The 56,950-nt window shown below is 74.8% G+C and carries 47 protein-coding genes and 2 pseudogenes (2 of these 49 cut by a window edge); 21 read left to right on the forward strand and 28 right to left on the reverse strand.

What is annotated here, in order from left to right:
- Positions 1-389: the beginning of an alpha/beta fold hydrolase gene (locus CP977_RS03110; RefSeq protein ID WP_152369568.1), read on the reverse strand. Its footprint begins 1,135 nt before the window's first position; the window shows 389 of its 1,524 coding nt (coding positions 1-389); the start codon lies at positions 387-389; its stop codon lies beyond the left edge, outside the window.
- Positions 390-515: 126 nt separating this feature from the next.
- Here CP977_RS03110 and CP977_RS03115 point away from each other — a divergent pair, with 126 nt between their 5' ends.
- Positions 516-1,331, forward strand: a complete 816-nt coding sequence (locus CP977_RS03115; protein WP_062757273.1) for a pentapeptide repeat-containing protein — start codon at positions 516-518, stop codon at positions 1,329-1,331.
- A gap of 218 nt (positions 1,332-1,549) precedes the next feature.
- A complete protein-coding gene (paaK, locus tag CP977_RS03120) occupies positions 1,550-2,842 on the forward strand; it encodes a phenylacetate--CoA ligase PaaK (protein WP_152369569.1) in 1,293 nt (430 codons plus the stop codon).
- A gap of 40 nt (positions 2,843-2,882) precedes the next feature.
- Here paaK and CP977_RS03125 read toward each other — a convergent pair whose 3' ends face one another.
- Positions 2,883-3,722 (reverse strand): alpha/beta fold hydrolase, encoded by an 840-nt coding sequence (locus tag CP977_RS03125; RefSeq protein WP_062757274.1) that lies wholly within the window; start codon positions 3,720-3,722, stop codon positions 2,883-2,885.
- 96 nt (positions 3,723-3,818) lie between these two features.
- Between CP977_RS03125 and CP977_RS03130 the strand changes: the two genes are divergently transcribed.
- Positions 3,819-4,253 (forward strand): MarR family winged helix-turn-helix transcriptional regulator, encoded by a 435-nt coding sequence (locus CP977_RS03130; RefSeq protein WP_062757275.1) that lies wholly within the window; start codon positions 3,819-3,821, stop codon positions 4,251-4,253.
- Positions 4,254-4,372: 119 nt separating this feature from the next.
- Positions 4,373-4,774 (forward strand): YybH family protein, encoded by a 402-nt coding sequence (locus tag CP977_RS03135; protein ID WP_062757276.1) that lies wholly within the window; start codon positions 4,373-4,375, stop codon positions 4,772-4,774.
- A 93-nt stretch (positions 4,775-4,867) separates the two neighbouring features.
- Here the strand turns inward: CP977_RS03135 and CP977_RS03140 are convergent, their stop codons facing one another.
- From CP977_RS03140 to CP977_RS03155, 4 genes are all read right to left on the reverse strand, one after another.
- A complete protein-coding gene (locus CP977_RS03140) occupies positions 4,868-6,376 on the reverse strand; it encodes a fatty acyl-CoA synthetase (protein ID WP_062757277.1) in 1,509 nt (502 codons plus the stop codon).
- Between the two features lie 133 nt (positions 6,377-6,509).
- Entirely contained in the window at positions 6,510-8,144 is a 1,635-nt protein-coding gene (locus CP977_RS03145; protein ID WP_159057814.1) for a phytoene desaturase family protein, read from the reverse strand.
- A gap of 298 nt (positions 8,145-8,442) precedes the next feature.
- Positions 8,443-9,540, reverse strand: a complete 1,098-nt coding sequence (locus tag CP977_RS03150; RefSeq protein ID WP_062759141.1) for a calcium:cation antiporter — start codon at positions 9,538-9,540, stop codon at positions 8,443-8,445.
- Positions 9,541-9,582: 42 nt separating this feature from the next.
- Positions 9,583-10,062 (reverse strand): MarR family winged helix-turn-helix transcriptional regulator, encoded by a 480-nt coding sequence (locus tag CP977_RS03155; RefSeq protein WP_062757279.1) that lies wholly within the window; start codon positions 10,060-10,062, stop codon positions 9,583-9,585.
- A gap of 137 nt (positions 10,063-10,199) precedes the next feature.
- Here CP977_RS03155 and CP977_RS03160 point away from each other — a divergent pair, with 137 nt between their 5' ends.
- Positions 10,200-12,020, forward strand: a complete 1,821-nt coding sequence (locus CP977_RS03160) for a serine hydrolase domain-containing protein (RefSeq protein WP_152369570.1) — start codon at positions 10,200-10,202, stop codon at positions 12,018-12,020.
- A gap of 61 nt (positions 12,021-12,081) precedes the next feature.
- Here CP977_RS03160 and CP977_RS03165 read toward each other — a convergent pair whose 3' ends face one another.
- From CP977_RS03165 to CP977_RS03195, 7 genes are all read right to left on the reverse strand, one after another.
- Positions 12,082-12,984, reverse strand: coding sequence for a LysR family transcriptional regulator (locus CP977_RS03165; RefSeq protein ID WP_062757281.1), 903 nt, complete (start codon positions 12,982-12,984; stop codon positions 12,082-12,084).
- Between the two features lie 62 nt (positions 12,985-13,046).
- Positions 13,047-14,246 carry a glycine C-acetyltransferase gene (locus CP977_RS03170; protein ID WP_062757282.1) on the reverse strand — a complete coding sequence of 400 codons (1,200 nt, stop codon included), beginning with the start codon at positions 14,244-14,246 and terminating at the stop codon, positions 13,047-13,049.
- Positions 14,247-14,249: 3 nt separating this feature from the next.
- The gene (gene tdh, locus CP977_RS03175) at positions 14,250-15,284 is read right to left on the reverse strand and encodes an L-threonine 3-dehydrogenase (RefSeq protein WP_062757283.1); all 1,035 of its coding nucleotides are present in this window, start codon (positions 15,282-15,284) and stop codon (positions 14,250-14,252) included.
- 202 nt (positions 15,285-15,486) lie between these two features.
- The gene (locus CP977_RS03180; protein WP_104860613.1) at positions 15,487-17,070 is read right to left on the reverse strand and encodes a phytoene desaturase family protein; all 1,584 of its coding nucleotides are present in this window, start codon (positions 17,068-17,070) and stop codon (positions 15,487-15,489) included.
- Between the two features lie 130 nt (positions 17,071-17,200).
- Entirely contained in the window at positions 17,201-19,471 is a 2,271-nt protein-coding gene (locus CP977_RS03185; RefSeq protein WP_109186378.1) for a serine/threonine-protein kinase, read from the reverse strand.
- Positions 19,453-20,367, reverse strand: a complete 915-nt coding sequence (locus tag CP977_RS03190; RefSeq protein WP_062757284.1) for an oxygenase MpaB family protein — start codon at positions 20,365-20,367, stop codon at positions 19,453-19,455. The genes CP977_RS03185 and CP977_RS03190 overlap by 19 nt, the downstream gene beginning before the upstream one ends.
- Positions 20,368-20,638: 271 nt before the next feature.
- On the reverse strand, positions 20,639-21,178 hold the full coding sequence (locus CP977_RS03195; protein WP_062757285.1) for a CGNR zinc finger domain-containing protein: 540 nt from the start codon (positions 21,176-21,178) through the stop codon (positions 20,639-20,641).
- Positions 21,179-21,338: 160 nt separating this feature from the next.
- Here CP977_RS03195 and CP977_RS03200 point away from each other — a divergent pair, with 160 nt between their 5' ends.
- The gene (locus CP977_RS03200) at positions 21,339-22,607 is read left to right on the forward strand and encodes an MFS transporter (protein ID WP_152369571.1); all 1,269 of its coding nucleotides are present in this window, start codon (positions 21,339-21,341) and stop codon (positions 22,605-22,607) included.
- Positions 22,608-22,628: 21 nt separating this feature from the next.
- Here the strand turns inward: CP977_RS03200 and CP977_RS03205 are convergent, their stop codons facing one another.
- Positions 22,629-22,823, reverse strand: a complete 195-nt coding sequence (locus tag CP977_RS03205) for a hypothetical protein (RefSeq protein ID WP_062757286.1) — start codon at positions 22,821-22,823, stop codon at positions 22,629-22,631.
- A gap of 94 nt (positions 22,824-22,917) precedes the next feature.
- On the reverse strand, positions 22,918-23,898 hold the full coding sequence (locus tag CP977_RS03210) for a TerC family protein (RefSeq protein ID WP_104860610.1): 981 nt from the start codon (positions 23,896-23,898) through the stop codon (positions 22,918-22,920).
- A 233-nt stretch (positions 23,899-24,131) separates the two neighbouring features.
- Between CP977_RS03210 and CP977_RS03215 the strand changes: the two genes are divergently transcribed.
- Both CP977_RS03215 and CP977_RS34710 read left to right on the forward strand, forming a co-directional pair.
- On the forward strand, positions 24,132-26,543 hold the full coding sequence (locus CP977_RS03215) for a phosphoketolase family protein (RefSeq protein WP_062757287.1): 2,412 nt from the start codon (positions 24,132-24,134) through the stop codon (positions 26,541-26,543).
- A gap of 264 nt (positions 26,544-26,807) precedes the next feature.
- A pseudogene (locus CP977_RS34710) lies at positions 26,808-27,228 on the forward strand (Acg family FMN-binding oxidoreductase); the annotation flags it as partial.
- 45 nt (positions 27,229-27,273) lie between these two features.
- On the opposite strand, the gene CP977_RS03225 reads toward CP977_RS34710, so the two are convergent.
- The 3 genes from CP977_RS03225 to CP977_RS03235 are packed head-to-tail and all read right to left on the reverse strand — an operon-like array spanning position 27,274 to position 31,516.
- Positions 27,274-29,664: a glycoside hydrolase family 65 protein gene (locus tag CP977_RS03225; RefSeq protein ID WP_152369572.1), complete on the reverse strand. Its 2,391-nt coding sequence runs from the start codon at positions 29,662-29,664 to the stop codon at positions 27,274-27,276.
- Complete coding sequence (locus CP977_RS03230; protein WP_062757289.1) at positions 29,661-30,437, reverse strand: HAD family hydrolase; 777 nt, start codon at positions 30,435-30,437, stop codon at positions 29,661-29,663. The genes CP977_RS03225 and CP977_RS03230 overlap by 4 nt, the downstream gene beginning before the upstream one ends.
- The gene (locus CP977_RS03235; RefSeq protein WP_152371486.1) at positions 30,434-31,516 is read right to left on the reverse strand and encodes an alcohol dehydrogenase catalytic domain-containing protein; all 1,083 of its coding nucleotides are present in this window, start codon (positions 31,514-31,516) and stop codon (positions 30,434-30,436) included. The genes CP977_RS03230 and CP977_RS03235 overlap by 4 nt, the downstream gene beginning before the upstream one ends.
- Positions 31,517-31,830: 314 nt before the next feature.
- On the opposite strand from CP977_RS03235, the gene CP977_RS03240 reads away from it, so the two are divergent.
- A complete protein-coding gene (locus CP977_RS03240) occupies positions 31,831-32,292 on the forward strand; it encodes a CBS domain-containing protein (RefSeq protein ID WP_152369573.1) in 462 nt (153 codons plus the stop codon).
- 35 nt (positions 32,293-32,327) lie between these two features.
- On the opposite strand, the gene CP977_RS03245 is transcribed toward CP977_RS03240, so the two are convergent.
- A complete protein-coding gene (locus CP977_RS03245; protein ID WP_062757291.1) occupies positions 32,328-32,726 on the reverse strand; it encodes a DUF302 domain-containing protein in 399 nt (132 codons plus the stop codon).
- A 150-nt stretch (positions 32,727-32,876) separates the two neighbouring features.
- Between CP977_RS03245 and CP977_RS03250 the strand changes: the two genes are divergently transcribed.
- The 3 genes from CP977_RS03250 to CP977_RS03260 all read left to right on the forward strand — a co-directional run bounded on the left by CP977_RS03250 (position 32,877) and on the right by CP977_RS03260 (position 35,522).
- On the forward strand, positions 32,877-34,235 hold the full coding sequence (locus CP977_RS03250; protein WP_152371487.1) for an MBL fold metallo-hydrolase: 1,359 nt from the start codon (positions 32,877-32,879) through the stop codon (positions 34,233-34,235).
- 181 nt (positions 34,236-34,416) lie between these two features.
- A complete protein-coding gene (locus tag CP977_RS03255) occupies positions 34,417-34,782 on the forward strand; it encodes a rhodanese-like domain-containing protein (RefSeq protein WP_062757293.1) in 366 nt (121 codons plus the stop codon).
- Positions 34,779-35,522, forward strand: a complete 744-nt coding sequence (locus CP977_RS03260; protein WP_152369574.1) for a sulfite exporter TauE/SafE family protein — start codon at positions 34,779-34,781, stop codon at positions 35,520-35,522. Before CP977_RS03255 ends, CP977_RS03260 begins: the two co-directional genes overlap by 4 nt.
- A gap of 43 nt (positions 35,523-35,565) precedes the next feature.
- Here the strand turns inward: CP977_RS03260 and CP977_RS03265 are convergent, their stop codons facing one another.
- Positions 35,566-35,853 (reverse strand): metal-sensitive transcriptional regulator, encoded by a 288-nt coding sequence (locus CP977_RS03265; protein ID WP_062757295.1) that lies wholly within the window; start codon positions 35,851-35,853, stop codon positions 35,566-35,568.
- Between the two features lie 136 nt (positions 35,854-35,989).
- Between CP977_RS03265 and CP977_RS03270 the strand changes: the two genes are divergently transcribed.
- Positions 35,990-36,565, forward strand: coding sequence for a rhodanese-like domain-containing protein (locus tag CP977_RS03270; protein WP_062757296.1), 576 nt, complete (start codon positions 35,990-35,992; stop codon positions 36,563-36,565).
- A 66-nt stretch (positions 36,566-36,631) separates the two neighbouring features.
- Complete coding sequence (locus tag CP977_RS03275) at positions 36,632-37,978, forward strand: nicotinate phosphoribosyltransferase (protein ID WP_062757299.1); 1,347 nt, start codon at positions 36,632-36,634, stop codon at positions 37,976-37,978.
- Between the two features lie 78 nt (positions 37,979-38,056).
- Here CP977_RS03275 and CP977_RS03280 read toward each other — a convergent pair whose 3' ends face one another.
- Both CP977_RS03280 and CP977_RS34715 read right to left on the reverse strand, forming a co-directional pair.
- Positions 38,057-38,650, reverse strand: coding sequence for an Rv1733c family protein (locus tag CP977_RS03280; protein ID WP_152369575.1), 594 nt, complete (start codon positions 38,648-38,650; stop codon positions 38,057-38,059).
- Between the two features lie 134 nt (positions 38,651-38,784).
- Complete coding sequence (locus tag CP977_RS34715) at positions 38,785-39,048, reverse strand: universal stress protein (RefSeq protein ID WP_308017204.1); 264 nt, start codon at positions 39,046-39,048, stop codon at positions 38,785-38,787.
- Between CP977_RS34715 and CP977_RS03290 the strand changes: the two genes are divergently transcribed.
- Entirely contained in the window at positions 38,971-39,579 is a 609-nt protein-coding gene (locus CP977_RS03290) for a universal stress protein (RefSeq protein ID WP_308017205.1), read from the forward strand. The two genes, CP977_RS34715 and CP977_RS03290, sit on opposite strands and share 78 nt — an antisense overlap.
- Positions 39,580-39,662: 83 nt before the next feature.
- On the opposite strand, the gene CP977_RS03295 is transcribed toward CP977_RS03290, so the two are convergent.
- Complete coding sequence (locus CP977_RS03295; protein ID WP_053640636.1) at positions 39,663-39,863, reverse strand: hypothetical protein; 201 nt, start codon at positions 39,861-39,863, stop codon at positions 39,663-39,665.
- A gap of 132 nt (positions 39,864-39,995) precedes the next feature.
- Positions 39,996-43,350, reverse strand: a pseudogene (locus CP977_RS03300) (ATP-binding protein).
- A 340-nt stretch (positions 43,351-43,690) separates the two neighbouring features.
- On the opposite strand from CP977_RS03300, the gene CP977_RS03310 reads away from it, so the two are divergent.
- A complete protein-coding gene (locus tag CP977_RS03310) occupies positions 43,691-45,775 on the forward strand; it encodes a SpoIIE family protein phosphatase (RefSeq protein ID WP_109186390.1) in 2,085 nt (694 codons plus the stop codon).
- A gap of 33 nt (positions 45,776-45,808) precedes the next feature.
- Here the strand turns inward: CP977_RS03310 and CP977_RS03315 are convergent, their stop codons facing one another.
- Positions 45,809-47,206, reverse strand: coding sequence for an NADP-dependent succinic semialdehyde dehydrogenase (locus CP977_RS03315; RefSeq protein ID WP_062757308.1), 1,398 nt, complete (start codon positions 47,204-47,206; stop codon positions 45,809-45,811).
- 101 nt (positions 47,207-47,307) lie between these two features.
- A complete protein-coding gene (locus tag CP977_RS03320; RefSeq protein WP_062757310.1) occupies positions 47,308-47,961 on the reverse strand; it encodes a ThuA domain-containing protein in 654 nt (217 codons plus the stop codon).
- Between the two features lie 190 nt (positions 47,962-48,151).
- Here CP977_RS03320 and CP977_RS03325 point away from each other — a divergent pair, with 190 nt between their 5' ends.
- Complete coding sequence (locus CP977_RS03325) at positions 48,152-48,958, forward strand: class II aldolase/adducin family protein (RefSeq protein WP_062757312.1); 807 nt, start codon at positions 48,152-48,154, stop codon at positions 48,956-48,958.
- Here CP977_RS03325 and CP977_RS03330 read toward each other — a convergent pair.
- On the reverse strand, positions 48,922-49,593 hold the full coding sequence (locus CP977_RS03330; RefSeq protein ID WP_062759147.1) for a TetR/AcrR family transcriptional regulator: 672 nt from the start codon (positions 49,591-49,593) through the stop codon (positions 48,922-48,924). The two genes, CP977_RS03325 and CP977_RS03330, sit on opposite strands and share 37 nt — an antisense overlap.
- Before the next feature lie 103 nt (positions 49,594-49,696).
- On the opposite strand from CP977_RS03330, the gene CP977_RS03335 reads away from it, so the two are divergent.
- The 3 genes from CP977_RS03335 to CP977_RS03345 are packed head-to-tail and all read left to right on the forward strand — an operon-like array spanning position 49,697 to position 54,322.
- Positions 49,697-52,330, forward strand: coding sequence for an FHA domain-containing protein (locus CP977_RS03335; RefSeq protein WP_062757315.1), 2,634 nt, complete (start codon positions 49,697-49,699; stop codon positions 52,328-52,330).
- Positions 52,331-52,334: 4 nt separating this feature from the next.
- Positions 52,335-53,330, forward strand: coding sequence for an SH3 domain-containing protein (locus CP977_RS35465; protein ID WP_372460734.1), 996 nt, complete (start codon positions 52,335-52,337; stop codon positions 53,328-53,330).
- Positions 53,330-54,322 carry a serine/threonine-protein kinase gene (locus CP977_RS03345; protein ID WP_062757317.1) on the forward strand — a complete coding sequence of 331 codons (993 nt, stop codon included), beginning with the start codon at positions 53,330-53,332 and terminating at the stop codon, positions 54,320-54,322. The genes CP977_RS35465 and CP977_RS03345 overlap by 1 nt, the downstream gene beginning before the upstream one ends.
- 12 nt (positions 54,323-54,334) lie before the next feature.
- On the opposite strand, the gene CP977_RS03350 is transcribed toward CP977_RS03345, so the two are convergent.
- On the reverse strand, positions 54,335-55,693 hold the full coding sequence (locus CP977_RS03350) for a streptophobe family protein (protein WP_372460733.1): 1,359 nt from the start codon (positions 55,691-55,693) through the stop codon (positions 54,335-54,337).
- Between the two features lie 149 nt (positions 55,694-55,842).
- On the opposite strand from CP977_RS03350, the gene CP977_RS03355 reads away from it, so the two are divergent.
- Positions 55,843-56,950 carry the 5' portion of a DUF6777 domain-containing protein gene (locus CP977_RS03355; protein WP_372460732.1) on the forward strand. It continues 308 nt past the right edge of the window, so the window shows 1,108 of its 1,416 coding nt (coding positions 1-1,108); its start codon is at positions 55,843-55,845; its stop codon lies off the right edge, out of view.

Here is a 56,950-nt window from a genome sequence, read left to right on the forward strand (position 1 = left end):
CTGGTGACGCCGAGCGCGCGGGCGGCGGAGGTGACGAGGACGAGGGATCGGATCCGTCCGGGGTGGGCGGCGGCGTAGAGGGTCGCGAGGTTGCCGCCCGCCGAGTGGCCGAGGAGGTCCATCCGGTCCAGGCCGAGGTGGGCGCGGAGCGCCTCGACGTCGCCGACCTGCCGGTCGCAGCGGTACGTGCCGGGGTCGGCGGGCTCGGCGCTCGCCCCGGTGCCGCGGGCGTCGAGGAGGACGAGCGTGCGGTGGGCGGTGAGCCCGCCGAGGTCCCCGAGGTAGGCGGCGTCGCGCATCGGGCCGCCCGCCAGGCACACCAGCGGCTCGCCCTCTCCCCGTGTCCGGTAAGCGAGTTCGGTCCCGTCATACGTCGTGAACGTCGGCATGTGCCGATCCTCACCGGCCCGTGGTGATCTCGGCAACGGATTTCGCCGAGAGCGCGGGACCGGACGCGATACGGTGGACGGGCCGCTCCCCGGCACCCTCCCCCACCCCTAAGGAACCGTTTCACCGTGCCCGACACCCGGGAATCCGTCCTGCGCGGCGACTGCGCCAACTGCTTCGGACTGTGCTGTGTGGCGCTGCCCTTCGCCCGGTCGGCGGACTTCGCCGTGGACAAGTCCTCCGGCGAGCCCTGCCGGAATCTGCGGGAGGACTTCCGCTGCGGCATCCACACCCGGCTGCGGCCGAGCGGTTTCCAGGGCTGCACGGTGTACGACTGCTTCGGCGCCGGCCAGCGGGTGTCGCAGGTGACCTTCGGCGGGGTGTCGTGGCGCGAGGCCCCGGAGACGGCCCGGCAGATGTACGAGGTGTTCCCGGTGGTGCGCGGGCTCCACGAGCTGCTGCGGTACCTCACCGAGGCGCTGGCGCTGCCCGCCGCCCGGCCCGTCCACGCCGAGGTGCGGGCGGCGCTCGCCCGGGTCGAGGCACTCGCGGCAGGGGCGCCGGACGCGCTGGAGAGGCTGGACGTGAACGCCGTACGGGCCGAGGTGAACCCGCTGCTGCTCAGGACGAGCGAGCTGGTCCGCGCCACGGTCGGCGGCCGGCCGAAGAGCCGGCGCGGGGCGGACCTGATCGGCAAGCGGCTGCGCGGGGCGAAGCTGCGGGGCGCGGACCTGCGCGGGGCGCTGCTCATCGCCGCCGACCTGACGGGGGCGGACCTGTCGCTCGCCGATCTGATCGGCGCCGACCTGCGGGACGCCGACCTGTCGGACGCGGACCTGACGGGCGCGCTCTTCCTCACGCAGCCCCAGCTGAACGCGGCCCGGGGAAACGCCGCCACCCGCCTCCCGGAGGGCTTCGAGCGTCCCGCGCACTGGGCGGCCTGAGGAGCCGGGGACGGCCCCCGAAGCACGCCAAGGGCCAAGGGGGCCGACGGCGCGGAACGCGTGGTCCGCACGGGCTACCGGTCCCCCCGCCTCGCGGCTCCTCGTGTCCGACCCCTTGCCAAGCCCCCCGCACCTCCGGTTTTACTGGCCCGAGCGGAGCTACCGAATGATCGGTAGGTCGCGCCGAAGGTGTGGTGGAGCGCGTGGAGGAGCGGCGCATGACGGAAGACCTGCTGGACGGCGGCGAGCGGCTCGGGCGGGAGGAGCTGGCGGCGCTCCAGTTGGAGCGGCTGCGCGCGACCCTGCGGCACGCGTACGAGAACGTGGAGTTCTACCGGCGCTCCTTCGACGCGGCCGGGGTCGGCCCGGACGACTGCCGTACGCTCGCGGATCTCGCCCGCTTCCCCTTCACCGCCAAGTCGGACCTGCGCGACCACTACCCCTTCGGGATGTTCGCCGTGGACGAGTCGCGGATCCGGCGGATCCACGCCTCCAGCGGCACCACCGGCCTGCCCACCGTCGTCGGCTACACCGAGGGCGACCTGGACGTCTGGGCGGACGTGGTGGCCCGCTCCCTGCGCGCCGCCGGTGTGCGCCCCGGGCACAAGGTCCACGTGGCGTACGGGTACGGCCTGTTCACCGGCGGGCTCGGCGCCCACTACGGGGCGGAACGCCTCGGCTGCACGGTGATCCCCGCCTCGGGCGGCATGACGGCCCGGCAGGTGCGGCTGATCCAGGACTTCCGGCCCGAGGTGATCATGGTGACCCCCTCGTACATGCTGACCCTGCTCGACGAGTTCGAGCGGCAGGGCGTGGACCCGCGGGCGACCTCCCTGGAGGTGGGGGTCTTCGGGGCGGAGCCGTGGACGGAGGAGATGCGCAAGGAGATCGAGGAGCGGTTCGCGATCGACGCGGTCGACATATACGGCCTGTCGGAGGTCATGGGGCCGGGCGTGGCGCAGGAGTGCGTGGAGACCAAGGACGGCCTGCACATCTGGGAGGACCACTTCTACCCGGAGATCGTGGACCCGTTCACGGGCGAGGTGCTGCCGGACGGGGAGGAGGGGGAGCTGGTCTTCACCTCGCTCACCAAGGAGGCCATGCCGGTGATCCGCTACCGGACCCGGGACCTGACCCGGCTGCTGCCGGGGACGGCGCGGGTCTTCCGGCGGATGGAGAAGGTCACCGGGCGCAGCGACGACATGATCATCCTGCGCGGGGTGAACCTCTTCCCCACCCAGATCGAGGAGATCGTCCTGCGCACCCCGGCCGTGGCCCCGCACTTCCAGCTGCGCCTGACCCGGGAGGGCAGGCTCGACGCCCTGACCGTACGGGTCGAGGCCCGGGCGGACGCGACGCCCGGGCAGCGGGTGGAGGCGGCCCGGACGATCGCGGCGGCGGTCAAGGACGGGATCGGGGTCTCGGTCGGGGTGGAGGTGGTCGACCCCGAGACGCTGGAGCGCTCGGTGGGCAAGATCCGGCGGATCGTGGACCTGCGGGAGTCCGCGTAGGGCCCGCCCGGCGGGGCGGGGCCCGTGGCGGCCGGTGTCGTCAGCCCAGGAAGGCGAGCAGCCGGGCGTCGAGCCGTTCCGGTGCGGTGAGCGGCAGGGAGTGGTGGGTGGCGCCCGGGAGCAAGACCACCTCGGCCTCCGGGAGCGTGCGCCGGACCCGCTCCGCGACCTCGGCGGCGCGGTGGGTGCGGCTGCGCTCCGCGAGCAGGACCAGGAGGGGTACGCGCAGGTCGGCGGCCCGGGGCCGGCCGCCGGTGACGAGTTTGCGTCCGGGGGCGGTGGCGGCGAGGGCGTAGAGGCGCTGCCAGGTCTCGTCCGGGTGGGTGCCCGCCGTCTCCCGGGCGAGGAAGGCGCGGGCGCGGGCCTCGCTCGGGCGGATCAGGAGGGGCAGCGCGCGCAGCAGGTAGCCGGGGCGGAAGCCGGCGAAGACCTGGGTGGGGTCGAGGAGGGCGAGGCGGTCGACCCGCTCCGGCGCGTGCAGGGCGTACCGGGTGGCCAGCCAGGCGCCGTACGAGTGGCCGCACAGGTGCGTGCGGGTGAGGCCGAGGCCGTCCAGGAGCGCGTCCAGCCAGGCCGTCAGGTCGTCGGCGTTCCTCAGGGGCCTGCCCCGGCGTTCGGTCCGGCCGGCGTCGCCGAGGAGGTCGACCGCGTGGACCCGGTACCGCGCGCCGAGGGCCGGAGCGTTGGCGAACCAGACCAGGCCGGTGGCGGAACCGCCGGGCAGCAGCACCAGCGGGGGGCCGTCCGCCGGGCCGTGGACGTGGACGCGGGTCGGCCCGTACGGGGTCTCGACGTCCCGCTCCTCGGTGGACCGGGGCCAGCGGGCGCGGAGTTCGTCGTAGGCGAGGCCGAAGGCGCGTTCGTGGGCGGACGGAGGCATGGACGCTCCTCTCGCTGAGCGATAATCTCGTTCAGCGAGAGAGTACGCAAGGGTTCGAGGACATGGGGAGTACGGGTGGAGGACCGAGGTCCGGCGATGCGGCTGGTGCACCTGCTACGGGCGGTCACCGTCGAATTCGACCTGCTCGGCGCCGAGTTCGCCGCGCGCGAGGGGCTGCACCCCACCGACGTGCGGGCGCTGGTCCATCTGCTGGACGCGGCGCGGGGCGGGACCCGGGCCACGCCCGGGTGGCTCGGCGAGCGGCTGCGGCTGAACTCCGCCGGGACCACCGCCCTGGTGGACCGGCTCGAACGGCTCGGGCTCGTCCGGCGCGACCGGGACACGGAGGACCGGCGGCGCGTCCTCCTCCGGGTGGAGGAGAAGGCCGTGGAGCTGGGGTGGGCCTTCTTCGGGCCGGTCATCGACGGGGTGGTGACGGTCGCGGAGGGGTTCGAGCCGGACGAACTGGAGACCGTGCGCCGCTTCCTGACCTCGGTCCTCGACTCCACCGGAGGGACGCGCCCGGAGTGAGGAACCGCGGGGCTCCCGGCGCGGAACACCCGCGTGGTTCCGGGGCGGCGGCACCATGGGACCGCGTGCCGAACCGCACCGCCGAAGCGCGGTGCCCCGAGCGGAAGGACCGGAGGACCATGGGGAACGACGCCGAGCAGATCCGGGGACTCGTCGAGCGGTGGGCCCGGGCGGTGCACCTGGGGCGCCTCGAGACGGTGGTGGAGGACCACGCCGAGGACATCGTGATGTTCGACGTTCCGCCGCCCTACGAGGGCGTGCGGGGCATCGACGCCTACCGGGAGGTCTGGCCGCCGTTCTTCGAGTGGCAGGCCCGGGGGGCCGTCTTCGACGTCGAGGAGCTGGAGGTCACCGCGGGCGGGGACGTCGCCTTCGCCCACGCGCTCGTGCGGTGCGGCACCGAGGAGGAACTCGCGGCCCGCCCGGGTTTCCGGCTGCGGCTCACCCTCGGTCTGCGCAAGGAGGCGGGCCGCTGGGTGGTCGCGCACGAGCACCACTCCTTTCCCGGCCTGAGCCCGTGACGAGCCACAGCGCGGGCCCGGACGGGGTGGCCCTCGCCGGCCCGTGCGGGTCCGTGCCGTTCACCGTGCCCCGAGGCCTCTCGGAGAGCCGTCTCAGGCCTTCGCGAACCGGTCCCTCAGTTCGCGCTTGAGGATCTTGCCGCTCGCGTTGCGGGGCAGTTCGGGGAGGAAGTGGACACGCTTGGGGGCCTTGAAGCGGGGGAGCTTCTCGCGGGCGTGGGCGAGGAGTTCGGCCTCGGTGACCTCGCCGCGCGGGACGACCACGGCCGTGACCGCCTCGATCCAGCGCTCGTCGGGCAGGCCGATCACGGCCGCCTCGGCGACCCCCGGGTGGGCGTAGAGGGCGTCCTCGACCTGGCGGGAGGCGACCAGGACGCCGCCGGAGTTGATGACGTCCTTCACGCGGTCGACGATCGTGTAGTAGCCCTCGGCGTCGCGGACCGCGAGGTCGCCCGAGTGGAACCAGCCGTTGCGGAAGGCCGCCCTGGTCTCCTCGGGCTTGTTCCAGTACCCCTTGCACAGCTGGGGCGAGCGGTAGACGATCTCGCCGGGGGTGCCGTCGGGGACGTCGTCGCCCTTCTCGTCCACGACCCGGGCCTCGACGTGGCGGACCGGGCGGCCGCACGAGTCCATCCGGCCCTCGTGCTCGTCGGGGCCGAGGACGGTGGCGAGCGGGCCGATCTCGGACTGGCCGAAGCAGTTGTAGAAACGCAGCTCCGGCAGCCGGGCGCGCAGGCGCTCCAGGACGGGCACGGGCATGATCGAGGCCCCGTAGTAGGCCTTGCGGAGCGCGGAGAGGTCGCGGGTGGCGAACTCCGGGTGGTCGGCGAGGGCGATCCAGACCGTCGGCGGGGCGAACAGGCTGTCGGCGCGGCCCGCCTCGACCAGGTCGAACAGGACGGCCGGGTCGGGGCCGTCCACGAGGGTGTTCTCGGCGCCGACGGCGAGGTAGGGCAGCAGGAAGACGTGCATCTGGGCCGAGTGGTAGAGCGGCAGCGCGTGCACGGGCCGGTCGTCCTCGCGCAGGTCGAGGGCCTCGACGGCGCTCGCGTACTCGTGGGCCAGGGCGAGGTGGGTCATCATCGCGCCCTTGGGCAGGGCGGTGGTGCCCGAGGTGTAGAGCAGCTGGGCGAGGTCGCGGGCGTCGCGGTCGGTGTCGTACGGCTCCGGTGCGGCGAGCGCGTCGAGCAGCGAGCCGGGCGCGTCCCGCAGCGCCTTGACGGGGAAGCCGTCCGGGATCCGGTCCGCGAGGGCGGGGTCGGCGAGGACGAGCGAACTGTCCGACTGCTCCAGGACGTACGCGAGGTCGTCGCCGGTCAGGTGGTGGTTGACCGGCACGTGGACCAGGCCGGCCCGGGCGCACGCCAGGAACGCGATGAGGTAGGCGTCCGAGTTGTGGCCGTAGGCGGCGACCCGGGCGTACTCCGGAAGCCCGATGCCGTGGTGGACCTCCCGCAGGACGGCCGCGGCGGTGGAGACGGCCGCGTCCAGCTCCGCGTACGTCCAGCTCCGGTCGGCGTACCGCAGGGCGGTCCGGTCGGGGACGCGCCGGGCGCTCGCGCGCAGGACGCCGTCGACGGTGCGGCTGAGGAGTCGGCTCATGGCGCGATCCTCCGCGCGCGCCTCACTGGAGGTCAAGTACCGTGCGACGCGGCGGACATGCCCGGACGCCGTCCGGGAGGTCGACAGGGCGTCGCCCGGCCGGGTGCGTGGTCCGGTCCGCGGTGCTCCACCGTCACCGGGACGAGGGCGGCCGGACGGCGTGTTTCAGGAGCCCCGTCCACAGGCGTGCCCGGCCGGTGCGGTCGAGGGCTTCGTGGGCGGCGAGCAGGCCGCCGGTGACCGCGCCGAGGAAGCCGCCGGCGAGGCAGTCCTGGCCCGAGAGGTACAGGCCGTGGATTTCGGTGCGCGGCCGCAGCCAGTCCGCGAGGCCGGGCCGGTGGCCGTCGCCGAAGGCGGCGACGTCCTTGGCGAGGCCGTAGAGGCTGCCGCCGGGCCAGCGGGTGAAGTGCTCGGCGGTGAGGGGGGTGCCGAGCTCGTGGTAGGCCACCCGGCCCCTGGTGCGCGGCAGCCGACGGTGGAGCTGTTCGAGGAGTTCCGCCGTGAGGTCGGCCTTCAGCGCGAGGTAGGCCGGATCCCGGTCGCGCGGGCCGGAGCCGCGGAAGGGGGCGAACAGCTCCGGGTGCACGTAGGTGAGGATCTCACCGGTCGACCGGCCGGGGTACCGCGCGGCCCAGGTCGGATCCTTGGCGCAGGAGAAGGAGAAGAAGTGGCCGCTGGTGCGTCCACCGACGCCGTCGAAGAAGGCGTCGCAGTCGCCGTCGGTGGCCATCAGGTTGTGCCGGGGCAGGCCCAGCTCCTCCGGGTCGCCGTCGAGGCCGACGAAGAGCACCACGAAGGGGGACCCGCGCCGCATGCCCTCCAGCCGGTCCGCACCGGCGACGGACGGGTCGGGCAGCAGGGTGCGGTAGGTGTGGTGGGCCCCTGCAGCGCTGACCACCACGGGGGCGTGGACACGGGTGCCGTCCGCCAGGACGACGCCCGTCGCCCGTGTCCCGTCCAGTGTGATCCGGGCGACCGGCGCGCGCACGAAGACCTCGCCGCCCGCGGCACGGATCGGATCGAGCATCGCGCGGGCGATGGCGGCGCTGCCGCCCACCGGATACCAGGCACCGGTCCGGAAGTGCTCGAACAGCACCGCGAGCAGGAAGAACGGCAACCGGGCGGTGGAGTCGGCCAGGAGCAGTGCGCTCTGCGTGAGCAACGCTTGCCGCAACCGCTCGTCACGGACCAGCTCCGCCACCACCTCCCGGGCCGGCCGCAGGGCTCGGGGCGGGACGGCCGCCGCCCGCAGCAGACGGGCCGACCGCCGCACCACCGGACCCGAAAGGCGTCCCAGGGCCAGCGCGGGCAGCACCGCGCGGCACCGTCCGATCAACCGGAACAGCGCCTCGATCCCCGCCCGCTCGGCCGGAAAGCGCTCGATCAGAGCGGTCCGGTAGGCGGAGAAGCCGACGGGCGCCCAGTGCGCCTCCTCCGCCAGCCGGTACTCGTCGTAGGGGTCCCCCACCGGGGCCCAGCGCAGGACACCGCCGGTCAGGTAGTCCGACACCACCCTGACCGGCTCGCGCCGTCCGAGCTGGCCGACGTAGTGAATGCCGACGTCCCACTCCCAGCCGCGCCGCCGATAGGCGTGGGTGTAACCGCCCGCGGTGTAGTGCTGCTCGAACACCGCCACCCGTCGCCCCTGCCGGGCCAGACAGACCGCCGTCGTCAGCCCACCCGCCCCGGACCCGATCACCACCGCGTCGTACGCGTCCGCCACCGGGCCCGCCGCCAGCGGACGCCCCACCAGAACGCCTCGGCTCACCTCCGCCTCCCGCTCCGGAGGTCCCTTGCTTCGAGCGGGGTGTCCGGGCCCGTGACTGCCGGGACGGGGCTGATACGCATGGACGCGACTCCGGAGGGACAGGGTGAGGCCGACAAGCGGTGAACGGATCACCGGTGCCGGGAGATACGGCTGTTCGCCCACCGTCATCCGGATCGGTCCGGCACTTCCCCTACGAGGCCGATGCGGAGACGGCTGCGGGGCCCGCGTCGAGCCCGCGGCCGGTCCGGTACGCCTTTCCGTCCTCGGCTCGCTGCTGCCGGATGAAAAAGCGGGGCCGTCAGGGGCTGAACGACAGGAACACGAAGGCGGCGAAGATCGAGAGGTGGACGCCGCCCTGGAGGAGCGTGGCCCGTCCGGGCACCACGGTCAGGGCGCTCACCACGCCGGTGAGGGCGAGCAGGGCCAGGTGGAGGGGGCCCAGGCCGAGCACCAGGGGGCCGGACAACCAGATCGAGGCGAGCGCGATCGACGGGATGGTCAGGCCGATGCTGGCGATCGCGGAGCCGTAGGCGAGGTTGAGGCTGGTCTGCATCCTGTCCCGGCGGGCCGCGCGGACGGCGGCGAGGGTCTCGGGGAGCAGCACCATCAGGGCGATGACGACACCGACGACCGCTTTGGGCAGACCGGCCGACTCGACGCCGTCCTCGATGGTGGGCGAGATCAGCTTGGCGTTGCCGACGACGGCGACGAGGGCGAGGAGGAGGAGGCCGAGGCTGGTCCAGGCCTCGCGGTCGCCCGGCGGGGCGGCGTGCTCGTCCTCCGATTCGTGGCCGGGGCGCGGCACGGGGAGGAAGTAGTCGCGGTGCCGGACCGTCTGGACGCCGACGAACACGGCGTACAGGAAGAGGGAGGCGACGGCGGCGAAGATGAGCTGGACGCCGGAGAACTCGGGGCCGGGGTGGCTCGTGGTGAACGTCGGCAGGACCAGCGTCATCGTGGCGAGGGTGCAGACGATGGCGAGCGCGCCGCCGGAGCCCTCGGCGTTGAAGACGGCGACGCGGTTGCGGAGCGCGCCGACGAGCAGGGAGATGCCGACGATGCCGTTGCAGGTGATCATGACGGCGGCGAAGACGGTGTCGCGGGCATAGGTCGAAGTGCCCTCGCCGCCCCCGACCATCAGGGTGACGATGAGCCCGACTTCGATGACGGTGACGGCCACGGCGAGGACGAGCGAGCCGAAGGGTTCGCCGACGCGGTGGGCGATCACCTCGGCGTGGTGGACCGCCGCGAGGACCGCCGCGAGGAGGCAGAGCGCGATGAGCCCCACGACGAAGCCGGGGAGGTCACGCCCCCAGGCCGCGCCCAGGGCGATCGCCGCCACCACTGGTCCCCAGGTGGTCCACTGACGTGTCATTGCCGCCGTGCTCGAACTCATGATCCGCATCCTGCCACAAAGGGGGCTTTCGCCCGATTTCGGTCATTCCAGGGGTTCGGTGAGGCCGTGCTCGTACGCGGCGAGGGTCTCGATGAACATGCGACGCTCCCTCGCGTCGAGCGGGGCCAGGGCCGCACGCCAGGCGTCGGCGCTGCGTCCGAGCCAGCCGTCGATGGCGGCCCGGTACCGCTCGGAGATCGACACGATCTTGCGCCTGCGGTCGGCGGGGTCCTCGACCCGTTCCAGGACGCCCTTCTTCGCGAGGTCCCCCACCATCAGGCTGGCGGTGGTGGGGGCGACCTCCAGTTCGGCGGCGAGCTCGTTGACGCTCAGCGGTCCGTCGAAGAGGAGGTGGGCGAGCAGGGAGAGGTGCCGGGGCGCGAGGGTGAGCGACTGCAGGTCCTCGGGGACCCTGACGCGCTTGACCCGGGCGACCGTCCGAGGCATCAGCAGCAGCAGCGTGCGTACGGCCTCGTCCAGTTCCGGTCCGGGGTCCTCGTCCTCCTCGTGGGTGTTCTGCATCGCGCCCTTCCCCCTTCGTTTCGGTTTCAAACTCTTCATTTTGCTTTCAAAGCAAAGAGATCGTCCCGGCCGATGCTACCGGAAGGGATGTTCGAACGGGGCCGTTTGGCGGCGGGCCCCGGTGGGAGACAGTGGGCATGACGGAGGATGCGGCGAGACAAGGACGTTCGACCCGGCGCGCGTTCGGCGGCGGGCTCCTGGCCCTCGGAGGAGCGGTGGTGATCGGTGCGGTGCCCGGCGCCGGCCTCGCGGCAGGGGCCGAAAGCGGGTCAGGAAGCGGTCCCGGGACCGGGATCCCCGCGCGGCGGACCACCCTGCGGCGCGGTCCGGCCGCGCGGGCCGGGCTGCTCGCGCCGCACCTGGACGGACTGGTGGCGGAGGCCGAGGCGTTCCTCGCCCCCTCCCCCGCGCATCCCTGGTACGCGGGCGCCGTGCTGCTCGCCGGGCGCGGCGGGACCGTGGCCCTGCACCGGGCGATCGGCTCGGCCGTGCGCTACGCCGCGTACGACGAGAAGACCGACACCGGCGTCGAACTGCCGCCGGAGCGGCAGCGGCCGACGACCGTGGACACCGTCTTCGACCTGGCCTCGGTCTCCAAGCTGTTCACCTCGATCCTGGCCGTGCAGCAGATCGAGCGCGGGACGCTCGATCTGGAGGCGAGGGTCACGGCGTACCTGCCGGAGTTCGGCGGCGGCGGGAAGCGGGACGTGACGGTGCGCCATCTGCTCACCCACACCTCCGGGTTCCGGTCCTGGATCCCGCTCTACCGGGAGCCGACGCGGGAGGGGAGGCTGCGGCTCCTCTGGGAGGAGCGGCTCGCGAACCCGCCGGGGTCCGCGTACCTCTACTCCGATCTCAACCTGATCACGCTCCAGTTGGTCCTGGAGGAGATCACCGGTCGCGGTCTGGACGTCCTGCTCCACGACGAGATCACCGCTCCGCTCGGGATGCACCGCACGCGCTTCAACCCGCCGCCGTCCTGGCGGCCGGACATCGCCGCCACCGAGGACGCCCGGCCGCCCTGGTCGGGCCTGGACCGGGGGATGGTGTGGGGCGAGGTCCACGACGAGAACGCGTACGCGCTCGGCGGGGTCGCCGGGCACGCCGGGATCTTCTCGCGCGCCTGGGACCTGGCGATCCTCGCCCGCGCCCTGCTCAACGGCGGGGCGTACGGCCGGGCCCGCATCCTCTCCCCCGCGTCCGTGGAGCTGATGTTCACCGACTTCAACACCGCCTTCCCCGGTGACGCGCACGGGCTCGGCTTCGAGCTGCACCAGCACTGGTACATGGGCGCGATGGCCACGCCCCGCACGGCCGGGCACACCGGCTTCACCGGCACCAGCCTCGTCCTGGACCCGACGACCGACTCGTTCCTGATCGTCCTCGGCAACTCCGTGCACCCGGTGCGCTCCTGGCGCTCCGGGTCCGCGCCGCGCGTCGCCACCGCGAACCGGCTGGCCAGGGCCGTGCCCGTACGGCCCGCCCAGGGGCGGACGGCCTGGTTCTCGGGGATGGCGAGCGGCACCGCCGCCACCCTCGCCCTGCCCCCGGTGCCCGGCGCCGCGCGTCTGGAGTGCGCGCTGTGGTGGGACACCGAACCGGACGCGGACGCCGCCTTCCTGGAGGTCTCCCGCGACGGCGGGGCGGTCTGGGAGCCGCTGCCGTTCACCACCGCGCGCCCGGGAGGGGAGCCGTCGCCGCACCCGGTGGGGGCGGCGGGCGGCTGGTCCGGGCGGGTCTGGCACCGGCTCGCGGCCGAGGTCCCGGCGGCGGCCCGGGGCGCCGTCCCCGTACGGCTGCGGTGGCGGTACGCGACGGACGCGCGGTACGTCGGGCGCGGGGTGTACGTGGACGGGCTGCGGGTCCTCGACACCGCCGGCCGGCCGCTCTTCGACGAGGCCCGGCCGGCGGACGGCGCGCGGATCGAGGCGGTGGGGTGGACGGCGTCCCGGGACTGACGTGTCGTTCCGGCCCGGGTGCGGGGGTGGTCGGTCGGCCGCCGTGCGCGGGAGGCGGTCCTCAGTCGGCCGCCGCCGTGCGCAGCTCCGTCAGGAGCGGGCTGATCAGGGGGTGTTCCTCGGCTCCGCGCCGCACCGCCGCGAAGACCCGGCGGGTGGGGGCGACCCCGTCCACGGGCCGGACCTCGACGCCCGTGAGGTCCATTCCGCGCAGCGCCGAGCGGGGCACGAGGGCCACTCCGGCGGAGGCGGAGGCGAGGGCGACGACGGCGCGGAAGTCGTCGGAGACGTGCGCGAAGCGGGGGGCGAAGCCGGCGTACTCGCAGGCCAGGACGGTGACGTCGTGGCAGGGATTGCCGGTGGACTGCCCGATCCAGTCGTCCTTGGCGAGCGCGGAGAGCGCGACCCGCCCGCCGGCCGCCAGGGGGTGGGCGGGCGGCAGGACCGCATCGAAGGGCTCCGCGTAGAGCGGGACGCGGGTGAGGCGGTCGTCGTCCTCGCCGGGGGCGCCCCGGTACTCGACGGCGACGGCCACGTCCACCTGCCGGTCCAGGACCATGAGCAGGCTCTCGTCGCCCTCGGCGTCCCGCACCCGGACCCGGATGCCGGGCGCGGTGCGGGCGAGCGCCGTGAGGGCGGGGGCCACGACGAGGCCGATGCCGGTGGCGAAAGCGGCGACCGTGACCGTACCGGCCTCGCCTGAGCCGTAGGCGGCGAGTTCGGCCTCGGCGCGCTCCAGCTGGGCCAGGACGGCGTTGGCGTGGCTCAGCAGGATCTCGCCGGCCGGGGTGAGGCGGGCGCCCCGGGCGCTGCGCTCGACCAGGCGGTGGCCGGTCTCCTGTTCCAGGGCGGCGAGCTGCTGGGAGACGGCGGAGGGGGTGAGGTAGAGCGCGGCGGCCGCCGCCGTGACCGTGCGGTGGTCGGCCACCGCACGGAGGATGTGCAACCGCCGCGCTTCGATCATGCTCCCAGTCTCGCAGGCCGGAGGGGCTGCTCCGGCCCGCGGACCGGGGTCCGCTGCTGCCCTCAGCCCGCCAGGGCGGCGCGGGCCGCGACGAACGCGTCCACGGCCCGGTTCACGTCCTCCGTGGAGTGGGCGGCCGAGAGCTGGACGCGGATGCGGGCCTGGCCCTGCGGCACGACCGGGTACGAGAAGCCGATCACGTACACGCCGCGCTCCAGGAGCAGCTCGGCCATCCGGCCGGCGACGGCCGCGTCCCCGATCATGACGGGGGCGATGGCGTGGTCGCCGGGGAGGACGTCGAAGCCCTCCTCGGTCATGCGGGAGCGGAAGAGCGCCGTGTTGGCCCTGAGCCGGTCGCGCAGGTCGCCGGCGGACTCCAGGAGGTCGAGGACCTTGAGGGAGGCGGCGGCGATGACCGGGGCGAGGGTGTTGGAGAAGAGGTACGGGCGGGAGCGCTGGCGCAGCAGGGCGACGATCTCGGCGCGGGCGGCGACGTAGCCGCCGGAGGCCCCGCCGAGGGCCTTGCCCAGGGTGCCGGTGATGATGTCGACGCGGTCCATGACGCCGTGCAGCTCGGGGGTGCCGCGCCCGCCGGGGCCGACGAAGCCGACGGCGTGCGAGTCGTCCACCATGACCATGGCGTCGTAGCGCTCGGCCAGGTCGCAGATCTCGTCCAGCGGGGCGACGTAGCCGTCCATCGAGAAGACGCCGTCGGTGACGATCAGCTTGCGCCGGGCGCCGCCCTCGACGGCCTCCTTGAGCTGCCGCTCCAGGTCCGCCATGTCGCGGTTGGCGTAGCGGAAGCGGCGGGCCTTGGAGAGGCGGATGCCGTCGATGATCGAGGCGTGGTTGAGGGCGTCGGAGATGACCGCGTCCTCGGCGCCGAGGAGCGTCTCGAAGACGCCGCCGTTGGCGTCGAAGCAGGAGGAGTAGAGGATCGTGTCCTCCTGGCCGAGGAAGGAGGACAGGCGCGCCTCCAGCTCCTTGTGGACCTCCTGCGTGCCGCAGATGAAGCGGACGGACGCCATGCCGTAGCCCCAGCGGTCCAGGGCCGCGTGGGCGGCGGCGACCACGTCGGGGTGGTCGGCGAGGCCCAGGTAGTTGTTGGCGCAGAAGTTGAGCACCTCGCCGGGGCGGCCGCCGGCGGTCACCTCGACGGTGGCCGACTGGGGGGTGCCGATGACGCGCTCGGGCTTGTGGAGCCCGGCCTGCTCGATCTCTTCGAGGGTGGCTCGGATGTCGTCGCGAACGGAATCGAACATGGGTCAGGCTCCCGCAGTCCAGTCGAGGATGATCTTGCCGCTCTTGCCGGAGGCCGCGTCGTCGAAGGCGGCCTCGAAGTCGGTGTACGCGTACCGGCCGGTGATCACGGGGGCGAGGTCGAGGCCGCCCTCCAGGAGCACCGACATGGCGTACCAGGTCTCGAACATCTCGCGGCCGTAGATGCCCTTGACCGTGATCATGGAGGTGACGATCTTGGCCCAGTCGACGGCGAAGTCCTCGCTGGGCAGGCCCAGCATGGCGATCTTGCCGCCGTGGGTCATGTTGGCGACCATGTCTCGCATCGCGTGCGGGTTGCCGGACATCTCCAGGCCGACGTCGAAGCCCTCCTTGAGCCCGAGGGTGCGCTGGCCGTCCGCGATGGTGTGCTCGGCGACGTTCAGGGCGAGGGTGACGCCCGTCTTGCGGGCGAGTTCCAGGCGCTCCTCGCTGACGTCGGTGATGACGACGTTGCGGGCGCCGGCGTGCTTGGCGACGGCGGCGGCCATGATGCCGATCGGGCCGGCGCCGGTGACCAGGACGTCCTCGCCGACGAGCGGGAAGGAGAGCGCGGTGTGGACGGCGTTGCCGAAGGGGTCGAAGATCGCGGCGACGTCGAGGTCGACGGGGACCCGGTGCACCCACACGTTGGAGGCGGGCAGCACGACGTACTCGGCGAAGGCGCCGTCGCGGCCGACGCCGAGGCCGACGGTGGCGCGGCAGAGGTGGCGGCGGCCGGCCAGGCAGTTGCGGCACTTGCCGCAGACGAGGTGGCCCTCGCCGCTGACCAGGTCGCCGACGGCGATGTCGGCGACGTCACGGCCGGTGTGGACGACCTCGCCGACGAACTCGTGGCCGAGCGTCAGCGGGGTGTCGATCGTCTTCTGCGCCCAGCCGTCCCAGGAGCGGATGTGCAGGTCGGTGCCGCAGATGCCGGTCCGCTTGACCTTGATGAGGACGTCTCCGGGGCCGGTCTCCGGCTCGGGCACGTCCGTGAGCCAGAGTCCCGGCTCCGCCTTCAGCTTGACCAGTGCCTTCAATGCAACGGCTCCCGACGTGCGTGTCCTGTGATGTGGGGGTGAGGGCAGGGCTGTACGCCCAAGATCCCTGGAAGAGAATCTTCCGTACGCGCGGCTCCCGGTCCATCGAGGATTTCTTAAGCGCGCTCGCAGATCAGCTTCACACCCCGGGCGGGGACGGCCCGGCGTCAACACGCGGGCACGACGCCCACCCCTGGGGGCGTCACCGCCCCAGGACGCTCATCGCCGCGTTGTGGCCGGGGACGCCGCTCACTCCCCCGCCCCGGATCGCGCCCGCGCCGCACAGGAGCACGTTGGCGTGGCGGGTCTCCACGCCCCAGCGGCCCCCGCCCTCCCCGTCGGGGGACTCGTCCGCGTACGGGAAGGAGAGGTCGCGGTGGAAGATGTGGCCGCCGGGCAGCCGCAGGTCGCGTTCGAGGTCGAGCGGGGTCTTCGCCTCGACGCAGGGCCGCCCGTCGGCGTCGAGGGCGAGGCAGTCGGCGACCGGCTCGTCCAGGTGGGCGTCGAGCTGGGCGAGGGTTGCGGCGAGGAGTGCGGTACGGGCGCCGTCGTTGTCGGCGGCGAACAGCCGGGCGGGGGTGTGCAGTCCGAAGAGGGTGAGGGTCTGGTACCCCCGGGCGGCGAGGTCCGGGCCGAGGATCGTCGGGTCGGTCAGGGAGTGGCAGTAGATCTCGGAGGGCGGGGCGGTGGGCAGGCGCCCGGCGGCGGCCTCGGCGTGGGCGGCGGCCAGCTGCCCGTACCCCTCGGCGATGTGGAAGGTGCCGGCGAAGGCCTCGCGGGGGTCGACGGAGCGGTCCCGGAGCCTCGGCAGCCGGGTGAGCAGCATGTTGACCTTGAGCTGGGCGCCCTCGGGGGCGGGCGGGGGCGGGTCGCCGAGGAGGGCGGCGAGGTCGCGCGGGGAGGCGTTGACGAGGACGTGGCCCGCCTCGACGGTCCCCTCGCCGTCGGCGGTGCGGTACGTGACCTCGGCGCGGCGCCCGTCGGTCTCGATCCGGGTGACCTCGTGGCCGGTGCGGAGGTGGGCCCCGGCGGCGCGGGCCGCGTCCGCGAGGGCGTCGGTGAGGGCGCCCATGCCGCCCACGGGCACGTCCCAGTCGCCGGTGCCGCCGCCGATGACGTGGTAGAGGAAGCAGCGGTTCTGGAGGAGGGTCGGGTCGTGGGCGTCGGCGAAGGTGCCGATGAGGGCGTCGGTGAGGACGACGCCGCGGACCAGGTCGTCGGCGAAGGTCCGTTCGAGGGTGGCGCCGAGGGGTTCCTCGAAGAGCATCCGCCAGGTGTCGGCGTCGTCGACGCGGGCGCGCAGCTCGGCCCGGGTGGGGAGCGGTTCGGTGAGGGTGGGGAAGATCCGGCGGGCGGCCCGGCCGGTGCGGGCGTAGAACGCCTGCCAGGCCTCGTACGCGCGGTCGGAGCCGGTCAGCGCGGCGAAGGAGGCGCGGGTGCGCTCGGGGCCGCCGCCGACGAGGAGCCCGCCGTCCCCCTTCGGGGTGTACGAGGAGACGGACCGCTTCCGCACCTCGAACGTCAGCCCGAGGTCCCGGACGATCTTCTCCGGGAGGAGCGAGACGAGGTACGAGTACCGGGAGAGGCGGGCGTCCACCCCGGCGAACGGGCGGGTGGAGACGGCCGCCCCGCCCGTGGAGCCGAGCCGTTCCAGGACGAGGACGGTCCGTCCGGCGCGGGCCAGGTAGGCGGCGGCGACGAGCCCGTTGTGCCCGCCCCCGACGACGACGGCGTCGTACGGGGCGGCGGGCGCGGGGGCGTCGGGGGGCGGGGCGGAGGCGGTCATGGCTCATGCTCACACGCGGGCGGGGGCCGGGAAAGGGGACGGGGCCGGGGGCCGTCGCCTCCGGTGGGCCTGCCGCCTCCGGCGGGGGGCGGTCACCTCCGGCGGGGCCGTCTCCCGTGCGGTGTCGCGGTCAGGCGGAGGCCGCTCCCCGTGGGGGTGTGGCCGCTCCGAGGAGGAGGGCGGCGGCGTCGGCGGGGCGGCCGAGGCGCTCCAGGCAGTGGGCCTCGTCCTCCAGGGCGGCGACGGTGTCGGGGTGGGCGGGGCCCAGGAGCCGGGTGCGGGCGGCGGCGACGGCGCGGTGGGTCTCCCGGGCCTCCTCCCAGCGGTCGAGCCGACCGAGGGCGACGGCGGTCTCGCGGCGGCTGAGGAGGGTGTCCGGGTGGTCGGCGCCCAGGACGCGCTCCCGGAGGGCGTGGACCTCCCGGGACTCCGCGAGCGCCTCCTCCCAGCGTCCGAGGCGGCCGAGGTTGACGGCGAGGGCGTGGCGGGCGCGCAGGGTCTCGGGCCCGTCGGCGCCCTGGGCGCGGGTGCGGGCGGCGACGAGGTCCCGGCAGACGTCCAGGGCGTCGGCGGCCTGGCCGAGCCGGCCGAGGAAGACGCCGGTCTCGTAGCGGGCGGCGAGGGTCTCGGGGTGGTCGGCGCCGAGGGCCGCGGCGCGCGCCTCGGCGACCGCGCGGTACTGGACGAGGGCCTCCTCCCCACGCCCCAGGCGCCCGAGGACGTGGGCGACCTCCTGGCGGGTCGCCAGGGTGTCGGGGTGGGCGGGGCCGAGCAGCCGGGCCCGCGCCTCCGCGACCTCGTGCGCCGTGCGGTACGACTCCTCCAGGCGGCCGAGGCTGGCGAGGGTGAACGCCAGGTTGTGCCGGCAGCGCAGGGTGTCGGGGTGGTCGGGGCCGACGGCGCGCTCGCGGGCGGCGAGCACCTCGACGTAGAGCTCGTACGCCTCGGGGTGGCGGCCGAGGCGCCCGAGCGCGTACGCCCGTTCCTGCCGGGCCGCGAGCGTGTCGGGGTGGTCCTCTCCGAGGACGCGGGCGCGGGCGCGGGCGACCCGGTCGAAGACGTGCAGGGCGTCGGCGGGGCGGTCGAGGCGGGCGAGGGCGAAGCCGACCTCGTAGTGGCTGGCGAGGGTGTCGGGGTGGTCGGGGCCGAGGACGCGCGAGCGGTCCTCGGCGACGGAGCGGTGCACCGCCTCGGCCTCGTCCCAGCGGCCGAGCCTGCCGAGGCCCATGCCGGCCCGGTACCGGCCGGCGAGCACCGCGACCAGCTCGGCGGGAGGCGCGGCCGAGGTGAATGGGGTGGACGGGGTGGCGGGGAAGCAGGTGGCGGGCGCGGGGGTGGTCCACTCGGTGGTGAGGACGGCCGCGGCGGGGTCGTGGGCGAGCGGGCGCGGGCCGTCGGCAGCGGCGGCCGGGCGGTGGCCTCCGGTCATGCCGCGGGCCCACGCGGGCGCGGGGGCGGCGGGGCCGGGCGGGAGGTCCACCGGCACGGGCCGGGTCGGCGGGAGGGGCGGCTGCGCGGGCACGCCGGGCAGCGGCGCGAACGGCGAGGGGCCCGCACGGCCCGAGACGATCCGGCGGCGCAGGTCGCCCGCGTCGGCCGGCCGCTCCTCGGGGACCTTGGCGAGCAGGTCGACCACGAGGCGGTCGAAGTAGTCGGGCAGCTCGGCCCGGTGGGCGCGCGGCGGGCTCGGCACCGTGTCCCGGTGCCCGATGAGGATCGCCCAGGAGTCGCCGAGGTCGAAGGGCGGGACGCCGGTGGCGAGTTCGTACAGGACGCATCCCAGCGAGTAGAGGTCGCTGCGGTGGTCGATCTCGCCGCCGCCGATCTGCTCCGGGGACATGTAGTGGGGCGTCCCCATGGCGATGCCGGTCCCGGTGAGCTTGGAGGTGAAGCCCATGTCGGCGCCGAGTCGCGCTATCCCGAAGTCGCAGATCTTCACCGTGCCGTCCCGCAGCCGCATGATGTTCGCGGGCTTCAGGTCGCGGTGCACGATGCCCTGGCCGTGCGTGTACGCGAGGGCGTCGGCGACCTGGTCGGTGATCTCCACGAGGTCCTGGACGGGCAGCGGGCTCTGGGCGTTGGCCGCGAGGAGCTGGCTGAGGTTGCGGCCCTCCAGGAGCTCCATGACGAGGAAGAGCACGCCCTCGTACTCTCCGAAGTCGTGCACGACGGTGATGCCCCGGTGCTGGAGCGCGGCGGCCACCCGGGCCTCGCGGCGGAAGCGCTCGCGCACCACGTCGCGGACGTGCGGGTCCTGCTGCGGACCGAGCGGTTTGAGGCACTTCACGGCGACGCGGCGGCCGAGCGCCTCGTCGGTGGCGCGCCACACCTCGCCCATGCCCCCGCGGCCGATGACCTCGTGCAGGCGGTACCGGCCCTGGATCAGTCTGGAGTCCCCCATCGCGTGCCGCCGCCCCCGTCGATTCCGTGCGCCCTTTCCGGTGTGTCCAGTATGGCCGCCGGGTCGGACAACGGGTACGGGGTGGGGTACGCGTACGGGTCGGGTCGCGTCTCCGGGCCGAGCCGTTCCACGGCCCGGAGGATGTGCCGGGGCGGCAGCCTCCAGCGCAGGCCGGAGGGGACGCAGCGCAGGAGGTTGGCAGTGGCGACGAGCCGGCGGGTGACGGTCTCCGGTGGCGGGGCGGGCCGTCCGTAGAGGGCGTGGGCGTACGGGGGCAGGGTGTCGTACGCGAGTGCCGTGACGCGCCGCCAGATCACCTCGCGCGCCGGGACCAGGGCGGGTTTGACGGGCGGTCGGCGCAGGAAGTCCTCGACGGTCCGGGCGTCCGGTCCGGCGGCGAGGCGGGGGCGCACCGCCTCGAAGTAGGCGGCGAGTTCGGCGGTGGACGCCGGGACGGCGGCCGGGCCGAGGCCGACGAGCCGGGCCGAGGCGCGGTGTTCGTCGACGTAGCGGTCGGCCCCCGCGTCGGAGAGCGGGATCCCGGAGCGGCGGGCGACGGAGAGGTACGAGTCGGTCTCGGCGCAGTGGACCCAGAGCAGCAGCTCGGGGTCGTCCACGCCGAGCCGCCGGTGGATGCGGCGGACGCGGGCGCCGGCCGCCTCCGCCGCGCCGGTGGTGCCGTAGCTGAGGGTCCCGACGAAGTTCGCGGTCCGCATCAGGCGGCCCCAGGGGTCCTGCCGGAAACTGCTGTTGATCATGACGCCGCGGACGGCGACGGGGTGCAGCGCCTGGAGCCACAGGGCCCGGACGCCGGCGATCCACATCACCGGGTCGCTGTGCAGCTGCCAGGTCACGGAGCGGGGCCCGAAGAGCCCGGGGTCGGCGTCCTGCCTCATGGCGTTCAGGCTACGCCGGAAGGGCCGTGCGGGAGCCGGTCGGTACGGGGGTTCCTCACCGGGGTTCCTCACGGGGCAGCAGGCTGCCGGTGTATTGAGGCGGCAGGGTGCCGGAACGGCGAGGGCCCGGAGGGCCGGGGCGGCGAGGTCGTCGGAACGTCCCGATGCCGGGGCGACAGGATGCCGGGGCAGCGGGCGGCGTTTCCCGAGGAACGAGCCCGGGCGGAAAGGCCCTTCGGGGCCGGAGGAGCGGCGTCTGCGGGGCCGCGTCTCAGGTCGCCTGTCGCTGCCGGGAGGCGTAGGCGCGGGACTTGTTGCGGTTTCCGCACACCCGCATGGAGCACCAGCGGCGGCTCCGGTTCTTCGAGACGTCCCAGAAGGCCCATCCGCAGGTGTGCTCCGCGCAGCGCTTGAGCCGGACCGCGTCCCCGGACGCGACCAGTCCGCTCCACGCGATGGCGAGCACCGCCAGCGGCTCGCGCTCCGGGGGCAGTCCGGCCGAGGGGGTCAGGGTGCCGCTCGCCGTGATCCGCACCGGGTGCTCGGCGAGGACCCGGTCCGCCGCGGCGAGCAGGGCGGGGTCGGGGACGTCGCCGACGTGGGCCCCCAGCCCCTCGCGGATGCCGGCGCGCAGGGCCAGACAGCTCCGGTGGACCTCGTCCGGGATCGCGTCGGGCGCGTCGAACAGGCCGCGTGCCCGCAGCCAGTCGGCGAGTCCCGCCGGGGTGGCGATCTCGTCGCTCCCCTCCTCCACGTCGACCGTGTTGGCGAAGGCCTCCACGAGGACCGCCTGGGCGGGCGGTTCCAGCACGTCGGGCTCCTCTCGTCCGTACCTTCTCCCGCGCCTTCTCCGCGTTTCGCGCGTTCCTCCACCCCAGCCTACCGGCAAAGCGTTTAGCCGGTTGCACCTCGACCGGCCGTGCGCCAGAGTGATCTCACCGGCTAAAGCGTTTGATGGTTAGGGGAGGATCATGGTCACCGTGCTGTCCGGGACGACGAAGGCGGGCGGGGAGACCGGACCGGCGGACCCCCGCCGCCGCAACACCCCGGTCCTGGTCGGCTTCACCGCCGTCACCAACCTCGCCGACGGCGTGGTGAAGATGGCCCTCCCGGTGCTCGCCGCCGGGCTCACCGGCTCCCCCACCGAGGTCACCGCCGTCTCGCTGACCCTCACGCTGCCCTGGCTGCTCGTCGCCCTGCACGTCGGCGTGCTCGTCGACCGCTTCGACCGGCGGAAGCTGCTCTGGATCGCGAACGGGGCGCGACTGGCGGCGACGGGCCTGCTCACCGCCTCCGCCACGGGCGGCGACCTCACGCTCGGGGCGCTCCTCGCCGCCGGGGCGGTGCTCGGCGTCGCCGACGTCCTGGCCTCGACGTCCGCCTCCGCCCTGGTCCCGGCCGCGGTGCCGGCGGAGCGGCGCGAGGGGGCCAACGCCTGGATGGTGGGGGCCGAGACCGTCGGTCAGGAGTTCGCCGGGCCCTTCGTCGGCGGGCTGCTGCTGGCGGCGGGGACGGGGCTCGCCCTGGGGGCGACCAGCGTCGCGTACGCCCTCTCCGCCCTCTCCCTGGTCCTCCTGGTGGGCCGCCTCAGGGCCCCCGCGCCCGCCCCGGACGCGGTGGCCGTCCCGGTCAACGCCCGGATCGCCGAGGGAATGCGCTTCCTGTGGCGGGACCGAGTGCTGCGCACGCTGTCGCTGATCGTCGCCGTGCTCGCCGCCGTCTGGGGCGCCTGGCTGGCGCTGATGCCGCTGTACGCCCGGCAGGACATGGCGCTCGGGCCCCGGGAGTACGGCATCGTGCTCAGCGCCCTCGGCGTCGGCGGGCTCGCCGGCGCGGTGGTCGTCACCCGGGTGAACCGGCTGCTCGGCGCGCGCTGGGCGATGTTCGCCGATCTGGTCGGCACCGCCCTGATGGTGGCCCTGCCGGCCCTGACCACCGACATCCGTGCGGTGGCGGCCGGGGCCTTCCTCGGCGGCATGGGCGGCACGCTCTGGACGGTCAACGCCCGCACCCTCACCCAGCGGGTCGTCCCCGACGAGATGCTCGGCCGCTACAGCGCGGCGGCCCGGCTCTTCAGCTTCGGGGCCATGCCGCTGGGCGCGGCCCTGGTCGGGCTCCTGGCCGAGTGGGGCGGCGCGCGGTTCGCCTTCGGCGTCTTCGCGCTGGCCGTCGTGGTGACCCCGGTGCCGTTCTTCCGGAACGTCACCCCGTCCGCCCTGCGGGCCTTCCGCGCCGGCTGAGGAGTCCGCCCGCGCGCCGCGTCACGGACGGGGCCGCGGCCGGCGTCGCGGGGTCTCGTACTCGGTGCAGTCGGGGTTGTGGCACGGGCCCGGGCCCCAGAGCGGCACGAAGACCCCCAGGGTCTTGTGTCGTTTGATCTCGTTGTGGACGGTGCGGCGGCAGACCGGACAGACGTGCTCGGCCCGCGGCTCGGTCTCACGCATGTGGCTGGTCATGCATCTCACGGTAGAACCGTGGAAAAGATTTGAGAAGACCTTTAAGTCTCTTTACTGTCTCATTGGGATTTTATGAGCCGTTATGCACCTTCGCTCACGGCTTCCGGTCGGGCGGATCGTCCCGCGGGCCGGTGTCGGGCGTCTCGGGGGGACGCAGCAGGCTCAGGATCACGGAAGCCGCCAGGACCACCACGATCACGGCCAGGCTCACCGGGGAGGGGATCTCCGGTATGGAGGTGCTGATGAGCTCGTGGGACGCCTGGAGGACGAGTTTGACGCCGATGAAGGCGAGGATGACCGCCAGGCCCTTGCCGAGGTAGTGGAAGCGGTCGAGGAGCCCCGAGAGCATGAAGTACAGGGCGCGCAGGCCCAGGATGGCGAAGGCGTTGCTGGTGTAGACGATGAAGGCGTCGTCGCTGACCGCGAGCACGGCGGGGACGCTGTCCACGGCGAAGATCAGGTCGGCGGCCTCGATCGCCACGACCACCGCGAGCAGCGGGGTCGCCACGCGCTTGCCGGCCTCCTTGACGAAGAACTTCGTCCCGGCGTACTCGTCCCGTACGGGGACGACCTTGCGCAGCAGCCGGACCGCCAGGCTCCTGCCCGGGTCGAAGCTCTCCTCCTCGCCCTTGAGGATCTTGTAGGTGCTGTAGAAGAGCACGGCGGCGAAGACGAACAGGACGGCGGTGAACCGGCTGACCACCGCCACGCCGGCGGCCAGGAAGATCCCGCGGAACACCAGGGCCCCGATGACGCCGAAGAACAGCACGCGGTGCTGGTAGGCGCGGGGGACCTTGAAGTAGGCGAAGATCAGGGCGAACACGAAGAGGTTGTCGACCGACAGGCTCTTCTCCAGGAGCCAGGCGGTGGTGTACTCGGTGCCGGCCGTCCCGCCGAGGACCAGGAAGACGACCGCGCCGAAGACGAGGGCGAGCCCCACCCACAGCCCGCTCCAGGCGGCCGCCTCCTTGAACCCGATGACGTGTTCGCGACGGTGGGCCAGCAGGTCGACCGTGAGCGACACGATCACCGTGGCGGCGAAAGCCGCCCAGAGCCAGAACGGCACGTCAAGCACGTAGACCTCGCAGGGGTCCGCCCGGACAGGTCCTTACCACCGAGTCTGCGCCCCCCGGCCGCGAACGGCACCATGAAGCGTGCGCGCCCGGGCCGGGGCGGGGCGTGTCCGGTGCGGCGCGCGGGGCAGACGCCCCGGGAGCACCACCGGGACCGGCCGGCCGTACGGACGGCCGCGTCCGTACGTACGTACGTACGTACTCACGTATGCGCGAGGCACACGACGGAGGAGACATGCGCAGGAACAAGCGCTCGGACGGCACGTCCCCGACCGACGAGGAGATCGACGCGCTCGACGCCCACTGGCGGGCCGCCAACTACCTCGCCGTCGGGCAGATCTACCTGATGGACAACCCGCTGCTGCGCAAGCCCCTGGAGCCGGAGCACATCAAGCCCCGGCTGCTCGGGCACTGGGGCACGTCCCCGGGGCTCAACCTCGTGCACACCCACCTCAACCGGGTGGTCCGGAACCGGGGCCTCGACGCGATGTGCGTCTGGGGGCCCGGCCACGGCGGCCCGGCCGTGCTCGCCAACTCCTGGCTGGAGGGCAGCTACAGCGAGGTCTACCCGGACGTGAGCCGGGACGAGGAGGGCATGACCCGGCTGTTCCGGCAGTTCTCCTTCCCCGGCGGCGTGCCCAGCCACGTGGCGCCCGAGACCCCCGGCTCGATCCACGAGGGCGGCGAGCTGGGCTACTCCCTGGCGCACGCGTACGGCGCCGCCCTCGACAACCCGGACCTCCTGGTGGCCTGCGTCATCGGCGACGGCGAGGCGGAGACGGGGCCGCTCGCCGCGTCCTGGCACGCGAACAAGTTCCTCGACCCCGTCCACGACGGGGCCGTCCTGCCGATCCTGCACCTCAACGGCTACAAGATCGCGAACCCCACCGTGCTCGCCCGGCTCCCCGAGGCGGAACTCGACGAGCTGCTGCGGGGCTACGGCCACGAGCCGCTGCACGTGACCGGCGACGACCCGCGCCAAGTCCACCGCGCGATGGCGGCCGCGATGGACACGGCGCTCGACCGCATCCGGGACGTCCAGCGGGAGGCGCGCGACGGCGGGCCGGCCGAGCGGCCGAGGTGGCCGGTGATCGTGCTGCGCACCCCGAAGGGCTGGACCGGCCCGGCCGAGGTGGACGGGCTGCCCGTCGAGGGCACCTGGCGCTCCCACCAGGTGCCCCTGCCGGGCGTACGGGAGAACGCGGAGCACCGCGCGCAGCTGGAGGCGTGGCTGCGCTCGTACCGGCCCGAGGAGCTGTTCGGCGACGACGGCGCGCCGTCCGCGCGGGTGCTCGCCTGCGTGCCGGACGGCGAGCGGCGGCTCGGCGCCACCCCGCACGCCAACGGCGGCCTGCTGCGGCGGGATCTTCCCGTACCGCCCCTGGAGCGCTTCGCCGTGCCGGTGGAGGAGCCGGGCGCCACCCGGCACGAGCCGACCGGCGTCCTCGGGGACCTGCTCGAAGCCGTCATGGACGCCACCGCCGACCGGCGCGACTTCCGGCTCGTCGGCCCCGACGAGACCGCGTCGAACCGGCTCCAGGCGGTGTACGGGGCCAGCGGCAAGGCCTGGCAGGAACCGCTCCTGAAGACCGACGAGCACCTGGACCGGCACGGGCGCGTGATGGAGATCCTCTCCGAGCACATCTGCCAGGGCTGGCTGGAGGGGTACCTGCTCACCGGCCGGCACGGGCTGTTCTCCTGCTACGAGGCGTTCGTCCACATCGTCGACTCCATGGTCAACCAGCACATCAAGTGGCTGCGGACCTCGCGCGCCCTGCCGTGGCGGGCCCCGATCGCCTCCCTCAACTACCTCCTCACGTCGCACGTGTGGCGGCAGGACCACAACGGCTTCTCGCACCAGGACCCGGGCTTCGTGGACCACGTGCTCAACAAGAGCCCCGAGGTCGTCCGCGTCTACCTGCCGCCGGACGCCAACACCCTGCTGTCCGTCGCGGACCACGCGCTGCGCAGCCGGGACTACGTCAACGTGATCGTCGCCGGCAAGCAGCCCTGCTTCGACTGGCTGTCCCTGGACGAGGCCCGCGCCCACTGCGCCCGGGGCGCCGGGGTGTGGGAGTGGGCGGGCACCGAGGACGGCACGCGGGAGCCGGACGTGGTCCTCGCCTGCGCGGGCGACGTGCCGACCCAGGAGGTGCTGGCGGCGGCGAGCCTGCTGCGGCGGCACCTGCCCGACCTGGCGGTCCGGGTGGTGAACGTGGTCGACATGACGCGGCTCATGCCCCACGAGGAGCACCCGCACGGCATGACCGACGGGGAGTACGACGCGCTGTTCACCACGGACCGGCCGGTGATCTTCGGGTACCACGGCTACCCCTGGCTGGTGCACCGGCTCGCCTACCGCCGGGCCGGGCACGCGAACCTGCACGTGCGGGGCTACAAGGAGATGGGCACCACCACGACCCCCTTCGACATGGTCGTGCGCAACGACCTCGACCGCTACCGCCTGGTGATGGACGTGATCGACCGCGTGCCCGGCCTGGGCGTACGGGCCGTGGGCGTGCGACAGGCCATGGCGGACGCCCGCACCCGCCACCACTCCTGGATCCGGGAGCACGGCACCGACATGCCCGAGGTCGCCGACTGGACCTGGACCGGGTCCGGCGCCCGGCGCGCGGACGCCCCGTGACGGACGATCCTGGTGGGGCGGGTACGTGTCCACCGACCGCAGGGATCGCCATGTCCGAGCAGCAGCCGACCGGCACGGCGACGCGGGTCTTCCTCGTGGACGACCACGAGGTGGTACGGCGGGGTCTGCGCGACCTGATCGACGACGAGGACGCCCTGATCGACGCGATCATGGCGGGGGCGGCGGGGTACGTGCTCAAGCAGATCAGGGGCTCGGACCTGGTGTCGGCGGTGCGGACGGTGGCCACGGGGCAGTCGATGCTCGACCGGCGCGGCCGACGAGGACGCCGGTACGGAGGGGATCCCCTCGTACGCGCTCGGTCCGAGGCAGTACGACGTCACCTCTCCGGTGCGGGACTTCGACTCCCCCCGCCGGGTCTCCGACCGCGGTGCGGCGCCCTTCGAGAGGGATCCGCAGATCGCGCTGCTCGGCACGGTCAGGGACGCCCCCCGGGAGTGGCCGGCGGCGGGGCAGGCGCTGCACCGGGTCCTGCTGCGGGCCACGCTCGACGGGCTCGCCACCTCCCTGATGTCCCAGCCGCTGGAGTGGCCCGAGCTGCGCCACCTCGTGCGGGACCCCCTGTCCACGACGAGCTTCGTCCAGATGGTGATCCGCATGGGGTACGGGCCCCTGGGGCGGGCCACTCCCCCGCCGGCCTGTCTCCGAGGTGCTCGGCTTCGCCTGAGCCGCCTCCCGGAGCCTCCCGAAGCCGAAGCCCCTCCCGGGCCGCTCACAGCCGGAGCCAGCGCTCCTCCCCCGCCGCGATCCGGTACCGGCGGCCGCCCGGCAGGAGGAGCGTGAGCGGGCTCCGGGAGGAGGTCGGGACGCGGACGGCCAGCCGCCCGGGGAGCACGCGCACGCGTACTCCCCGGTGGCCGTGGAAGCAGATCGTGAAGGCGAACCGGGGGATCTGCGCGAGGACCACCGGTTCCACGCGGAGCCCTTCCGGGCCGGGCTCCAGGCCGGTGATCCCACGCTCCACGAGGTCGACGGTGCCCGCCATCGCCCCGAGGTGGATGCCCTCGCCGGTCGTGCCGCCCTGGACGTCGGCCACGTCGCCGAGCAGGGCCTCCTCGCAGTACCGCCAGGCGTCGGCGCCCTTCTGCCGGGCGATCACCCAGCCGTGGACGAGGCTGCTGAGCGTCGAGCCGTGGCTGGTGCGCCGCAGGTGGTACGCGACGGTGGCGCGCCACACGTCGTCGTCGAGGCGGTGGCCGAGCCGGGCGAACAGCGCGCGCAGCTCGGCGGGCCGGAAGAGGTACCCGAGCATGAGGGTGTCGGCCTGTTTGGAGGCCTGGTAGCGGTTGACGGCGTCGCCCTCCGCCTCCAGGATCCGGTCGAGCCTGCGGATGTCGCCGTACCGCGCCCGGTATCCCTCCCAGTCGAGTTCGGCCAGGTCGCCGTAGCCCTCGAACTGGCTGATGACGCCCCGGTGGAAGGGGATGTGGAGGCGGCGGGAGACGTCCTCCCAGCGGGCGAGCTCCTCGTCGGCGAGGGACAGTTCCTCCGTCAGTTCCGCCCGTCGGGCGTCGGGCAGTTCGGCCAGGAGGTCGAGGCCCCGGGCGAGGACCCAGGCGGCGGTCGCGTTGGTGTAGGCGTTGTCGTCGATGCCCGGGGACGTGGCGCCGGGGTAGGCGTCGTGGTACTCGTCGGGGCCCATGACCCCGCGGATCCGGTAGCGCCCCGGGCCGGGGTCGAAGGCGGCGGCGCCGGCCCAGTGGCGGGCGACCTCCAGCAGGATCTCGGCCCCCTCGGCGTGCAGGAACCCCCGGTCGCCGGTGGCCTGCGCGTACCGCCACACGTTGTACGCGACGGCCGAGCCCACGTGGTGCTGGAGGTGCGAGTGGTCGGGGAGCCAGCGTCCCGAGCGGGGGTTGAGGTGCAGTTGCTGGGTCTCCTCCCGGCCCGAGCTCGCGCTCTGCCACGGGTACATGGCCCCCGTGGCACCGGCGCGGCGTGCCGCCGCGCGCGCGGCCGGGAGGCGTCGGTGGCGGTACATGAGCAGGGCCCGGGACACCTCGGGGAAGTGGAGGTTCAGATGGGGCAGGACGAACAGCTCGTCCCAGAAGACGTGTCCCCGGTACGCCTCGCCGTGCAGCCCCCGGGCGGGGACGCCGACGTCGAGGTCCGCCGTGTGCGGGGAGAGCGTCTGGAGCAGGTGGAACAGGTGGAGGCGCAGGACGCGGCCCACCTCGCCGGGGACGTGCAGCTCGCCCTGTTCCCACAGGCGCCGCCAGGACGCCTCGTGGGTGGCCAGGAGCCGGGGGAAGGCGGGTGCCCCGGCGAGGTCGGCGCAGGCCGCCGCGCGCGGGTCGCCGTCGGGCCGGTCCGCCGAGGTCCGCAGGGCCAGGGTCTTCACGAGCGCCGCCGAGCGGCGGGGGCCGATCGGGAGGCGGTACGTCCGGACGGCGCCGGTCGGCCCGGCCGTCTCCACGGCGGGGGCCCCGGGGTGGGCGTCGGTGCGGACGGCCAGGCCGAGGCGGACGCCCGGGTCGGTGGTGCGGCAGGAGAGCCAGGCGGTCCCGTCGGGCTCGAACCCGCTCCGGTGGTCCGTGAGGTGGCGCCCCTCCAGGTTCCGGTACCGCTCCACCCCCGCGTTGACGACCGCGCCGTCGAGGACGGACTCCACCTCGACGGCGCCGGTCCAGCCGTAGGCGCGGAAGGTGCTGCGCTGGGCCGCGAGGCGCGGGTCGCCCATGTGCACGAGCCGGGTGTGGTCGACGCGCAGTCCGCGGCCGTCCGCGTCCCGGAAGAACAGGTGCCGGGTGAGGGTCCCGGCCCGCAGGTCGAGCCGTACGCCGTAGTGGCGCAGGTCCGGGGAGCCGGGCGTCAGCCAGGGGCCGGGCGGTCCGCCGTCCGGGAGGCAGCGGTAGCGCAGCCGGGTCCAGTCGGGGAGGTTGACCATGTCCTCGTTCTCGATCCGCCGGCCGGCGACGGTCGAGGAGCGCCGGTCGTAGCAGCCGGCCAGGTAGGTGCCCGGGTAGTGGACGGGTCCTGCCGGGCACTCGGGGGCGGAGCCCCGGGTGGCGAACCTGCCGTTGCCGAGGGTGCAGAGCGATTCGACGAGGCGTTCGCGCGCGGGGTCGTACCGGTCGTAGGTCCACGTCCAGCCGTCGGTCATGTCCGCCCGCTCCACGTCTTCCGCACCAGTGCCGTCAGGTCGGGGACCACCAGGTCGGCGCCCTCCGCGTGCAGGGAGGCCCCGGCGTGCCCGCCGGGGCTCCGGTCGAGGCCGACGACGAGGCCGAAGCCGCCCCGGCGGGCCGCCCGCACCCCGGCGAGCGCGTCCTCGACCACGGCGGTGTCGCCGGGAGGGGTGTCCAGGAGGGCGGCGGCGTGGAGGAAGAGCGCCGGGTCCGGTTTTCCGGGGAGGGCGAGCCGGGCGGCGTCCCCGCCGTCCACGACGACCGTGAGGAGCCGGTCGAGGCCGGTGTCCGCGAGGAGCGTCCGGGCGTGGCGGGACGCCGAGACGGCGGCGCGCGGGACGCCGAGCGCGCGCAGGGCCGTGAGCGCTTCCCCGGCGTCGGGGAAGGCGGTGACCGCCCCGGCGGCCAGGGCCTCCCGGAACGCCGCCTCCTTGCGGGCGGCGACCGCCCACACGGTGTCGGTGCCGGGCGGGTCGCCGGGGCTGCCGGGCGGGAGGGCGATGCCCCGGGAGGTCAGGAACGCCTCGGCGCCGTCGTACCGCGACCGGCCGTCGACGTGGCGGCGGTACTCGGCGTCCGCGTCGAACGGCGCGCGGGCTCCGGCGCCGTCGGGAGCCCGCGCGGCGAGACAGGCGTCGAACGCGGTCTTCCAGGCCGCCGCGTGCGCGGTGGCGGAGTCCAGGAGGACGCCGTCGGTGTCGAGGACGACGCTCCGGGGCGGCGGGAGGCTCCCGTGGCGCCCGTTCACGCGACGGCCGGCGGGTCGGGGACCTGGACGGCGGTGTGCTGCGGGCCGCCGAGCGCGACCTTGAGGGCGCCGGTGTCGGACGCGCGGCCGAACACGTCGTACGCCTCCTCCATCTGCCCGAGTTCGAAGCGGTGGGTGACCAGCTCCTTCGCCGGCAGCCGGCCGACCGCCAGCATGTGCAGCAGCATGGGGGTGGACGTGGTGTCCACGAGGCCGGTGGTGATCGTGACGTCCTTGATCCACAGGTCTTCGAGGTGGAGGGTCGCGGGCCTGCCGTGGACGCCGATGTTGGCGACTCGTCCGCCGGGCCGGACCATCCGGGTGCAGGTCTCGAAGGTCTCCGGGAGTCCCACGGCCTCCATGGCGACGTCGGCGCCCAGGCCGTCCGTCAGGTCGGCGACGAGCTGCTCCGGTCCCTCGTCGGCGGCCACGGTGGCGTCGGCGCCGAGCTTGCGCGCGGCCTCCAGGCGGGCCGGGTCGGGGTCGACGGCGATGATCCGGCCGGGGCTGAGGAGGCGGGCGGTGACGATCGCGGCGAGGCCGATGGGCCCGGCGCCGACCACGACGACCGTGTCGGCCGGGTGGACGAGGCCGTTGAGGACGCCCACCTCGTAGGAGGTGGGAAAGATGTCGGCGAGCAGGACGGCGTCGAAGCCGTCGACCGCGCTCGGGAGCGGGTGCGTGGACAGGTCGGCGAACGGCACCCGGACGTACTCCGCCTGCGTGCCGTCGACGGTGTGCCCGAGGATCCAGCCGCCTCCGCCGCGGCACTGGCCGCAACGGCCCTCGCGGCAGAAGCGGCAGCGGCCGCAGGCCGTGATGCACGAGACCAGGACCCGGTCCCCGGGCCGTACCGTGCGCACGTCCCGGCCGGTTTCGACCACCGTGCCGACCGCTTCGTGGCCGAGCACCCGGCCCGGTGTCACCTCCGGCACGTCCCCCTTGAGGATGTGCAGGTCCGTGCCGCAGACGGTGACGACGTCGACCCGCACGATCGCGTCTCCGGGGTCCTCGACGCCGGGGTCGGGAACGTCCTGCCAGGCGATGCTGCCCGGCCCCTGAAAGACGGCGGCCTTCATGCTGTCCACCCACTTCCTGTACGGCGTTCGGGTGCCTTCCTCCCCAGGCTCGGCCGCCGCCCCGGGCGGCGCGTGGGCCGATCGGTCCCGGAAAGGGGACCGCTCGGGCACCGGGGCCGGCCCGGTTTCCCGGGCGGTGCGGGCGCGGTCGCCGGAAGCACGTTCCTCCTCGACCGCGCTCCTTTCCAGGGTTCCGCGAACCCGCGCCGCCGCAACCGGGCCGTTCGGCCCTCCGTACGGGTCTTCGGGGTCCTCCCGGTGTCGTCCGGGGCGGGGGGAGCCTGTTCCCGGGGCACGCGGGTGAGGAGAGAGCCATGACGACCCGGACGTTCACGGTGGCCGACGTGATGACCAGGAGGGTGGTCGCCGTCCGGCCCGACGCGGAGTTCAAGGAGATCGTCGCCGCCATGGAGCGCTGGAAGGTGACGGCCGTCCCGGTCGTCGACGGGGAGGGGCGCGTCGTCGGCGTGGTCTCCGAGGGCGACCTGCTGTTCAAGGAGGAGTTCCACGACCACCGTCCCGGTCTCCTGGAACAGCGGGACCGGCTCGACGCCACGGCCAGGGCCGGGTCCCGGCGGGCGCGGGAGCTGATGACCTCTCCCCCGGTCACGGTCGGCCCAGGTGCCTCGCTGCCCCGGGCCGCGCGGTTGATGGCCGTCCACCGTGCGAAACGGCTGCCGGTGGTCGACACGCGGGGAGCGGTCCAGGGCGTCGAGGGCGTGGTGGACGTCCGGTGCGCACTGGTCACCGGCTCCGGCGAACGGACCGGCTCCTGAGGCGGTACCACGGAGGGCGGCCGCCGGGGGCGGTCTCAGGCCCCGCCCGTGCCGAGGGAGGCGAGCGCGGCGTCGAGGCGACGGCCGGCCTCGTCGGCCACGGGCGCCATGGCGTCGACGCCCGCGAGCGTGACCATGACGGCGGGGTCGATCGCCTGCACGACCACCTCGTCGCCCTCGGTGCGGACCACGACGTTGCACGGCAACAGCAGACCGATCGAGCGGTCGGCGTCCAGGGCCTGTCGGGCCAGGGGCGGGTTGCAGGCGCCGAGGATCAGGTAGGGCTCCATGTCGTGGTCGAGCTTGGCCTTGAGGGTGGCCCGTACGTCGATCTCGGTCAGGACGCCGAAGCCCTGCTCGGCGAGGGCGCGGCGGACGGCTTCCACGGTCTCCTCGAAGGTTCCCGTCAGCTTCACGGTGCGGTCGTACGGCATGGTGCTCGCCTTCCTTCGCGATGTCGGCACTGCCGGGGCACCCGCTCCGGAGCGGCGGGACCCCACAGCCCGGAATATACCCCCGGGGGTAATCCTGTTAGGGTGAACGACATACCCCCGGGGGTAATTTCCATCGAAGGGAGCAAGCCCGTGTTCTTCGTCGACACCATCGAGCTGGAGGGCCTCGGCAACCGCAGCTACCTGGCCGGGGGCGAGCGGACGGCAGTGGCCGTGGACCCGCCCCGCGACGTCGACCGGGTCCTGGCGGCCGCCGCCCGGCGCGGGGTGCGGATCTCGCACGTGGTGGAGACCCACGTCCACAACGACTACGTCACCGGCGGCCTCGAGCTGGCCCGGCTCACCGGCGCCGCCTACCTGGTCCCGGCCGCCGCGCGCGTCTCGTTCACCCGGGTCCCGATCGCGGACGGCGACACCGTCGGCGTCGACGCGGACCTGACCCTGGCGGCCGTCGCGACCCCGGGACACACGCCGCACCACACCGCGTACGTACTGAGCGAGGCCGGCCGGCCCGTGGCGGCCTTCACCGGAGGCTCCCTCCTCATCGGCACCGTCGGCCGCCCCGACCTGGTCGAACCGCGCCTCACCGAGGAACTGGCCCGCGCCCAGCACGCCTCCGCCCACCGGCTCGCCGACGCCCTGCCCGACGAGACCGCCGTCCTGCCCACCCACGGGTTCGGCAGCTTCTGCTCCTCCGCGCAGGCGGACGGCGACGCGACCACGATCGGCGAGGAGAAGGCCGCCAACCCCGCCCTCACCACCGACGTGGACGCCTTCGTGGCCGACCTGCTCGCGGGCCTGGAGGACGTCCCCGCCTACTACGCGCACATGGGCCCGGCGAACGCGGCCGGTCCCGCGCCGGTGGACCTCACCCCGCCCGCGGTCGCCGACCCGGACGAGATCGCCGCGCGGCTCGCCGCCGGGGAGTGGGTCGTGGACCTGCGCAACCGGGTCGCGTTCGCGGAGGGGCACGTGGCCGGCTCGTTCAACTTCGAGGCGGACGGAAAGCTCGCCACCTACCTGGCCTGGATGGTCCCGTGGGGCAAGCCCGTCACGCTGCTCGCGGAGTCCGCCGGGCAGCTCGCCGCCGCCCAGCGCGAACTGGTCCGGGTCGGGATCGACCGGCCTGCCGCCGCCGCGACCGGCGGCCCCGCCGCCTGGATCCGCGACGGCGAGAGCCCCGCGTCCTTCCGGCGCGCCACGTTCGCGGAACTCGCGGCCCGGGACGCGGACGGGACCGTCGTCCTGGACGTGCGCCGCGCCTCCGAACGCGCGGCCGGACGGATCGAGGGCTCCGTCCACGTCCCGGTCCACGAACTGCACCACCGCATCGGCGAGGTGCCCGACGGGACGGTCTGGGTGCACTGCGCCGGCGGCATGCGCGCCGCCGTCGCCGCCTCCCTGCTCGACGCGGCCGGGCGCGAGGCGGTCGCCGTCGACGACGGCTTCGACGCCGCCGCCGAGGCCGGACTGACCGTCGCCACCGACTGAACCGGGGACGGACCCGGCCGCCCGGGCCCGCACCTGCCGGACCCCGACGGGCCCGCCACACCCCGGACGAGTCCGCCGTACACCGGACTGTCTCGCCGTACCCCGGACAAGCCCGCGGTCCCCCGGACGAGAAGCCCCCACCCCGAACGAGAACGAGAACGAGAGAAGGGCGAGACCGACGATGTCCCTCTTCCGAAGGCGTGGACGACGCCTGTCCGTGGACGAGGCGCGTGCCCGCACCGCCGGGGACCGGCCCAAGGCCGTCCTGCTGGACGTGCGGGAGGAGCCCGAGTGGAAGGCCGGGCACGCCCCCGGCGCGGTGCACGCCCCGCTGACCGGTTTGGCCGGGGGCGCCGCGCTGCCCGCCTCCGCGCAGGGCCGCCCGCTCGTGGTGATCTGCCGCAGCGGACACCGCTCGCGGCAGGCCGCGAAGCTCCTCGCCGAGCGGGGCGCGGACGCGGTGGACGTGAAGGGCGGCATGAACGCGTGGGCCGCCACCGGGCACCCGGTCGTCGACGAACGCGGGAACAGCGGCGCAATAGCGTGAGCGCCCTGATCCTCGCCCTGGCCGCCGGGGCCGTCGTCGGCCTGGCGCTCGGCGCCCTCGGTGGCGGCGGCAGCGTCCTCGCGGTCCCGGCCCTGATCTACCTGCTCGGGTTCTCCCCGGCCTCGGCGGCCACCGCCGCCCTGGTCATCGTCACCGCGACCTCCGCCACCGCCCTCTCCGTCCACGCCCGGGACGGCAACGTCGCCTGGAGGACCGGGACGCTCTTCGCGACGGCCGGGATCGCGCCCGCGTTCCTCGCCGGAGCCGTCGCCGGACGCCTCCCTCCCGCGGTGCTCACCGGGGCGTTCTCGCTCGTCGCCGCCCTGGCCGCCGTGCGGATGCTGCGTCCCGCGCGCTCCGGGCCGCCGGACCGGGTCCGCCCGGCGAAGGCGGCGGGCGCCGGGGCCGGACTCGGCACCGTCACCGGGTTCCTCGGCGTCGGCGGCGGGTTCCTCGCCGTTCCCGCCCTGGTCGGGGTCCTCGGGCTGCGGATGAAGCAGGCGGTGGGCACGAGCCTGCTGGTCATCACCGTCAACTCCCTGGCCGCGCTCACCGCGCGGACGGGAACCGACGGGGACCTGCGGTGGGAGGCGGTCGCCCCGTTCGCCGGGGCGGCGATCCTCGGCGCCTGGGACGGCAAACGGCTCGCGTCGAAGATCACCGGACCGGCTCTGCAGCGGATCTTCGCCTTCGCACTCCTCGGCGTGGCGGGCCTGATGATCGTCGACGTGGTCGTCTGAGCGGATCCGCCGCCGCGCGGCTCGGGCCAGGGAGCCGTGCGGCTCAGGCCAGGGAGAGGAAGAGCCTCTCCAGACGGCCGCGCATCTCGTCCCGGTCCTCGCGGGAACGGCCGCCGTCCGCCGCCTCGGCCAGACACCGCCGGAGGCCGGTGGCGACGATCGAGAACCCGGCCCGGTCCAGTGCCCGTGACGCGGCCGCCAGCTGCGTGACGACCTCCTCGCAGTCCCGGCCCTCCTCGATCATCCGGACCACTCCGGCGATCTGCCCCTGCGCCCTGCGCAGACGGTTCAGGACCGCCTTCAGCTCGGCTTCCGCCGGATCGAGCTCCATCACCACTCCTCACGACATACCCCCAGGGGTAATCTACTCCTCCTCCTCATCCTCCTCGGGGCCCTCCTGAAAGAACACGGACCCCTCCAGGAAGAACCTCCGGAAAGAATCCGGAAAGAAAAGGACGACATCCGCCATGACCGCGCCCGCGACCCTCGGCACCGACGAAGCCCGCACCCGCCTGCACGAACTGACCGTCATCGACGTCCGCACCCCCGGCGAGTACGCCGGCGGCCACCTGCCCGGCGCCCTGAACATCCCCCTGGACCGGATACGGAAGGCGCTGCCCGACATCCGCGACGCCGCCGGCCGCGGCGACGTCCTGGTCGTCTGCGCGTCCGGCGCCCGGTCCGAGAACGCCTGCCGCCTCCTCGCCGAGCACGGCGTCGACACCGCCACCCTCTCCGGCGGCACGGGCGCCTGGGCCGCCGACGGCCACGACCTGCACCGCCCCCGGGGCGCGGCCCGGGCCACCTGGGGCATGGAGCGCCAGGTCCGCCTCACCGCCGGCACCGTCGTGCTCCTCGGCCTCCTGCTCGGCGTCCTCGTCCACCCGGCCTTCCAGCTCCTCTCGGCGGGCATCGCCGCCGGCCTGGTCCTCTCCGCCGTCACGGACACCTGCGGCATGGCCGCCGTGCTCGCCGGGCTCCCCCACAACCGTCCCCGCGCCGCCGATCTGGAGGCGACCCTCGCGGCACTGCGCGCCCGCTGACACGAGGACCGCGCCCCACGTCCTCGTCCCCGTGCGGACCGCCGCCCGGCCGCGCATGCTCGAAGCATGTCCCAGGTGACGACCACCGACCTGTACGAGGTCACGATGGCCCTCTCGTACCTGCGGGAGGACATGCGGGGCCGGGCCGCCTTCAGCCTCTTCGTGCGGGACCTGCCGCCGGGCCGCGGGTTCCTCGTGGCCGCGGGCCTCGAACCGGCCCTCGACTACCTCTCCCGGTTCCGGGTGGGCCGCTCCGACGTCCAGGACTTCGCCGACACGCTGCGGCGGCCCGTCGGGGACCTCGAACCGCTCCACGGCCTGTCCTTCGACGGGGAGGTCCGCGCCGTGCCCGAGGGGCGGATCGTCCTCGCGGGCGAGCCGCTGCTCGAGGTCACGGCGCCGCTGCCGCAGGCCCAGCTCGTGGAGACGTACCTGCTGTCCCTCCTCTGCCACCAGACGGCCGTCGCCTCCAAGGCGGCGCGGTGCGTGCTCGCCGCCGCCGGGCGCCCCCTGGTGGACTTCTCGCTGCGCCGGACCCACGGGCCCGAGGCGGGCGGACAGGCGGCCCGGCTGTGCGCCCTGGTCGGCTTCGCCGGCACCAGCAACGTCGCCGCCGCCCGCCGGTACGGCATCGCGGCGGCGGGCACGATGGCCCACGCGTACGTCGAGGCCTTCGGCTCCGAGGAACGGGCGTTCCGGGCCTTCGCCCGCACCCACCCCGGTCCAGTGGCCCTCCTCGTCGACACCTACGACACCGACCGCGGCGTCGCGACGGCCGCGCGCGTGTTCAAGGACCTGCGGCTCGGGCCCGGGTGCGGGATCCGCCTCGACAGCGGCGACCTGGGCGCGCTGGCCCGCCGGGCCCGTACCGTGCTCGACGGCGCGGGCCTCGAAGAGGTGCGGATCATCGCGAGCGGCGGCCTGGACGAGTACGGCGTCGACCGGCTCGTACGGGAGGGAGCGCCGATCGACGCGTACGCCGTGGGCACGAAGGTCGGGACGGCCGCCGACGCGCCGTACCTGGACATGGCGTACAAGCTGGTCGAGTACGACGGACGGCCGGTCATGAAGCTGTCGTCGGCGAAGGCGACGGCGCCGGGCCCCAAGCAGGTCTTCCGGGGCCCGGGCTTCCGCGACGTCGTCGGCCTGGCCCACGAGGATCCGCCCGGGGACGCCGAGCCGCTGCTGCGGACCGTGATGCGCGGCGGGCTCCGGACGGAACCGCCCGACACCCCGGCGGCCGCCCGCGAGCGCTTCGAGCGGGACCTCGCCGCCCTGCCGGAGGAGGCCCGGCGCATCGAGCGGCCCGTGCCGCCCGTCCCCGCGGTCTCGCCCCGGCTGACGGCCCTGACGACCCTGGTCCGGCACCGGATCGAGACACGGACGGGCGCCGGGCGGACGGCGGCGGGGTGACGGTGGCGGTGGCGGTGGCGGTACCGGGGTGACGGTAACGGCCGGCATGCCCCGACGGAACCGTCCGCCCCCGGGCGGTCAGTCGTCGTCCGTTCCCGCGCCGCTGTCCCGGCGGAGCCTGCCGGACCACACGGGCTCCACCCGCTCCCACTCCCGCTCCCACGCGGCGTACCGGCGCCCCTCGGCCGTCCGCCGTACGAGGAGGAGCGCGCCGGCTCCCGCCGCGCCGACGAGACCCGCCACCGCGACACCGCCGGAGACCGCGGTCAGCGAACGGCTCGCGGCGTCGCCGGGGGCCCGTATCGGGGTCCCCGTCTCGTCCACCCAGACGGTCACGGCGCGGCCCGGGGGCGTCCGGGGCGGCACGCGGACGGTCCCGGACCGGCTCACGCGCTCGGGGTGTTCCCAGGTCGCCGGTGCGAGGGCGTACGGCTCCGTGCCGTACCGGGTGGAGGCGGACGGTTCCCTGGCCGGCCCGGTCGTGGTCGCCGTCACCCGGTGCCGGTGGGCGGCGCGCTCGCGGTCGGCGTCGGCCCCGGCCTTCCAGAGCGCTCCGGTGGCCACGGCGCCGCAGACCAGGGCGAGCGTCAGGAGGAGGACCAGAGCGGCGCGTCCGAAGGCTTCCGGCACGCGCGGGGCGCCGTCGCCGTCCGACGGTTCGTGGCGGGTCATGCCGCACCTCCCGTGGGAGCGGTCCGCCTGCGTTCCGGCGGCTCCGATGTCCATTCTTCCGTCCGTTCGCCGTGCGGCGCAGGGTACGAGGGGGCCGGCGGAGGGGGCCGACTGGTCCGGGGCCCGCACCGCCCTCACCCCCCGGCGGTCCGGGAGCGGTCCACGGGCGGGCCGGGGACGGTGACGACCGGGCACTCGGCGTGGCGCAGCAGGCCGTGGAGCGTCGAGCCGAGCCGCATGCCCGGGTAGCCGCCGCGTCCCCTGCGGCCGACGACCAGGGCGAGGGCGGACCGCGAGGCCAGGGCGAGCTGTTCGACCGGGTGGCCTCCCACGACCTCCTCGACGACCTCCACCTCGGGGTGGCGCCCGGCGCGGCCCGCGACGGACTCGGCGAGCAGCCGTCTGCGGCCGGCGAGGCCCTCGTCGGATCGGTCGGCATGACGGTCGCGGGCCGGGTCGAGGTGCCCGTCGTCCTGGTGAGGGCGCGCGGCGCCGGCGTTCCGGACGGGGCCGTCGTGGCCGGCCTCGATCTGAGGCGGCCCTGCGACGAGGTGCCGTCGTTCGCGTTCGGGGAGGCGGCGCGGCGCCGGACCTCCGTGCACGCCCTGTACGTACAGCGGCTTCCCGTCCACGCGTTGCCGGGCCCTCCGGTCGGGCCGGACGTCCGGCCCGCCGTGGCCCCGGAGGTCGCGGCCTCCCTGGACGAAGCCCTAGAGCCCTGGCGCGCCGCGTATCCGGAGGTCGCGGCCGAGGGCCGGGTCGTGATCGGTTCGGCGGGCCAGGAGGTGGTGCGGGCCGCCGCCGACGCGTCCCTCGTGGTGGTCGGCCGGCGCGCCCGGCGCTCGGCGCCGGGCGCGCACATCGGCGGCGTGGCGTACGCCGTCCTGCACCACGGGCGCGCCCCGGTGGCCCTCGTCCCCCACGGCTGAACGCCCCCGCCGGGACCGCCCTGACGCGCGTCGGCCCCGGCCCGGGGCGGCGTGCGCCCGGGCCGGGGCCGACGGGACAGGCGCTAGGGCAGGAGCTCGTCCATGGAAGCGCGCCCCTTCTCCGCCATGCGGCGTTCCGCCCAGGCGAGGTTCTTCGGGGTCACGTCACGGCCGGAGGCGAGGACCAGGTCCTCCGCCGTGAACTCCCCTTCCGATCCGGCGTGCAGCAGCCGGTCGGGCGTCGGGAAGTCCCCCGGGGACGTCTTGTCGGGCTCAGCGTTCATGCCGCCTCCTACGTGTTCGTCCGGCACTGGCCATTCTCGTGTCCGGTCGGCGAGAACGCATCCGGGGCCGGGAGGGGGCCGGTGCCGGCCCGCCGGACGGGCGGGTGCGCGTCCGGTACGGGCGGCGGGCGGTCAGTCGTCCGGGGTCTCCCAGGGCTGTCGTACGAGGTCGGCGGCGGCCCTGAGGGACAGGGCGGCGCCCTGCTCGTAGTGCCGGGTGTACGCCTCCGGGGCGAGGGCCGCGCGCAGGACCTCCTCCGCGCGGGTGCGAATCAGGGCTTCCGTCTCCGGGGTGAAGGGGCGGAAGCTGCCGCTGCCGGTCCCGGCGTGGGCGTCGTACGCGCCGAGGAACCGCGCCCCGGCCTCGGCGTCGCCCGGCCCGCCCCGCCCGCCGCGGGCCCACGCGGCGGTGCCGAACTGGGCGACGACGAGGTACGGGGCGATCAGGTGGGCCAGGGTCTCCACGTCCACGACGGCGCGGGCGAGGCGTTCGACGGCCCGGTCGTACAGGCCGTCCACGCAGTCGAGCCACGCCCACGTCCCGCCGACCAGGCCCCGGAAGAGCGCCGGGACGCTCTCTCCGAACTCGCCCTCCAGCAGGGTGAGCTGGGCGCGGGCGAGGCCGGTGCGTCCGGTGTGGGCGTAGTGCTGGACGAGCAGCGTCCGGGCGGCTCCGGCGGCCTCGGCACCCCACTTCCCGGCCTCGCCGGCGGCCTCGACGAGGAGCCGTTCGGCCTCCGGGTCGCCTTCGAACCGGTCGCCCTCATGCCGATCATCCTTGGCCCGGTCGCCCTCGGACTGGTTGCCTTCGGGTCGGTCGCCCTCGGGACCGATTCGGAGCCGTGCGGCGGCCAGGCGGGCGGTGAAGACGGACACCTGGGAGGGCGCGCCGACGCGGGCGGCGGCGGCCGTGGCCCGTTCGAAGTCGGCGGCGGCCTCGGGGAGCCTGCCGGCCTGCTCGTAGGCCTCTCCCCGGGCGGCGAGGGACTCCGCGATCCCCCAGGAGTCCCCGGCGGCCTCGAAGAGGGCGAGCGCCTCCTCGGCGTCGGTCTCGCGGCCCGCGAGCTTGGCGCGCATGAGGAGGGCGAAGCCCAGGTCCCAGCCGGGGGCCCGGTCGCGGCAGGCGTCGACGATCTCCGTGAGGGCCGCGTCGAGGCCGGTGAGTTCCCCGGCCATCAGGCGGGCGAAGTACCACATGGTGCCCGGCTGCCGGCAGGTCTGCGGCAGGCCGGGGCGGTACGCGGAGACGAGGCCGGAGAGCCGGGCGCGGCTCTCGGGGCGTTCGAGGGCGGTGGCGCCCGCGCCGCCCTCGGTGGCGAGCGCGTAGAGCCGGCCGCCGCGCCGGGCCTCCCGGAGGCGTTCGCCGGTCCACGGCGGCGGTACGTCGACGCACCGCCCGTCGATCGGTTCCGCGCGCCGGACGGGCTCCCGGAACGGGTCGGGTCCGAGGCGTCCGGCCTCGGCGGCCCAGGTGCGGGCGTCGACCTGGTGGTTGCGCAGCTGCCAGAACCAGCTGAGGCAGTGGACGAGGCAGAGGACCTCCTGCTCGTCGCCGAGCGCCACGGCGGTCCGCAGGGCGCCGCGCAGGTTGTCGTGCTCCCGTTCGAAGCGGGTGATGGCGGCGACCTGTCCCGGCCCGCGCAGCTCCGGATCGGTCCGCCGGGCCAGCTCCCGGTAGTACGCCAGGTGCCGCCGCTCCACCCCCGCCCGCTCCCCCGCCTCCTCCAACCGCTCCCGCGCGTACTCCGCCACCGTCTCCAGCAACCGGTACCGCATCCCCCCGTCCACCGGAGCGGCCACCACCAACGACTTGTCCACCAACGCGCCCAGCACGTCCAGCACCTCCCCGGACCCACCGTCGCCGGCGCACACCGCCTCCGCCGCCGCCAGGTCGCACCCGCCCGTGAACACCGAAAGCCGCCGCAGCACCACCCGCTCCGGATCATCGAGCAGGTCCCACGACCAGTCCACCACCGCCCGCAACGTCTGCTGACGCGGCAACACCGTCCGCGCCCCCGCCGTCAACAACCGGAAACGATCGTCCAGACGCTCCGCGATCTGCCGCAACGACAACATCCGCAACCGCGCCGCCGCCAACTCGACCGCCAGCGGCAAACCGTCCAGCCGCCGGCACACCTCCTCCGCCGCCCCCCGGTCCTCCCCCCACCACGAACCCCGGCCGCGCCGCCGCCCCCCGCTCCCCCAGCAACCGCAGCGCCATCCCCACCGGCAGCGGACCCAACGGCCGCACCACCTCCCCCGGCACCCCCAACGGCTCCCGACTCGTCGCGAGCACGGTCACTCCGGGGCAGCGCGTCAGAAGCTCCTGGGCGAGTTCGGCCGCCGTGCCGACCACGTGCTCGCAGTTGTCCAGGACGAGCAGCATCCGCCGCCCGGCGCAGTGCTCCACGAGGTCGGCGAAACGGCCCTCCGGCACGGCGCCGGGGACGGAAGGGCGCTGCCAGAGCTGTGTCTCGCGGGCGCCGAGGGCGGTGAGGACGGCGGCGCCGACCGTGGCCCCGTCGCGTACGGAGGCGAGTTCGGCGAGGTGGACCGGCCCGTCGTACGTCTCGGCGGCCTCCAGGGCGAGCCGGGTCTTGCCGACGCCGCCCGGGCCGGTGAGGGTGACGAGCCGCCGGGCGCCCCAGTCGGCGGCGAGGTCTCCCAGTTCGGCGTCGCGGCCGATGAAGGAGGTCAGGCGGGCGGGCAGGGCGCGCGTCCGCTCCCCGGGACCGGCGGGCCGGTCCTCCGCGAGGAGTTCGGCGTGCAGGGCGCGCAGTTCGGGCCCGGGGTCCGTGCCGAGGCGTTCCGCGAGGGCCGCGCGCACCTCCTCGTACGCCGCCAGGGCCTCGGCGGGCCGTCCGGCCGCCCGCAGGGCGCGGACGCGCAGGGCCTGGAGGGGTTCGTCCAGGGGCTGTTCCGAGGCGAGGGCGGCGAGCGGCGCGAGGACGTCGGCGGCCCGGCCCAGGGCCAGGTCGGCGGCGAGCCGGTCGCGGCGCGCCCGCGCGTGCCGCTGTTCGACCCGTACGACCAGGGGGTCCGTGTCCCGGCCCGGCAGGTCGGCCAGGGCGGGGCCGCGCCAGAGCCCCAGGGCCTCGTCCAGCAGGACGACCGCCCGCCCCGCGTCCCCGGCGGCGAGCGCGGCCGCACCCTCGCCGGCGAGCCGTTCGAAACGGTGGAGGTCGATGTCGTCCCGGGCGGCGGCGAGGCGGTAGCCGCCGGGGTCCGAGGCGACGGCCTCCCGGCCCAGGGCCCGGCGCAGCCGGCCGACGAGGGCCTGGAGCGCGGCCGTGCGGTCCCGGCCGTCGGCGGGGTCGGCGTCGGCCCACACCTGGTCGATCAGCGTGCCCGGGTCCACCGGTCTCCCACCGGCCGCCGCGAGCGCGGCGAGCAGGGCCCGGAGCCTGCCGCCGCCCAGGACGGCCTCCGTCCCGCCGTCGGTACGGAGGGCCAGACACGGACCGAGGACGCGGTAGGACGGCTGCACCGGCCCATTCTGCCCCGCCGACGCCCGGGGCCCCACCGGATATCCGGGGCGTCACCGACACCTGGGACCCCACTGACCTCCAGAGCACCACCGGCACCCGGGGCACCACCGACGCCCAGGGCACCACCGACACCCCTAGCACCTCCAGCATCTTCAGCACCTCCAGGCGCCCCCAGCACCTAGAACCCCACCGTCGCCGGACCACCACCGACCCACGCGGCCGTGCTCGTCCCACGCGGGGGTCCGACAGGCCCCCGCACGGTCGTCCTTCGCGGCGAACTCGCGCCACGCCGTGTCACCGCCATGGCGTCGCCGGGGTGCGGGTTCGACAATGGGGAGGATGACCGATGACGACCCGCGTGCGCGCAGTGGCGAGATCGGGCCCGCCGAGTGGCTCGCCATGAACCGGACCGGCAGCTTCGACTGGGATCTCGACACGGGCAGCATCGATGCCGACGAGTCCGGGCTGCTGGTCTTCGGCGTGTCCCCGGACTCCTTCGACGGACGTCCCGAGACCCTCGTCGCGCGCCTCGACCCCGAGGAGCGGGTGAAGCTCCGGGGCGTCGTGCGCGAGGCCGTCAAGAGCGGCGCGGCCTCGTACACCGCGCACTTCCCCATCCCGCAGGACGACGGACCACCCCACTGGACGCACGTGCAGGCGCGGATCCTGCGCTCGCCGGACGGACGGGCCCGGCGGATCGTCGGCGTCGTGCGGGACACGACCGCCGAGGTGATGCACTTCGCGTTCGTGCGGGACCTGGAGAAGCGGCGCGAGGTCCAGACGAACATCGTGGAGCGGACGACGAACGCGCTGTCGCGCGCGGTGACCGTGGACGACGTGACGGCGGCCCTGACCGGTCCGGGCGGGCTCGCCCGGCTCGGCGCGGACGGTCTCGCGCTGGGGCTGGTGGAGAACGGCTCGCTGAACATCATCGCGCTCAGCGGGGAGTCCCTCGACGTGCTCGACGGCTTCCGCAACCGGCGGCTCGACCGGCGGCTGCCGCTGGCCGAGGCGGTGCTGAGCGGCCGGCCCCGGTTCGCGTCGTCCTTCCCGTCGCTCGGGCGGGACTTCCCCGAACTGGCCCCCTATCTGCCCCGGCTCGACTTCCGGGCCGCCTGCTACCTGCCGCTGGTGGCGCAGGCCCGCTCGCTGGGCGGGATGGCCCTGTTCTACCGGGGCCGCACCTCGTTCAACCCCGACGAGCGGAACCTGGCCCTGGGACTCGCGGCGATCGTCGCCCAGTCGCTCCAGCGGGCGATGCTCTTCGACGAGGAGCGGGAGCTTGCGACCGGGCTCCAGGCGGCGATGCTGCCGCGCCGGATCCCGGAGATCACCGGCGGGGAGATCGCCGTCCGCTACCACGCGGCGTGGAGCGGGCGGCAGGTCGGCGGCGACTGGTACGACGTGATCCCGCTGCCGCGCAGCCGGGTCGGGATCGTGGTGGGGGACGTGCAGGGCCACGACACGCACGCGGCTGCCATCATGGGCCAGCTGCGGATCGCGCTGCGGGCGTACGCGGGCGAGGGGCACGCCCCTTCGACGGTGCTGGCCCGGGCCTCCCGGTTCCTCGCGGAGCTGGACACGAACCGGTTCGCGACCTGTACGTACGCGCAGGTGGACCTGGCGAGCGGCACCCTGCGCGCGGTGCGGGCCGGGCACCTCGACCCGCTGATCCGGCACAACGACGGCCGGGTGGGGCAGCCCAAGCTGCGGGGCGGGCTCCCGCTGGGCCTGGCGACGGTGTTCGGGGACGAGGAGTTCCCGGAGACACGGCTCGACCTGGTGCCCGGGGAGACCCTGGTGCTCTGCACGGACGGGCTGGTCGAGCAGCCGGACTCGGACATCTCGTCCGGTCTCACCGCGCTCGCCGAGGCGATCGCCAGCGGTCCGCCGCAGGCCGAGGCGCTCGCCGACCACCTCTCCGACCGTCTGTGGGAGCGGTGGGGTTCGGGCGACGACGTGGCCCTCCTGGTGCTGCGGCGCAGCCCGGACCCGGGCACGCCCAAGGCGCCGCGCATCCACCAGTACATCCACCAGGCCGATCCGCAGGGCCTCTCGGACGCGCGGGCGGCGGTGGGGCAGGCGCTGCGCGACTGGGGCATGCGGGAACTGGCCGACGACGCCGAGCTGTTGACGGGCGAGCTGCTCGTCAACGTGCTGCTGCACACGGAGGGGGGCGCGGTGCTGACCCTGGAGGTGCTGCCCGAGCCGGTGCGGCGGGTGCGCCTGTCGGTGCAGGACCGGTCGAGCGCCTGGCCCCGGCGGCGCACTCCGGGCGAGGCGGCCACGTCGGGGCGCGGGCTGCTCCTGCTGGACGCGCTGGCCTCCCGGTGGGGGGTCGAGCCGCGCGGCGAGGGCAAGGCGGTGTGGTGCGAGATCGGCCCGGTGCGGGTGCCGGCCGACGCCGCTCCCGGCGGCGGGTGAGTCCTCGGGAGGGAGCGGCGTCCGGCGGTGGGGTCAGGCGCGCTGCCAGACCGTGGTGACGTTGCAGAACTCGCGGATGCCGTGGCCGGCCAGCTCGCGGCCGTAACCGGAGCGCTTGATCCCGCCGAAGGGGAGCGCGGGGTGGGAGGCGGTCATGCCGTTGACGAAGACGCCGCCGGCCTCCAGGTCGCGGACGAAGAAGGCGACGTCCTCCTGGGAGCGGGTCCAGACGTTGGAACTGAGGCCGAACGGCGAGTCGTTGGCGACGGCCACGGCCTCCTCGATGTCGGCGACCGGGTAGACGGTGGCGACCGGGCCGAAGGCCTCCTCGCGGTGGATGCGCATCTCGGGGGTGATGCCGGTGAGGACGGTGGGCCGGTAGTACCAGCCGTTCCGCAGCTTCTCGTCCTCGGGCCGGTGTCCGCCGCAGAGGGCGGTGGCGCCCTTCTCCACGGCGTCGTCGACGAGCTCCTCCAGGTCGGCGCGGCCCTGTTCGGTGGCGAGGGGGCCGACGTCGGTGGACTCGTCGAGGGGGTCGCCGACGGTGAGGGCGTTCATGGCGGCGGTGAAGCGCTCGGAGAAGTCGTCGTACACGTTCCGGTGGACGATGAACCGCTTGGCGGCGATGCAGGACTGGCCGTTGTTCTGGACGCGGGCGGTGACGGCGGTCTTGACGGCCGCGACGACGTCGGCGGAGGGCATCACGATGTACGGGTCGCTGCCGCCGAGTTCCAGGACGGTCTTCTTGATCTCGTCGCCCGCGACGGAGGCGACGGCCCGGCCGGCCGGTTCGCTGCCGGTGAGGGTGGCGGCCACCACTCGGGGGTCGCGCAGGACGCCCTCGACCTCGCGGGAGCCGATGAGGAGGGTCTGGAAGCAGCCCTCGGGGAATCCGGCGCGGCGGAAGAGGTCGCCGAGGTAGAGGGCGGTCTGCGGCACGTTGGAGGCGTGCTTGAGGAGGCCCGTGTTCCCCGCCATGAGGGCGGGCGCGGCGAAGCGGATCACCTGCCAGAGCGGGAAGTTCCACGGCATGACGGCGAGGACGGGGCCGAGGGGCCGGTAGTGGACGCGGGCGGTGTCCGCGCCGGAGTCCTGGACGTCGCTCTCCGCCGGGTGCTCGTCGGCGAGCAGTTCCTCGGCGTGGCGGGCGTACCAGCGCATGGCCTTGGCGCACTTGGCGGCCTCCGCGCGGGCGGCGGCGATCGGCTTGCCCATCTCGGTCGTCATGGTGCGCGCGATGTCCTCGGTGTCCTCGTCGAGGAGGGTCGCGGCGGCGCGCAGGAGGCGGGCGCGTTCGGCGAAGGAGGTGGTGCGGTACTGGCGGTACGTCTCGTGCGCGGCGGCGACGCGGCGCTCGACCTCCTCGGGCCCGTGGGCCTCGTAGGTGCGCAGCGTCTCCCCGGTCGCGGGGTTCACGGTGGCGATGCCCATGGCCTGTCTCCTCCTGCGTCGGCCCCCGTCCGACACCAACCTTCCGTGAAGAGCGGCGCGGCGCAACAGGGGCGGGGCGACCGGACGGGCGATCCGGCCGTTCAGGCGGTCAGCCAGGTCAGGGCGCCGGTGAGGTGGGCCCGGAAGAGCGGGTCGCGGTACGCCTCCGGGGCGTGTCCGAGGGCGGTGAAGAGGACGCGCCCCCGGTCCACCTCCCGGCACCAGGCGAGCGGGTGGTCGTCGCCGTGGGTGCCGCCCCGGTACGAGGTCTCGTCGGCCCGGGCCAGGACCCGTACCCCCCGGGGGGCGGAGGTGAAGTTGTACCACTCGTCCGTCCACTGCCAGCGGGCCGGGAGCGGGGCGGTCGCCGGGTGGTCCCCGGGGGCGACGAGGACGGTGCCGGGCTGGACCTCGGGGTGGCCGTCGAAGCGGGTGCCGAGGATTTCTCCGTAGAAGGGCCAGTCGGGCTCGGCGTTGGCGGCGGCGTGCACGGCGAGGAGGGCGCCGCCGCCCCGCAGGTAGGCCTCGAAGGCGGTCCGGCCCTCGGGGGTCAGGACGTTCCCGGTGGTGGAGAGGAGGACGACGACGGCGCACCGGGCGAGCCGTTCGGGCGTGAAGGCGCCCGGGTCCTCGGTGGTCTCGGCCGTCCGCCCCAGCTCCTGCGCGAGCTCCGTGAGCGCGGCGGCGCCGTCGGGGATGGAGTCGTGACGGTATCCGGCGGTGCGGGTGTGGATCAGGACGTCTGCGGTGGTCACGCGGCGCGCTCCAGGGGCGGAAGGACGAGGGAGAAAGCGCTTTCTCCCCGTGTTCCGACCGTAGTCACCGGGGGCCGCGCCCCGCAAGGGGCGTTCCGATCCATTGTCGTATCGGATACACGTCTGTATCTTTTGGCGCGCCGTTCCCGCCCGTATCCGTAATCCGCACCCGTTCCACCGAGGAGCCGTCATGAGCACCGTGCCGCCCGCGCTCGCCGCCGCCGTCGGGCCGCTGCCCGAAGGGGTCGTCCTGCCGCTGCCGCCCACCTTCGAGGACGTCGAGGAGGAGCGGCGGTACCGCAAGGAGCAACTGGCCGCCGGATTCCGGATCTTCGGGCGGTTCGGCTTCTCCGAGGGGGTCGCCGGGCACATCACCGTCCGCGACCCCGGCGACCCGGACGCCTTCTGGGTCAACCCGTTCGGGATGAGCTTCACCCAGATCAAGGCCTCCGACCTGATCCTGGTCGACCACGAGGGCGTCGTCCTCGAAGGGCGCCGGCCCGTGAACCGGGCCGCCTTCGTCATCCACTCCCGGGTCCACGCCGCCCGCCCCGACGCGATCGCCGCCGCGCACTCGCACTCCCTGTACGGCAAGGCCTTCTCCAGCCTCGGGATCCCGCTCGACCCGATCACCCAGGACGCCTGCGCGTTCTTCGAGGACCACGGGATCTACGACGACTACCGGGGCGTGGTGAACGAGACCGAGGAGGGCGAGCGGGTCGCCAAGGCCCTCGGCGCGTACAAGGCCGTGATCCTCAAGAACCACGGGCTCCTGACGGTCGGCCACTCCGTCGCCGAGGCCGTGTGGTGGTTCGTCACCATGGAGCGCTCCTGCCAGGCCCAGCTGCTCGCGATGGCCGCGGGCACCCCGCAGCTCATCGACCGGGAGACCGCCCTGCTCACGCGCGGGCAGGTCGGCGGGCACCTGGCCGGCTGGTTCCAGGCGCGCCCGCTGTGGGATCAGATCACCGCGTCCGACCCGGACCTCTTCGACTGATCCCCGCCCGCCCGGGCCCCGCCTTCCGGGAGTTCGCGCGTCGAGGCCTCCAGGAACCCGGGGAGGAACTGGCGTTCCAGACTGCCCGGCGGCAGCGCGTCCGGCTCCACGTAGCTCTGCGCGAGACCGCCCTCGCGCAGGGCGATGAGCAGGCGCGCGAACCGGTCGGCGTCCACGGTCAGTTCGCGCCCGGCCCGGCGCAGGACGAGCGTGAGGCCGCGGGCTATCTCGGCCCGCAGCCGCTCGTCGTGGCGCGCGAGCACCCAGGCGGCCTGCGGGTCCCGGATGGCGTGCAGGGTGAACTCGGTGGTCACCAGGTACCAGTCCCGCTCGTCCGGCTCCACCCGGGAGGCCAGCTCCGCGAGCCGGGCCAGGGTGTACTCCTCGGCCGTCAGCGCGTCGATGGACTCGGCGAGCCGCCGCACCGTCCGCTCGCTGTGCTCGTCGAAGAGGGCGAGGAAGAGCTCCTCCTTGCTCGCGAAGTTCGAGTAGTACGCGCCCCGCGTGTAGCCGGCGCGCTCGCAGATCTGCTCGATCGTCGCCGCGTGGAAGCCGTGCTCGGCGAAGGTCTCCAGGGCGGCCTTCAGGAGCGCCGCGCGGGTGCGGGGCCGCCGCCTGGTGACACCTTTCGGCACGGGTGGTTCCTCCAGTTCGTCCGGGCCGCTCCCGCGGCGGACGCCCACCATACCGGCGCCTCCCGGCCGGGCGGGGATCAGCTCCGGCGGATAAAATTCAGACATGGGAGAGTGGCCGGCCGCGCCCGCGGCGCCCGACCTGGTCCTCGAGATCGACGGGGACGCGACGCTCATGGACCCGAGCCGCGTCTACCGCGTCGGACGGGACCCCACCAGCGACATCGTCCTCGCGGACGCCCGGGCGTCCTGGCACCACGCGGTGCTCAGGGCCTCCGCCGGCCGGTGGACCCTGACCGACGAGGACAGTACGAACGGCACCTTCGCGGACGGCCGGAAGGTGGACCGTCCGCGGGAGGTCGCCGCCGGGACCGTCCTGCGGTTCGGACACCCGGAGGACGGCCCGCGCGCCGTCCTCTCGGCCGGCGCCCCGGCCCGCCGGGCGGAGCCTCCGCCGCCACCGCCCGTACCGGACGCGGCGGGCGCACCGGCCGTGCCGGAGCCGGAACCCGAGCACGCACGGGAACGGGAACCGGGACCGGAGGCCGTACGGGAGCGGGAGACCGTCCCGGAACCGGAGCCCGTACGGGAACGGCACGTGCGGGAGGAACCCGTACGGGAACCGGAGCCCGCCCCCGAGCCAGTACGGGAGCCGGAGCCTGGTCCCGTACGGGAGCGGGAGCCCTTCCCCGGAGCCGTGCCGGGGCGGGAGGCCTCCCCTCCCCGGCCCCCCTCCGTCTCGCACCCCGCCGCCACCGGCACCTTCCGGCAGCCGACGTCCGTCCGGCCGCTGCCCACCCACAGCATCCGCATCGGCCGCGCCCCCGACAACGACGTGGTCGTCCCCGACCTCGTCGTCTCCCGGCACCACGCCGAACTGCGCGCCCACCCCGACGGCACCTACTGGATCCACGACCTGGACAGCCACAACGGCACCTTCCTCAACGGGCGGCCCGTCACCGACGCCCGGGTGACGCCGGAGGACATCGTCGGCATCGGCCGGTGCGCGTTCTGCCTGATCGGCGGGCAGCTGGTCGAGTTCACCGACACCGGCGAGGTCTCCCTCGACGTGCGGTCGCTCGCCGTCACCGTCGACCACGGGCACAAGACCCTCCTGGACGAGGTGTCGTTCCCGGTGGGCGAGAAGTGCCTGCTCGCGGTCGTCGGACCGTCCGGCGCCGGGAAGTCCACGCTCCTGAACGCCCTCACCGGCCAGCGTCCCGCCGACCGGGGCACGGTCCTCTACGACGGCCGCGACCTGTACCGGGACTACGCCGAGCTGCGCCAGCGCATCGGGCTCGTCCCCCAGGACGACATCCTGCACCTCCAGCTGACCGTCCGCCGGGCCCTGGGGTACGCCGCCGAGCTGCGGTTCCCCGAGGACACCGAGCGCGCGGAACGGCAGGCCCGGGTGGACGAGGTGATCCGGGAGCTCGGCCTCGTGGAGCGCGCGGACCAGCCGATCCACAGCCTCTCCGGCGGCCAGCGCAAGCGCGTGAGCGTCGCCCTGGAGCTGCTCACCAAGCCGTCCCTGCTCTTCCTGGACGAGCCCACCTCGGGCCTCGACCCGGGCATGGACCGGTCCGTGATGCACATGCTGCGCGGGCTCGCCGACGACGGGCGCACGGTCGTCGTGGTGACGCACAGCGTGCTCAGCCTGGACGTCTGCGACCGGCTGCTCGTCCTCGCGCCCGGCGGCCGGGTCGCCTACTACGGACCGCCCTCCGAGGCCCTCGAATTCTTCGGCTTCACGGAGTGGCCGGAGGCCTTCGAGGCCTTCGAGAAGGAACGGGACCGCGACTGGGCGGGCGGCTACCGCTCCTCCCGCTTCCAGCGCCGGTACATCACCGACGCCACGGCGGGCCCGGACCTCCCCCTGGGCGGCAGCGCCCCCGGGGACGAGGTGCCCGCCCCGCCGCCGAAGGCGCAGAGCTGGGGCTCCCAGCTGCGGACGCTGGTGCGCCGCTACGCGGCGGCGCTCTCCGCCGACCGCACCTTCATCGTCATCATGGTGGCGCTGCCCTTCGTGATGGGGGCGATGGCCCGCGCCCTGTCCGAGGGCAGTCTCAACCCCGAGTCGTCGCTGAACGTCCTGCTCATCCTCTGCGTGGGCGGGGTCCTCACGGGCGCGGCGAACGCCGTGCGCGAACTCGTCAAGGAACGCACGATCTACCGGCGCGAGAGAGCCGTCGGCCTGTCCCGCTCGGCCTACCTCGCCTCCAAGGTGGTGGTCCTCGGCCTGATCACGGTCGTACAGGCGGTCGTCCTGACCCTGGTGGCCCTGATCGGCGTGCCGCTGAACGTGCCCGGCGGCAAGGGGGTCCTGATGCCCCCGCTGGTGGAGATCACCCTCGCCGTCGCGCTGCTGTCCTTCACGGCGATGATGCTCGGCCTGTTCGTCTCCGCCCTCGTCCGCAAGGAGGAGGTGACGATGCCGCTGCTGGTCCTCCTCGCCATCGTGCAGGTGGTGTTCTGCGGGGCCCTCCTGACCGTGCGGGGCACGCCCGTCCTGGAGCAGCTGGCCTGGCTCGTCCCCTCGCGGTGGGCGTTCGCGGCGATGGGCGCGACGATCGACATCGGGAAGGTGGCGCCGAGCGACAAGACCACCGATCCGCTGATGCGGCACACGGCGGAGGCCTGGCTGTTCGACATGGGCATGATGGTGGTGCTCTGTCTGGTCCTCGGCCTGGTCGTGGCCCGGCTGCTGCGCCGCCACGAGCCGGTCGTCATGCGGAGGTAGGTTCGTGAGCGTCCCCGTGTCCGAGTACGTGCCGGACTTCCGGCCCACCCACGTCGTACCGCGCGACGGCCTGCCCGCCTGGGAGGCGCCCGATCCGGGGCTGCCCACGGCGCCCCTGGACGCCTTCCTGCCGGTGCGCCTGGAGGAGCGGAGCGGGGACTGGGGACGGATCCGGTGCTCCAACGGCTGGACGGCGTGGGTCGACGCGCGGCTGCTCGTCAGCGTCCCCGACGACCCGCCGGCGGCGGGCCGTCCCCTCACCAGGACCGCCGACCCCCGCCCGCTGATCGCCCGCGCCGAGGACGCCCTCGGCCGCTACCGGCGGGCCGCCGAGGAGCTGGGCGCGGGCCGCCTCGACGGCGAGGCCTTCCGGCTGCGGACCCGCGGCCTGCGGGTGGGCATGGTCGTGGACGGCGAGTCGGTGTGGCTGTACGACGCGGAGCACGAGCGCTGGGTGTACTGCGACGGCGCGGGGCTCAGTACGTACGCGGCCGGATCCGCGCCCTCGATGACCGCTTCACCGCCCGCTTTCCCGGCGGCCCCGGCCCCGGCGGCTTCGGCTTCGGCGGGCGGGGACGCGGAGGGCGACGGCCACGAGCCCGCCCGGGCGGCGCCCGCCGGGCACGACCCGACCAGGGTGGTGCCCCCGGCCGACCCGGCGGCGCCCGGGCCGGCCGGTCCGTCCGGGCCGCCCCCGCCGACGCAGGTCGTGGAGCAGCCGCCGGCGGGGGTGGCGGAGCGCCCGCCGACCCAAGTGGTGGAACGGCCCCCGACACGGGTGGCGGAACGGCCTCCCGAGGCGGCGGAGCCGCCGCCTCCGACACAGGTCGTGGAGCAACTTCCCGAGGCGGTGAAACCGCCGCCACCCACGCAGGTCGTGGAACAGCCTCCCGAGGCGGTGGACCCGCCACCACCCACGCAAGTCGTGCAGCAACCCCCCGAAACGGTGGAGCCGCCGCCGACCCGGGTCGTGGAGCGGCCTCCGACGGGTGAGGGCTGATGGCCGGCGGTGCGCACGCCGACCCGGACCTTCCGGCCGGGCGGCCCTCGGGGCTCGTCGGCAAGGAGGTCGCCGGATACCGCCTGGAGGGGGAGATCGGGCGCGGCGGCATGGCGGTGGTGTACCGGGCGCGGGACCTGCGGCTCGACCGCACGGTGGCGCTGAAGCTGCTGGCCCCCGAACTGGCCCGCAACGACACCTTCCGCAAGCGCTTCGCGCACGAGTCGCGGGTCGCCGCGTCCATCGACCACCCGCACATCGTGCCGGTCTTCGAGGCGGGCGAGACGGAGGGCGTGCTCTACATCGCCATGCGGTACGTCGCGGGGCAGGACCTGGTGGCCCTGCTGCACCGCGAGGGCCCGCTGCCGCCGGCGAAGGCGGGCAGGATCGCCGTGCAGGTGGCCTCGGCCCTGGACGCGGCGCACGCGCACGACCTGGTGCACCGGGACGTGAAGCCCGGCAACATCCTGGTGGCCGAGGGCACCGACCGCGACCATCCGGAGCACGTGTACCTGACCGACTTCGGCCTGACGAAGAAGTCGCTGTCCCTGACGGGGTTCACGACGGTGGGCGAGTTCGTGGGGACCCTGGACTACGTGGCGCCCGAGCAGATCTCGGGGAAGCCGGTCGACGGCCGGTGCGACGTGTACGGCCTGGCGTGCGTGGTGTTCGAGACGCTGGTGGGCGCGCCGCCGTTCCGCCGGGACACCGACTGGGCGGTGCTGTGGGCGCAGCAGTACGATCCCCCGCCGCCGGTGTCCGAGGCGCGGCCGGAGCTGCCGGGGGCGGCGGACGCGGTCTTCGCGAAGGCGCTGGCGAAGACGCCGGAGGAGCGGTACGGGACGTGTCTGGAGTTCGTCACCCAGCTGCGCGCCGCCCTGGCGTCGGGCGGCCCGGGGGTGGCGGGCCCGGCGGTGTCCGGGGCGCCGAGGCCGCTCGGCCCGCCGCCCGCCCCGCCCGCGTGGGCGCGGCCGGTGTTCCGGGAACTGTAGGCCGCCGAAGGGTTACGGGGTACCGGACGGGTCGGCGCCCTCCTCGTCACGGGCCGGCCGCTCGACCTCGCCCTTCCGGTGTACCCGGGAGGCGAGGAGGCCGCCGAGGAGGCCGAGGACCAGGCCCCACAGGAGCGCGAAGCCGGCGATCACCCACACGTGCGGGCGCAGCAGCACCTGTCCGCCGAGCGAGTCGAGTTCGCCGATGCCGAGGACCGAGAGGCCGAAGCGGGCCTCGACGAGGGTGACGGGGGCGGCGACCAGCATGGTGAGCGCGAAGGCGACGCCGAAGCGCAGGGAGTGCTGCCACGGCCGGGTCCGGGCCGGGGAGCGCACGGCGGCTGCGAAGGCGGCGGCGAGCACCAGGACGGCGGCGACGGGCAGCAGCCACCAGGCCCGTCCGTCCTGCGCGGCGAGCGAGGACAGGTCGACGGTCGAGAGGTCCGGCCGTTCGCCCCCTCCCCCGCCGCGCAGGACGGCGTCGAGGACCTGGGGCACGGGCAGCCCGAAGGGGCCTTCCGCCCTGCCCTCCCAGGAGCCGCCGATGCCCACGCCGAGGGCGAGCCAGGTGACGTTGGGCAGGCCGAGGAGGAGGACCGCGAAGGTGTCGGCGGGGTGCCCCTCGGTCGCGGCGACGACGAGCCCGACGACCAGGCCCACGAGCACGTACGCGAGGAGCAGGAGGAGCATCGCGTGGGCGGCGGGCCGGACGGGCTCCTGGTAGCGGACGAGCCGGGACGGCAGGGGGGTCCCGCGCGAGACGAGGAGGGCGACGAGGAGCACGCCGATGATCCACAGGAGGCCGTAGAAGAGCGTGGGCCCGAGGTCGGTGCGGAAGCCGACGGTCGGGTTCACGGAGTCGAGGAGGTCGCCGAAGAGGTCCATGAGCGGGTCCTCGGTCTCCTGGCCGCCGAGGGTGATCCGGAAGTCGTGCCGGGCGAGGGCGGAGAGCCCGGCGAGGGCGACCAGCCAGAGGACGACGACGGCCCCGGCGCGGAGCAGGAGTTCGCGGGCGCCGGTCACCGCGTGGTGGCGCAGGGGCCGCAGGAAGCAGTAGCCGGTGACCAGTGCGCCCACCAGGGTGACGGTGAGGGGCATGGCGGTCAGCTGGGCCTGGGTCCCGGCGAGGGCGCCGGCGTCGCCGGAGAGTTCGACCTTGCCGCCCGTGGCCATGACGACGACGGCGGCGAGGACGGCGGTGAAGCCGCCGGGCAGGTCGGCGGCGCCCGCGGCCCAGAGGCCGAGCCCGGCGACGACGCCCATCGCGAGGTACCCGGCGACCACGGCCACCAGGGCCTGGAGGGCGATCCGGGCGAAGAGCCCGGCCGGGGCCGCGGCGGTCCGCGTGGAGGTGGAGGGCCTGCTGCTCACGGTGACCACGCTAGTACCGGGGACGGCCGCGCGCTTGTGGACGGCCACGGGCCCGTGGACGGAGCGGCCGCGGCTCGGGCGGGCGGGCGGGCCGGGGAGCGCGGAACGGCTCGCCTCCGCTTGCGGGCGGGTACCGGTCGGCGCACACAATGGGCGCGGAACGGAAGAAAGGGAAAAACGTGACTTCCCACCCGCCGTCCGGCCCTCCGTCCGGTCCGCCGTCGGTTCCCCCCACAGGTCCCCCTTCGGGCCCCCTCTCGGGTCCGAGCACACGCCCGAACGCGGCCGGCCCCCCGCCACCCCCGGGGCCGCCCTCCGGCGGCTCCGGCGGCTCCGGCGGTTCAGGAGGCTCGGGCGGCGGTTCCGGGGACGGCGGAGGCTCGTCCCGCTACCCCGAAGGAGGCAAGGGCGGCGGCCCGTGGTGGCGTTCCGTCCCGAAGGTCGCCTCGATCACCGCCGTACTGGTGGCGGCCGTCGCCCTGATCGTCGTGCTCACCAGCCGTTCGGGCGACGACGGCGGCACCACGAACGCCGGCGGCGGGGAGGTCTTCCTGCAGAGCGCCTCCGCGACCGGCCCGGACCCGTTCACGCAGTCCACGGCCCGTGCCACCGAGTCCGCCCCGCCCGCCTCGCTGCCGCCCCGCACCGGCTCCGAGGAGGCCGGCACGCCCCGGGTGTCGGGCGCTGCGCCCGGCCTCTACGGCGGGACGCGGTCGGTGGCGAGCTGCGACGTGGAGCAGCAGGTGCGCTACCTCTCCGGCCAGCCCGCGAAGAACGCGGCCTTCGCCTCGGTCCTGCGCGTCTCGGCGAACGAGGTGCCCGGCTATCTGCGCTCCCTCACCCCGCTCCAGCTCCGGGCCGACACCCGGGTGACGAACCACGGCTTCGAGGACGGCTCCGCCACCGCGTACCAGGCGGTCCTCCAGTCCGGTACGGCGGTCCTGGTCGACGACCGCGGGGTGCCCCGGGTGCGCTGCGCCTGCGGCAACCCGCTGACCGAACCGGTGGCGCAGAAGAACCCCCGGACGACGGGCACGCCCTGGCCGGGGTACGACGCCGACCAGGTGGTGGTCGTCGCGCCCGCCACGACGGTCGTGAACGCCTTCGTGGTGTACGACCCCGAGAACGGCGACTGGTTCGCGCGGAAGCACGGCGACACCGGCGACCGGGACGAGCCGGCCTCGCCGCCCACCTCGACGTCCCCGGCGCCGTGCCCGCCCGGCGCGTCGCCCTGCCCCTCCGGCAGCACCTCCCCCG

The sequence above is a fragment of the Streptomyces cinereoruber genome (assembly GCF_009299385.1).
GTDB classification, from domain to species: Bacteria; Actinomycetota; Actinomycetes; order Streptomycetales; family Streptomycetaceae; genus Streptomyces; species Streptomyces bikiniensis.

Bases quoted from the DNA above. Each gene is read 5' to 3' on its own strand.
- paaK (WP_152369569.1), top strand. From the start codon at position 1,550: ATGACGGAAGACCTGCTGGACGGCGGCGAGCGGCTCGGGCGGGAGGAG.
- CP977_RS03125 (WP_062757274.1), bottom strand. From the start codon at position 3,722: ATGCCTCCGTCCGCCCACGAACGCGCCTTCGGCCTCGCCTACGACGAA.
- CP977_RS03130 (WP_062757275.1), top strand. From the start codon at position 3,819: ATGCGGCTGGTGCACCTGCTACGGGCGGTCACCGTCGAATTCGACCTG.
- CP977_RS03135 (WP_062757276.1), top strand. From the start codon at position 4,373: ATGGGGAACGACGCCGAGCAGATCCGGGGACTCGTCGAGCGGTGGGCC.
- CP977_RS03140 (WP_062757277.1), bottom strand. From the start codon at position 6,376: ATGAGCCGACTCCTCAGCCGCACCGTCGACGGCGTCCTGCGCGCGAGC.
- CP977_RS03150 (WP_062759141.1), bottom strand. From the start codon at position 9,540: ATGAGTTCGAGCACGGCGGCAATGACACGTCAGTGGACCACCTGGGGA.
- CP977_RS03155 (WP_062757279.1), bottom strand. From the start codon at position 10,062: ATGCAGAACACCCACGAGGAGGACGAGGACCCCGGACCGGAACTGGAC.
- CP977_RS03160 (WP_152369570.1), top strand. From the start codon at position 10,200: ATGACGGAGGATGCGGCGAGACAAGGACGTTCGACCCGGCGCGCGTTC.
- CP977_RS03165 (WP_062757281.1), bottom strand. From the start codon at position 12,984: ATGATCGAAGCGCGGCGGTTGCACATCCTCCGTGCGGTGGCCGACCAC.
- CP977_RS03170 (WP_062757282.1), bottom strand. From the start codon at position 14,246: ATGTTCGATTCCGTTCGCGACGACATCCGAGCCACCCTCGAAGAGATC.
- CP977_RS03180 (WP_104860613.1), bottom strand. From the start codon at position 17,070: ATGACCGCCTCCGCCCCGCCCCCCGACGCCCCCGCGCCCGCCGCCCCG.
- CP977_RS03185 (WP_109186378.1), bottom strand. From the start codon at position 19,471: ATGGGGGACTCCAGACTGATCCAGGGCCGGTACCGCCTGCACGAGGTC.
- CP977_RS03190 (WP_062757284.1), bottom strand. From the start codon at position 20,367: ATGAGGCAGGACGCCGACCCCGGGCTCTTCGGGCCCCGCTCCGTGACC.
- CP977_RS03200 (WP_152369571.1), top strand. From the start codon at position 21,339: ATGGTCACCGTGCTGTCCGGGACGACGAAGGCGGGCGGGGAGACCGGA.
- CP977_RS03205 (WP_062757286.1), bottom strand. From the start codon at position 22,823: ATGACCAGCCACATGCGTGAGACCGAGCCGCGGGCCGAGCACGTCTGT.
- CP977_RS03215 (WP_062757287.1), top strand. From the start codon at position 24,132: ATGCGCAGGAACAAGCGCTCGGACGGCACGTCCCCGACCGACGAGGAG.
- CP977_RS03225 (WP_152369572.1), bottom strand. From the start codon at position 29,664: ATGACCGACGGCTGGACGTGGACCTACGACCGGTACGACCCCGCGCGC.
- CP977_RS03235 (WP_152371486.1), bottom strand. From the start codon at position 31,516: ATGAAGGCCGCCGTCTTTCAGGGGCCGGGCAGCATCGCCTGGCAGGAC.
- CP977_RS03240 (WP_152369573.1), top strand. From the start codon at position 31,831: ATGACGACCCGGACGTTCACGGTGGCCGACGTGATGACCAGGAGGGTG.
- CP977_RS03245 (WP_062757291.1), bottom strand. From the start codon at position 32,726: ATGCCGTACGACCGCACCGTGAAGCTGACGGGAACCTTCGAGGAGACC.
- CP977_RS03255 (WP_062757293.1), top strand. From the start codon at position 34,417: ATGTCCCTCTTCCGAAGGCGTGGACGACGCCTGTCCGTGGACGAGGCG.
- CP977_RS03265 (WP_062757295.1), bottom strand. From the start codon at position 35,853: ATGGAGCTCGATCCGGCGGAAGCCGAGCTGAAGGCGGTCCTGAACCGT.
- CP977_RS03270 (WP_062757296.1), top strand. From the start codon at position 35,990: ATGACCGCGCCCGCGACCCTCGGCACCGACGAAGCCCGCACCCGCCTG.
- CP977_RS03275 (WP_062757299.1), top strand. From the start codon at position 36,632: ATGTCCCAGGTGACGACCACCGACCTGTACGAGGTCACGATGGCCCTC.
- CP977_RS03280 (WP_152369575.1), bottom strand. From the start codon at position 38,650: ATGACCCGCCACGAACCGTCGGACGGCGACGGCGCCCCGCGCGTGCCG.
- CP977_RS03295 (WP_053640636.1), bottom strand. From the start codon at position 39,863: ATGAACGCTGAGCCCGACAAGACGTCCCCGGGGGACTTCCCGACGCCC.
- CP977_RS03310 (WP_109186390.1), top strand. From the start codon at position 43,691: ATGACCGATGACGACCCGCGTGCGCGCAGTGGCGAGATCGGGCCCGCC.
- CP977_RS03315 (WP_062757308.1), bottom strand. From the start codon at position 47,206: ATGGGCATCGCCACCGTGAACCCCGCGACCGGGGAGACGCTGCGCACC.
- CP977_RS03325 (WP_062757312.1), top strand. From the start codon at position 48,152: ATGAGCACCGTGCCGCCCGCGCTCGCCGCCGCCGTCGGGCCGCTGCCC.
- CP977_RS03335 (WP_062757315.1), top strand. From the start codon at position 49,697: ATGGGAGAGTGGCCGGCCGCGCCCGCGGCGCCCGACCTGGTCCTCGAG.
- CP977_RS03345 (WP_062757317.1), top strand. From the start codon at position 53,330: ATGGCCGGCGGTGCGCACGCCGACCCGGACCTTCCGGCCGGGCGGCCC.